Below are 57,671 nucleotides of genomic sequence, written 5' to 3' on the forward strand. Positions count from 1 at the left end.
CTTTTTGCTTTTAATTATAGCATCTTAAAGGGAAGAAATTAAATCTATTTTAGAGTTCTTTCTTGCGATTGCCCTGCAATTCCTGTTAACCTCTCCTGATTTTTATGATATAATTATCTCAACAAATACTCCTGCTTAATCTACTGAAGAAAGGGGTCTAAACATGAAAAAAATAAAATTTTATTATAGAGACTGGTTTATATTTTTAACTCTAATCCTAGTTCCTCCTTTAAGTATATTTTTAATGTGGAAGGGTAAGAAATTTGGCCAAACCGATAGAATAGCAATTACTCTAACATTCGTTATTATTACTTTAATAGGTATTTTTTTAATAATTCCCAGCGGGAATAATGGTCAAAACTTCAGTCAAGAAAGGACCTCTCAAGAAGCATCAACTGCAAGCGAAGAAAAAAGCACTCCCGAAAAAGCTGAAACTGATGAAAGTGAAACAACACCCCAGGAATTTCAGGAAGATAATGAGTCTAGCTCTGCTCAAGGAGCTGCTCAAACAGCAGTAAAAGTCAATAATATTGAGCTAACTCCGGCTGGAGTTGAATCCCGAACTGATGGTGAAATTAAAGAACTAATAATTAATGGCTTTAGCACTACTAAAAATGAGCTACAAATGCTAAACTGGACTCAGTCTATTCTCAAGGAGGTTTATTACGCCAGTGAATTACCCAACTGGATAACAGTTCGCTGGTACGGTAATCCTAGCCAAGATCCAGAACAAGGACTTTTAAGCCTCTATATGTCCTTTAGTATCTCCAAGCAAAACTTAATGATGGTTAATTGGAATAACCTCGATACGCAAAGCTTAAAGAGTATTGCCGATAGATACCATAGCAGATCCGATATAAATTAATAGAATATATTATTTTACAACCTCGTCCATTTTCACAGACGAGGTTATAATTTATTAATTTTTATAGCTACTATCTACAAAATCAATAGCTACTAGGGCCCGATACACTAACATAGCAATTACTCCCCCCGCTAAAGCTGTAATCAACTGAGGTAAACTCATCATCCTAGCTATCTGCTCTGGAACCTCTACTATAAAGGTTACAGCTGCAGCCAAAATTAAGTACTTACTCAGCGAAGCAACTATTATTCCGACTATCTTATTTTGCTTACTTATCAAGCCAAAGACAACTGCCAATACTCCGTTACTAAGCGCAATAAAAGGAATCATCGGCGCTAAAGGCGGCGGCAAAATACCCTGAATAAAAGCAACTATCGGAGTAAAAAGCCCAATAGCCACTCCACTCCAAATGTTTACTAGCAACGTAGCTAGATAAAGTATGGTATTAATCAAGGGCCCGGTTACTGGCTGAGGAAAGCTACCTAGTTGAATAACTAAAGCCAAAGCTAATAAAATAGCCGTGCGAGTTAAAAAAGTCACTTTATTATCCTGCATCCTTTCACCTCCTATTGTTTCATTAATATACTCTTAAATGAGAAAAAAAGAACTTAATTTAATAAAGGAAATCATTAGTTCATGGATAAATATATTATTATATGTATCTCAAATCAAAAGCATTAAAATTATCCAGGAGGCAGATTAAAATGTTAAAGAAACTAGCTGAACTCACCGACCAAAACCCTGTTGCTGTCCTATTTATGATATTTTCTCTTTTTTATTTATTGGCTAATCTAAGTAAAATTCTGAATTAAAATTTAAGAATTATGTTCCACTTATTTATCTTTAAGTTTTCTGGCCTTTACTTTTTTTCTTATAGAGTATAAATACACCTAATATCAACAGCAACCCTATTACTATTTGCACATTTTTATAATTATCTAACAACGCCGGTAGTCGTGACCAATTAGCAGTAATATAGAGCCCAATAAAGCTCCAAAAAATACCCCAAACTAAATTGCCGACTAAACACAACAGCAAATACTTAGCTAAATTCATCTTTTGGGCTCCTGCTCCATAAATCATAGGAATTCTCAATACTCGCGAAAATATTTGTGTGATTAATAGGGCCCAAGAACCGTAATCAGCAAAGAGTTCTTCCGCTTTCTGAACAGCTTTTTGACGCCGCTTCTTTAAAAACTTAATCCTTTTAACCCAATCCTTCCCCCAATAACCCACTGTATAAGCTATCAAATTACCGGTTAAATTACCTAATAAAAAGAAAATTATTAACCCCGGAAGCGACATGGCCCCTTGATTAACAAAGTAACCACTAACAATTAATATCAGTCCATCAGGAACCGGCAAGCCAACCCCTTCTCCTATAGAAGCAAAAAATATCAATAAATATCCATACTGATTCCCTAAATTTATAATCAACTCTCTAAAAGTATCAAGCTCCAATAATAACACCTCTTATTCTTTACAACCTTTAGTATATTTCTTTTTAATAAATACTATTTCCTTCACTATTAGTATATTATTTTGTTATAATTAAAGAAAAATAACCTAAAATTAATGATTAAGGAGTTGATAAAAAAATGACTGAGCCTAGCTACATAGAACTTTTCCGTTCTCAAGAACTAAATCAACGAGTAAACAAAGCCTGGGAAATGATGAAAAACTGTCAACTATGCCCTCACCACTGCCAAGTCGATCGCACTCAAGGTGAAACAGGTTACTGTAATATCGGCAGTGAAATCAAAGTAGCCAGTTATGCTCCTCATTATGGCGAAGAAGATCCCCTAGTTGGCCGAAATGGCTCCGGAACTATTTTTTTTAGCGGCTGTAATTTACACTGTATTTACTGCCAAAACTACGATATCAGTCAAGGAGAATCTGGAAGAGAAGTCAGCATTCAAGACTTAGCAGAAATGATGATCTCTTTACAGAAGCGAGGCTGTCACAATATCAACTTTGTAACCCCCAGCCACATGATCTATGCAGTTCTAGCTGCCACCGAAAAAGCTTGCCAACTAGGTTTAAAAATCCCTTTAGTCTATAATACTGGAGGTTACGACGATGCCCAAGTGCTGCAAGAATTATTAGCTGGTGTAATAGATATCTATATGCCCGATCTCAAATATGCCGATGAAGAAATAGCTCGCCAATACTCTCAGATTAAAAACTATCCCCAAGTAGTTAAAGCAGCAATTAAAGAAATGCATTGTCAAGTTGGCGATTTACAGCTTGAAAAAGGAGTAGCTACTCAAGGGCTAATAGTTCGTCACCTGCTCTTACCTAATCAACTAGCCGGAAGCGCAGATTTACTGGATTTTATCAAAGAAGAAATATCAGCTAACACTTATCTCAATATTATGGGCCAGTACTATCCTGCTTATCAAGCTCATACAGACAAAAAGCTTAAACGTCGTCTTCATAATCAGGAACTAAAGGAAGCCCTCAACTTAGCTAAAGAAAAGGGGTTAACTAGAGGGCCTTAATTTTGAAATTAAAATCCCTCTCTATAGGCCATATGGCCTATAGAGAGGGATTTTACTCTTGGGGATTTAACAATTAATTAATTCAATCATTTCAAAATTAATCTTTCACTCAGCTCCACAAAATCGCTATTATGGGTTAAGCGCTCTTCATTATCAGCTACTATTTTCATCCTAAAGCCTTCCTTATCCCAGGTATCTCTGCCTAAATTTCTAAGTTCAAACTCAAAATTTCCTCTATCGTTAAGCACTTCTCCCGTAGCAAGCAACTTAGTCAGCTTAGCTCTACCTTTAATTAAGATAATATTTAACCCAGTGCTATACTCTACCTCCAGACTGTGATTAAGAGTTTCTAACTCTAAACAAGATTCTTTACTTTTCACTCCGTAGATAAAACCGCTTTTAAAGTCGCTTCCTTCACTTAAAGCAACTACATCAATTCCTCCCAAAAAATAAAAACTTGTCTTTTCTTCTTCAGCTAGCTGTGATAATTGAAGCGACCCTTTCTGCTGGGGTTTTGACTGAAGTTTATCTCTAAACTCCAAAATATCATCCAGCTTAAGCTGGAATAACATCTGTAGCTGTTTACTATTTTTCATCATTAAGCCTAAGGAATGTTGAAACTTAATTATATCCTCTAAAGTAAAGTTCTGATCTGCAATTACTTTTTCTATTTTTTCTACCTGAGCCTCTAAAATATTAGCTAAAGCCTTTTCTCCTGAAGAAACAGACTTTAATAGTTCCAGTAACACTTCAGTTTCAGACTTAAAATCCTTCCTTAACATCAGTCTTCATCGGTTTCTTCCGTACTAGACGAAGTAACTTTTGAAGTAACTTTCTTAGAAGTACATTCACCTTTAAGCTTAGAGCAAGGCTTTTTAAGCTCCTTTTTTTCTTTAAACTCCAGTACATCCTCCAATTTAAACTGAAGCAGCATTTCCTTTTTAATAGCACTACGCATCACTTTGGAAACACTCTTTTGAAATTCAATCATTTCTTTAGGAGTAATCTTGCACTTCTTAGCTACTGACTGAATTTTTTCAGCTTCAGCATTTAAAAAGTGGGCCAAGGCAGTCTCTTCTAAGGCAATAGACTCCAACAGATCAGTTAAAGCTTCTTCCTGGGTTCTTTCCGGAATTTCAGGTTTGGACACTTTTAAACTCCTCCTTTAAAATTATCTAATTAACTTTATATTTTATACAGCTTGTTACTAATTAATATATATGGCCTTCAATAAATAAATATGCTCAAAAAATAATCACCTCCTAATTTTAGAAGGTGATTTAAAGAAACAACTCATTTTTAATTTAATTTGATTAGTAAACCTGAAAGTTCAGCGAGACTTAAAAACATCCTGCCGCCCTCTACTTTAACCAGCTCATCTCTAACTAAGTCCTGATACTCTCCAGCAGCTGCCTCAATCTTAAAATCCAGCTCTATAGCTTCTAAACCAGCATTCAACACTATTAGCAGTCTTTGCTCTTGATAACTACGCTCAAAAGCATAAACCTGATGGTGACCTAAATCTAGCTGCTTAAAGCTACCTCTGCGCAAAGCAACTTCCTCTTTTCTAAGCTTAATTAACTTTTGATAGTAAGCAAAAAGTTCTTGATCCGGTTTAGTATAACCTCGATCTTCCCAAAGCATAGTCCGTCTACAGTCAGGATCCTTAGCACCTTGCATCCCCACTTCACTACCATAATAGATCATTGGCGCTCCTACATAGGTCATTTTCAACAACACAGCTAACTTTAAACGTCGCTTATCGCCTCCAGCTACAGTCAAAAAACGGGCCGTATCGTGACTATCCAATAGATTCTGTAATACATAATGAGCCTGCTCTGGATAGTCAAAATAAGTTCTAGCTAAACGATTAGCAAACTGATAAGAATTCTCTTTATCGTGAGCAATAAAGTCCACCACCGCATCTCTAAAGCAGTAGTTCATCACCGCATCAAACTTATCCCCTTGCAAATAACTGGCAGCATCATCCCAAATTTCCCCGGTAATATAAGCCTCTGGATTGATATCTTTAACGTGCTGACGCCAATCAAGCCAAAATTCTGGATCAATAGGTTCCAGCTCATTAGGTACATCTAAACGCCACCCATCAACTCCATCGCTAGGATCTCCATCACCATCCGGATCCATCCACTTAGCAGTAATCTCAAAAAGATACTCTTTCACCTCGGGATTTTTAACATTTAGCTTCGGCAAAGAGCCAAAGCCCCACCAGGATTCATAATTAGGAGGATTATCCTTACTCTGTTCATGAATAGGAATTACCGGAAAACTATGAATCAAGTACCAGTCTGTATATTCAGAATCTTCACCCTTTTCTACAATATCCTGAAAAGCCCAGTGCTCATAACCAGTATGATTGAATACTGCATCAATAATAATCCTAATTCCATTTTCATGTAGCTTCTTAATTAGAGATCTAAAATACTGCTCCGAAGCCTCAAAGTCCCCTTTAATAGCCAGAGTATCGTCGATTAATTCATAAGCAGCAGTATTATACTTATGATTAGAGGTTGCTTTGAAGATCGGATTAAGATAAACAGTGTTAATACCTAGCTTCTTCAAATAAGGAATCTTTTTTTCAATTCCTTGTAAGTCTCCCCCATAAAAAACATAGTGTCCCGCTCCTGCTTCAATAAAGTTATCATCATCGATTAGTTGAGTTTCACATTCTATAATCTTTGACTGACAGTCAGGCACACCCTTTTTCCAGTCCGGACTTAAAGCCTCACATCTAACCCCTCTATCTTCATAAAGTTCAACCTTCTCTGGATCATTATCGGGATTGCCATTATAGAAACGATCCGGAAAGATCTGATAAAAAATGGCATCTTGCACCCAGTCAGGAGTCTCAAAGATATCCTCAGTAGAAAAGCTATATTCAAAAACCTCTAAAGGATGTGAGTCAGCCGCCTCTTCCAGTACAAAAATACCTTCTTCCTGCTCTCTAAAGCCCTCCCACTCAACCTCAAAAGAACCGTTCACTCCATACCAAATCGGAATATAGTCTTCTTTTCTAACCTCAAAAAGATACTTAAAGTCCAGCGCTTCCACCTCAATAATTGCGTTATATATGTCGTAGCCATCGAAGGTGATAGTCTTTGTTAACTGCACCTGCTTAGCTTCGTTATCATAGTAATGTAAGATTACTTCTTGCACAGCATCCTGCTCGGTTTGAAAATTAATAGAAACTCTATCCGCAGCTAAAGGATTAATAAACTTTCTCTGTTGATGATCGTGATATAAAGCTTTTTCGTGCCATAAGGCCTTAATCCTAACACTACCATCACGGTTCAAAATCCTCTTTTTCAACTCCATTATCATCTCTCCGTTTCTCTAAATTTAATTTTTCTCTAAACCTAGTTTTCCCCTAAGTTTAATTCTTAAACTTTCTCCCTCAAGATTTAAAGTTAATACTTACTTAAAACTGCTCCTTACCTATTTTACATCATTTATATAAAAAATTCTACATCACTGAGAATACTTTCGAAGTAAATAATGGTAATATTCATTATATACAAAACTGCACCCAAACGTGAATAATTTTAGCAAAAAAATAATCTATCCAGACCATTCACCAACTTGCGAATAATCGGATAGATAAAGTAGCTAAAATATTTACTTTTTTCTTCAGCTAAAAGGGCCCGTAAATCACTCTAAACAACCTTTTGATAACTAAAAGTTAACCATAAGCATTGGGCCAGTATATTCTCCTACTATCCAAGCAGCATTGACCCTGCTTCTTTCAGCTCTTTCTATTCTCTCGTAAGCTTCCTCTACATAGCTCTTAGAGTTAAACTGATAAAAAGCCGTTCCTCCAAAAATCAAACCACTATAAATATTAGCAGAATTATCCTCATAAGGCTGAGTAAAGAGATAATAAATAGCCAAGCCAGCATTGGAAATACCACTAAGAACTCTTTCCCGCTCAGCTCTATCGGCTAAATAAGCCATTGACTCTTTGGCTGCTAATTCTCTCTGTTCAGGTTGATAGTCCGCTAAAGATCTATACTCTCGTTCTTCAGTGCTAGGTACAACTAACTGTAAAAGCCCTAAGCTAGCAAAGACTCCTCCGGTCACTCTCAAAGTCCTTTTATCACCTGAATCATCAAGAGTAGCAGCATAGATATAGCTTCCTGCTCCAGCCCCTATTAACAGTCCAGCAGAAAGTCTACGCTGAGTACGTTCGCGATCAGCAACTCTTTTTAAGGTTACTTGAGCAATACCATCCTGCTCTGTAGTAAGCATAGTAAAAGAATCATTATTAATACTTAACTGATTAGCTTCTACCCTAGGAATTAAGAGAGTTAAAAATAATAATAAGATTATTATGCAGGTGATTCTTTTCATTGATAACTTCCTTTCCCTCTTTAGAAATTTTGCCATCTTAACTATATTATTCAACCTGCAATCTCTTATTCCTGCTTAAATCACTAAAACTTTATTGAGATTCCGCCTTTTGCTCTTCTCTTGGAGCCCTCCTTGGATTTTTATCTTTTAGTATTAATAAAATACCGGCAGCTACTATAGGAGTAATCAGCAAAGAAATAAAAGCCCAAAAAATAACACTTCTTCCTCTAGTGCCAGCAAAACCTCCTATCCCTACAGATAACATAAGATATAACATTAATTCAATTGTAATCCCCTCCTCAACTTATAAATTAAGACTTAAAATTGCTTTTATTTAGCAAGCTATGTACTATATTTAGAGGGAGTTTATCAAAATTCCTGCAAAGTAGTCAATTAAAAAAAGCTTGGTTAAAATAACCAAGCTTTTTAGGGGAGTTTAAGGGGTGACTAACAGTACTAAAAATTTAAATCTTCTTTAAACCTATTTATTCCTAATCTATTAAGCACCAAAGCTAACTTCTCTTTATCTTGACGCTGTTTAGCATAATATTTAAGCAGCTTAGAAAGCTTTGCTAATAATACCTCGCTATCTATTAAATCCACCACTTCAGTAGCAAACTGCGGGTGGCGGCCCATTTTCCCACCTATTCCCAAAGACCAACCCTTATCCTTTACTTTTATAGCTTCTGTGGGACAGCTTTTAACACACTCTCCACAATCAAGACATTTACTATTATCAATTACAGCATACTGACAATCATTAGTATTATTAGATTTAAGCTCGATAGCTTCTTCTTTACAGACTTCCACGCATTCACCACAACTTACACAATCATCAACTATCATCTCTACTCTCATCCTACCCAAAATCGAAAGGTCTCTAATTTGAGGTCTAGAACAGCCATTAGGACAGCCGGCAATACCTATTTTAAACTTGAGATGCGGTAGAATAGGCTTGGTACCTTGATAATCCAAAAGACTAGCTAAATCTTCTTCGGCTAACTGCTTCTCTAATTTCGAGGCTAACTCTTGACTATCTAAGATTAAGTTTGGACAAGCATATTTAGCGCCAGCACAAGCTTTAAATTCAAATAATGAGTTTGAGCCTCCAGCTAAGTTTTCTATCATAATTTAACCTGCCTTCCAATTAAGCTTGATAGTGCTTTAAGTATTTAACTTATTTTTAATTATATCCTATATTCAGTAGATATCTATGACTTTTATCATATATAGTAAAAAAATATATATGACTGGATAGGCAGTATAAGAATCAATAATTGTTCCCTCAATACCAAGGCATTCAGATAAAGCAAAGAGAATTGGTCTAAATACACAGGTAATGCATTAATTAATCTCCTTTATAGTTAGGCAAGGTAGAGTTTCCGTAGGGTATAACCAATATCTTTGCTTGCGCTCCCTTAACTTCCAAAGCTCTATCCAAAGCTTTATCTAATTCATCGAAAGTCTTAATAAATAAACTTTCTTTAATTTTCTCAGCCAATTCAGAAACTAAATATATCTCACTATGTAAGTGGATATTGGCCATCCGGGCTGCCTTATGCCTTCCTAATACAAAATTACACTTGATATCGTTCACCAGTTCAGCAGGAGAGAGATCACCCAATAAAGCTTCACCAAACTCATCTTCGCCTAATCCATCCTCACACTCTCCAGCTACAACAATAATACCTCCCTCTTTTACAGCCAGACTAGCATTCTCCATAGCCTTATGTGTTTGGTAGAGATCTATATCCTTGGGAGCACCTCCAGGGGAAACCACAACTATATCAGCCAATTCATCTATCTGTAAGCGGAAAATATCATTTATATAGTCTACACCTTGCCGATGAGCCTTAGTAATTTCGCCAGCCACTACCTTAACTGCCTCTTTACGACTATTTAAGATAGCATTAACCATAAAATCAATCCCCACCATGTCACCAATCTCTTCTAGATCCTCCCTGATAGGATTACCTGAAGTTAAGCCAGCTTTGGCTTGGGGATTAAGAGAGTGTTGATGGTTTCTTTTAATAGTCTTTCTGCTGGCTACTCCGGGAGCTAAGGCCTTAGCTCCCCCGCTAAAGCCAGCATAATAATGAAATTCAAGATTTCCAGTAGCAATTAAAAAATCCGCCTCTAAAACCTTGCTAAAGATAGCAATCTCTGTTCCCCTCTCTGTAACCCCAACATCTACACAATCATCTATATCGTGATCTATACACTCTATTCGCTCATATATATCTGCTCCCACCAACTTCTTCTGCTCCTCTTCAGTCTGCTTTCTATGGACTCCCAGACCAAAGATAACTTTAATCTGTTCATCATTAACCCCTGCCTCATTTAACTCTTCAATAATTGGTGGTAGCAAGATATGTGAAGGTGCTGGTCTAGTAATATCACTAGCCAGTATCACCACTTGATCTTCAGCATTTACTAGTTTCCTTAATCTTTCACTTCCAATAGGTTCATCCAAAGCTCTTTGTACTTCTGCTAGAGGATTAGCTACTCCTTCTACTTCCACAGGGTTCAACGTTCCTAAATAGTTCTGATCAGCTATTTCTAAATGCAGCTTTTTCTTTCCATACTTCAGTAAGGTCTCCATCCTTTAATCCCCCTTTTATCCGCCATCTGCTAAAGGTACTAAGCTGACTACATCGCCTTCCTTTAATTGCTCCTGTTTCTGAACATTAACGCCATTAACTAACACTAAATTAAATTCTAATTCCGCTGTTGGTATTTCCAAAAGTTCAAGTAAGTCCAAGAGATCACTCTGCTGATCTATCTCTACTTCTATCTCTTCCGAATCCGAAGATAGATACTTCTTTAATCGTCCAAATACCTTTACTTGGACCTTCATTAAAATCCCCTCCTGCTCACTTCTATCAATCAACCCCGAAGCTTATTTAGCTAAAATTAATCCCCTCTAGCCATTAATCTTTTAGCATTTTCTAATTCAGTCTCATAATCAATCTCAATTTTAGCTACTCCGCTTTCAATTGCTGCTTGGGCTACCGCTGCTGCTACATAGGGCCCTACCCGCTCATCAAAAGGCTTAGGAATTACATAGTCCGTAGCCAACTCTTCCTCTTCAACTAAATCAGCCAAGGCATAAGCTGCCGCTACCTTCATCTCTTCATTAATATCACTTGCTCTTACATCTAGGGCTCCCCGGAAAATACCTGGAAAGGCCATTACATTATTAACCTGATTAGGATAATCGGAACGACCTGTACCTACTATCTTAGCTCCTGCTGCCAAGGCATCCTCAGGCCAGATTTCAGGATCGGGATTAGCCATTGGGAACAGAATGGGCTCCTCAGCCATATCCTCAACCATTTCTTTGCTCAAAACTCCAGCTACCGAAACTCCTATAAAGACATCAGCTCCTTTGATTATATCTCCCAGTTCACCCTGTTCTCCTTCTTGATTGGTTAACTTAGCTAGCTCTTCCTTTTGAGGATTGAGTCGCTCGCGTCCTTCATAGATAGCCCCTTTACTGTCCAATACAATAATATCCTTAACTCCTTCCGCCACTAAGAGTTTAGTAATACTCACTCCCGCTGCACCCGCACCATTAACAACTACTTTGATATCTGCCAGCTTTTTATCTACTATCTGCAAGGAGTTAACTAATCCAGCCAGAGTAATTATAGCTGTTCCGTGTTGATCATCATGAAAGACGGGAATATCCAACTCTTCTTTTAATCTCTGCTCAATATAGAAACACTCCGGGCCCTTAATATCCTCCAAATTAACCCCGCCAAAACCAGAAGCCATCATCTTAACTGTGGCAATTAATAAATCTGAATCATCTTCATCTAAACAGATCGGAAAAGCATCTACTCCCCCAAACTCCTTAAAAAGAACAGCCTTGCCCTCCATTACCGGCATAGAAGCCTTAGCTCCGATATTACCTAAGCCCAAAACAGCACTGCCATTACTAATCACAGCTACAGAGTTAGACTTATTAGTATAATCATAAACCTTATCTTCATCATCAGCAATCTCCAAACAGGGCTCTGCCACTCCCGGTGAATAAGCTAGGGATAGATCATCTTCATCATTAACCCGTACCTTAGTCTGCATCATTAACTTACCTCGATTATCTTTGTGTAGTTTCAACGCTTTATCTTTTAGCTCCATTACTACTCCTCCTTATTGATTATCTTTTTAGCATTCTCTAATTCTTCTTCATAATCTATTTCAATTCTAGCTACTCCGCTTTCAATTGCTGCTTGAGCTACTGCTGCGGCTACATAGGGCCCTACCCGCTTATCAAAAGGCTCAGGAATCACATAATCAGCAGCCAACTCTTCCTCCTTAACTAAATCAGCCAAGGCATAAGCTGCCGCCACCTTCATCTCTTTATTGATATTGCTAGCCCTCACATCTAAGGCTCCCCGAAAAATCCCCGGAAAAGCCATCACATTATTAATCTGATTAGGATAATCTGAACGACCTGTACCTACTATTTTAGCCCCGGCTGCCAAAGCATCCTCAGGCCAGATTTCAGGATCGGGATTAGACATTGCAAAAATAATAGGATCATTATTCATACTTCTTACCATCTCTTTAGAAACAATTTTTGGAGCAGAAACACCAATAAAAACATCAGCATCCTTCATAGCTATAGCTAAATCTCCCTTTAACTTTCTCGGATTAGTTATTTGGGCCATCTCAGTTTGAGCCTGGTTCATCCCTTCTACTTCTGGATGAAGAATTCCAAATATATCACCCATAATCACCTCGCCAAAGCCAACATTCAAGAGTAATTTAGCAATAGCGATTCCGGCCGAACCAGCCCCATTTACTACAATCCTTGTCTCTTGTGGATCCTTTTCTAAATACTTCAAAGCATTAATCAGGCCTGCTAAAACTACAATAGCCGTTCCGTGTTGATCATCATGAAAAACAGGTATCTGCAGCTCTTCCTTCAATCTACTTTCAATCTCCATACACCTAGGTGCAGAGATATCTTCTAAATTAACACCACCAAAAACAGGCTCTATCCTCTTAATAGTTTCTACAATCTCATCAACATCCTGGGTATTAACACAGATTGGAAAAGCATCTACTCCCCCAAACTTCTTAAAAAGAATAGACTTCCCTTCCATGACCGGCAAAGAAGCTTCAGGGCCAATATCACCCAGACCCAGAACAGCACTACCATCGGAAACTACAGCTACTAAATTGCTTTTAGCAGTATAATCATAAGCCTTATGAATATCAGCGGCGATTTCCTGACAAGGTTCAGCCACTCCCGGACTATATACTAAGCTAAGAATATCACCATTATCGATCTGAACCTTACTTCCAATCTCTATCTTACCTTTGTTTTCACTATGTGTTCTTAAAGCCTTCTCTTTTAAAGTCTTCTCTTTTAAAGCCATTTTAAATTCTCCTTCGTCTTTTTTAGTTAATATAAAGTCTCAGCTGCTCGATAAGAGCTTCTAGCAAAGGGACCTGCAACTACTGCTTTAAAGCCTAGTTCTTCTCCTAGAGATTTATATTCTGCAAACTGCTCAGGAGTAATGAATTCTTTAACCTCAAGATGTTCTGGAGAAGGCTGTAAGTACTGGCCTATTGTCAAAATATCCACTTTCACACTACGTAGATCTTTCATTACCTGAATTACCTCGTTTCTCTTTTCGCCTAAACCAAGCATTAAACCCGATTTGGTATAGACTTCTGATTTTAAGGACTTCAGCCTAGGCAAAACTTCTAAAGAGCGTCGATAATCAGCCTCAGGCCGTACCTTATTATATAGCCTAGGTACCGTCTCAATATTATGATTAAACACCTCAAAGTCTGCCTCGGCTAATTGTCTTAAAATCTTCGGCTTTCCTTGAAAGTCAGGAGTAAGTAACTCTATCTTAATTTCTGTTGAAAGCTTCTTAATCTCTGCCGCTACCTTGATAAATTGACTCACTCCCCCATCCTCTAAATCATCTCTAGTTACTGAAGTAATAACTACATACTCCAAATCCAATCTGTCAACTGCTTTGGCAATATGTACTGGCTCTAAAGGATCTACCTGATCTGGAGTGGCTGAAGAGACAGCACAAAATCTACAGTTTCTAGTACAGTTCCTCCCTAAAATCATAAAAGTAGCCGTATTTTCAGCAAAACATTCACCTCGATTTGGACATTCAGCCCCTTGACAAACAGTATTTAATTTTAAATCCTCTAAGGTATCCTCAACCCGGGCCCGCTTCTCTTTAGCTGGTAAGCGTTTTTTAAGCCAACTAGGAAATTTGCTGCTCATTATCCATCAACTCCATCTCAAAAACTTCTATGAACTGCTTAATTACTAATTTTATAATCTCTTCTCTCTTTATTTCCGCTGCCAAAAGTTCTTTTAAGGAAGTAACTCCCTTATCCACTATCCCACAGGGAATAATGTAGTTAAAATGCTCTAAGTTCGGAGCAATATTAAAAGCAAAGCCATGATAAGTAACCCAGTGCTTCACACCTATCCCAATAGCGGTTATCTTCTTCTCGCCGACCCAGACTCCAGTTAACTCTTCTATTCGCTTAGCCTTTATACCTAAATCTTTTAACACCCGGATAAAGACCTCTTCGTAGTTCCGGAGTAACCAGTGTAAGTCCTGTTGATGCTCTTTAAGATTGAGAATAGGATAACCTACCAGCTGTCCTGGCCCATGGTAGGTTATATCCCCTCCTCGGTTAGTCTCATAAACACTAATCCCTACTTCTTTTAAAGCTGCCTGGCTAACAGTAATATTATCTCTAGAACCACTTCTGCCTATAGTAAATACCGGTGGATGTTCTACCAATAGTAATGTATCTGTTATTTCATTATTAGCTCTCTTCTTTACTAATTCCAACTGTAACTGATAGGTCTGCTGATAATCCTTTTTTCCTAAATCAATAACTTCCAATTTAGGCCTCATTTGCTCCACCTTCTCTCTAGAGATAATTAAATCAAACTGCATTACCCTACGCTTAAACTAAACTCCTGCCTCAACAACAAATAATTTAACCGGTGTTTCACTAGTTACCACAAAGGAGTGGGTCGCATTATTTTTGGCTAAGACTGCATCGCCTTCCTTCATCTCTACAACCTCTCCATCTACGGTCATCTCTCCTGTTCCTTCTACCATAAAGTAGATCTCTTCGCTACCCTCATGGGTATGCTCACCAATCTCTGTGCCTGGCTCCAATATTAACTCATGTAAAAAGTGCAGCGACGAATCAAAGTCATCGGGAAAACCATCAACCTGTGGTAAAGCAGCATCCTTACCCATAAACTGAGTAATATGCATCTTGCCCTTACCCCCAATAGTATCAATAAAGACCTTTTCTACATCTTCTCGACCTCTTTTAATATAGGACATTATATATTCCCCCTTTTAAATTTAACTTAAGCATCCACAGCAGCCCAAAAACCAGCGTGAATAGCGTCTTTGAAGTGCCCTGCTCCCTTCATATTACCTAAAACTTGAACCTCAATATCTTGCTCTGCCAAGCCTGCTTTAAGCTCTTCTGTATCTAAGCGCTTAAAACCAACAGCCGTTAACACATCATCACACTCAATCCTTACTTCTTCACCATCTGTAGAGGCTATAACACTATCCTTGGTAATCTCAACTACTCTGTGCTCAGTAAGTATTTCTACACCTTCAGCTAGAACCATCTCTCTTAAGTGCCAGCGCAAATGACCACTCAACTCACGGCCTACTGTATCTCCCATTTCTAAAATCGTAACCTCTTTATCCTTCTCCTTCATAAAAAGAGCTAAGTCTAAGCCGACACCACTACCACCAATAATACATACCTTTTCACCTAGGCCAGCTCCATCATCTAATAATTTATTAATAGCAATCTCGCTATACTCAACTCCAGGAATCGGCAGCTCCATTGCTTTTGAGCCCATAGCTAAAATAACTAACCCCGGTTGAAACTCCTGAATATTTTCAATTTTTCCTTCCACACCGAGATGTAAATCAACTCCATGCTTCTTCAACATAACTTCATAATAATTTAACATATTACTTAACTCTTGATTCTTATAGGCAGTTGTGGAAGCAACTCTAGCCAAGCCTCCTATCTGCTCTTCTTTCTCCAATAAAGTAACCTGATGTCCACAACGAGCAGCAGTAATTGAATACTCTAATCCAGCCGGGCCCGCTCCTACAACTACAATTCTTTTAGAATCTCGAGTAGGCTGTAGCGCATCTTGATACTCATAACCACATTCAGCATTAACACAACAGCTTAAAAAGTGTCCCTGATCTATACTACCAGTACACTCATTACAGCGAATACAGCTTCTGATCTCCTCTAACTTATTATTCTTGATCTTATTAGGCAAATCAGGATCTCCTAGCAGTGCTCGTCCAAAATGTACTATATCGGCCTTTTGATTCTTGATTACATCTAGAGCAACCTCTGGCTCAAAGCTGAGACTTCCTACAGCAATAACGGGAATAGAAACCTCTTTCTTAACTGCTTCAGCCAAATAGACTAATTGATCTTTAGGATCTCCCTGCATTGGGAAATGCTTAATGCTTTCATAAGTTCCGTGAGTTACATCTAAACAATCAACGCCAGCCTCTTCTAACAACTGAGCATACTTAACCCCTTCCTCAAGGCTTAAACTACCAGGAGTAGACTCTTCAACACTCAGCCGATAGAATAAAGGAAAGTTGGGCCCTACTTCCTTGCGAATTCGCTTTACCACTGCTAACCCAAATCTGCTTCTATTCTCAAAACTACCTCCCCACTTATCAGTTCTCTTATTAGTCCTCGGAGAGAGGAATTGAGAAATAAGATAACCGTGAGCTCCGTGAATCTCAACTCCATCAAAGCCACACTCCTTAGTCCTACGAGCTGCATCAGCAAAATCCTGAATAGCTTTTTCAATCTCCTCTTCAGTCATGGCCCGAGGCATATCTCCCCCTACCTCCGACTTAATAGGTGAAGGTGCTAGGGGCTGCTCAATATCCAGATGATGACTAAAGGTCTGTCTACCAACATGCTGGATTTCCGGGATGATCTTAGCTCCATAACGCTGTACAGACTTGGCTAAATCATGAAGTCTAGGCTTAAATCTATCGTGATGAATAGCCACCGGATTACCATCACCACGCCCTGTAGCCCAATCAATACAGGCATTCTCCACTACTATTAAGCCCGCTCCACCTTTAGCTCTTCTTACCAGATACTCAATCAACTTATCAGTTACTTCACCGGATTCACTAGCATACTTAGTAAACATAGGCGCCATAGAGATCCGATTCTTCAACTCCATACTCCCAATCTTAATCGGCTCAAAGAGCTCCTTAAAATCTTTACTCATAATATTTCTCTCCCTCTATAGTTTTGGAAACCTTCTATATATCGTTAGTCTGGTCTGTCCTAAAAAGGTGTTTCTCCGTTCCACAAGCTTTTTTCTGAGCTATTAACATTAATTTTAGCTAAAATTAAGATTGTTTGTACTCTTATTAAGATTTTAGTTTATTTTAGATAATTACGAAAAAATCTTGAAGTCACTCCAAAACATCCTTTTCAGGACGTGATAGATCCAGAACATTATCGTAAGTGGAGGCTTTAAAACGCACCACACCTAAACACATTAATTTAATTTCAACTAGCACAACAGGTTATATTAAGCTAACGTAATAAGACTTAAATTACTTAACTACTATCCAATCAATGCCCAACTTCACCAACTTAGACCTCTTCGGTACACCAGTTTCCGGATCCCAGCCCATCATTTCATAGCGCAACTTAACTGCCTCATAGAAGTCATCACGATCTATTGCGCCTTCTCCCTGTAGAGGGCCATCGTTAAAGTCTTCAAAGAACCTCTCCGGCAGTACATCATCTTCACTAGTAAAACCTTCTTTATTGTTAAAGACTCGAGCCATATCTATACTCCGCTCTGCTGCCTCCATCAACTCTCTTAAACTGATATCCAAGCCAGTTACCGCCTGTACTAACTCTACTAACATCTGCAAAGGTACTGGCCCCCGGGGGACATAACCAAAGCAACAGGCACCTAACATGTCAATTAAAGTCCAGTAAATATCAAGATTCATAAATAGTCTGGCCTTATCTGCTCCCATAGATAAGGGGTCTACTGGCTCATAGATTCCCAAAGCCTTAGTAGTCTTAGTACCATAAGTATCTTCAGCAGTATAAAAGGTATCGTGAGCAGCCTTCATATGGTCGGCCCCGTAATCAGCTAGAGCATACTGTAAACCTACTCCAGTCTTTACTCGGGGATCGTGCATAGCTACTTCTTGCCCCTTAACCTGATGAACATATTTTTCAGCTCCTTGACCGATCTCCTCTGCTGCTCTCAAACTTCCCTCGGCCAAAAGATCACCTATTCCTTCTCGCTGAGCTATCTTCTCTATCAAAGTTAAGACAGCATCTTGATTACCAAAGTTTAACTCCAGACCATCACAATCTTCTTGGCTCAGCAGACCATTTTCATAACACTCCATAGCTAGGGCAATAGTCATTCCGGTGGATATAGTATCCAAGGTATACTTATTACATAGTTCATTAGCCTTAGCAATTACTTCTCTACTCTTTATTTCCAACGTGGAACCTAAAGCACCTACTGTCTCATACTCGGGCCCGCCATACTTAGGATCAACCTTGATTGAATCCTGATCTACCTCTACTACTCGCTTACATCTAATCGGACAGGCAAAGCAGCCTTTCCCTTTCTTACCAATAGTATCGCGCCAGGTCTCACCAGCTATCTCATCTACCCCGTCAAACTTACCTTTATTCCAATTTCTAGTAGGTAAAGCACCAGCTTCATCATTAGCTCTAACGGAACCCAAAGTTCCTACATCGTGAAGTGCTTCAGCTAAAGGATTCTTCATGCCTTCTTTAGCAGTCCACTTATTAATCTCTATTACCTTCTCTTTATCGGCCAGCTCTACTGATTCACTACCTTTAACAGCAATAGCCTTTAAATTCTTAGAACCCATTACCGCTCCTAAGCCATTACGACCATTAAAGTGTCCTAGATCATTAGTTATATTACCATACTTAACTAAATTCTCACTCCCGGGCCCAATCTGAGCCACCCTGACTCTCTTATCATCTAATTCATCTCTAATTAAGTCCTGCACCTCTCCGGTCTCTTTACCCCACAGTTGCTCAGCATCTCTAAATTCAACCTGGCCATCCTTAATCCAGAGATAGACCGGCTGCTCTGCTTTACCAGTTACAACTATAGCATCATAACCGGCTTTCTTTAACTCTGGAGCCCAGAATCCTCCAGCCTCGCTTTCACCAAAGCCTCCCGTTAAGGGTGATTTACCGCAGACTATCAGTCTGGAAATGGCGGGCCCTGGTGCGCCAACAACAATGCTAGTAGCAAAGACCAACATATTCTCTGCAGCAAGAGGATCAATTCCCGGCTCCAACTCCCGGTGCATATAATAGAGAGCAAAACCACGGCCCCCTACATACTTTCTATAAAAGTTCTCTCCGTGTTCATCAACGCTATACTCCTGATTACTGAGATCAACCTTTAATATCTTTCCATTAACACCTTGCATTATTTTACCTCCTAATACTTCCCTTTTAACTTAAATATGGATAGCTCCTCCGCTTAAGTCGTGGGCTGCTTCCATTATCGTTTCAGCCAAAGTAGGATGTGCATGTATAGTTTCAGCCAGAATTTCAGTAGTTACCTCCATCTTCACAGCTAAAGTCGCTTCCGCAATTAATTCTGTAGCATGAGGGCCAATAATCTGTACTCCCAATACCTGATCCCACTCCTTATCTGCTACAATCTTGACTAATCCTTCCTGATATCCTGCCGCTAAAGCCTTACCGCTGGCCATAAAAGGAAACTTGCCAACCTCTACTTGATAGCCCTGCTTTACTGCTTCTGCTTCGCTCAAACCTACCGAAGCCAGTTCCGGAATTGTATAAATACAGCCTGGAACCGCTGTATAATCCATCTGCTTCTCTTTACCTACTGCATTTTCGGCGGCCACAATTCCTTCTGCTGAAGCCACATGGGCCAGCAGCGGTTCACCGATCACATCACCAATAGCATAAATATCCGGCTGACTAGTCCTTAAATAAGAGTCTACCACCAAATGTCCATTATCCATCTCTAAATCAAGCTCATCTAAACCACGCAGGTTAGGCTTTCTACCTACAGCAACCAATACCTTAGCTACCTCTACTGGCTTAACACCTTCGGCAGTCTTAATCTGAACTTTCAGCTTAGCATTATTAGAATTAATCTCCTCAACCTCAGAATCAGTCAAGATATTAATCCCCTGCTTAGCTAAGTTCTTTCTTAAGATCTGCACTACTTCTTTATCAATTCCGGGTAGGATTTCTTCCATCAACTCCACAATAGTTACCTCTACATCTAGACTGGCAAAGACCGTTGCCATCTCTACCCCGATCACTCCACCACCGATAATTAGTATAGATTCCGGTAGCTCCTCGAGGTCTAAAGCTTCCTTACTGGTTATCACTCCCGGCAAATCAACACCTGGAATCCCGGGAACAAAAGGCTTAGAGCCAGTAGCAATTATAACCTTACGGGCCCTGAGCTCTTCATTATCTGCTCCGGTTATCTTAACTCTATTATCAGCTAATAACTCACCATAGCCTTTAAATAGATCTACACCCTTCTTCTTAAGCAGGCCCCCGACTCCCTGAGTCAACTTCTGGACTACACTATTCTTACGCTCTCTCATCTGCGGCCAATTAATAGAGTAACCGTCGATCTCTATTCCGAACTCTGCACTGCGCTCCAGCTCATGGAGTAATTCCGAGTGCTTAAGATAGGCCTTAGTAGGAATACAGCCTCTATTAAGACAGGTTCCACCTAACTCATCACCTTCCACCAAGGCCACCTTTGCTCCCAACTGAGCTGCCTTAATGGCGGCTACATAACCGCCAGGGCCGCCGCCAATTACACAGATATCATAATCTATATCGCCAGCTATACTTTCTTTAGTAGCTTCTCCCTCGCTAACACTTTCATTGCTTTCCTCAGCTTTAGCTTGATAATCTATCTCTTCACCCTCTTTGGCTATCACAGCCACTACCTCATTTATAGGAGCACTCTCTTCCTCTGCAACCAGTATTTTAGCCAGAACTCCGCTGGCCGGTGCTTCCACTTCCAGACTGGCCTTATCGGTATTCACCTCAAAGATTGCTTCTCCCTCTACTACTTCCTCGCCTTCCTGCTTAAACCACTTACTGATAGTACCCTCGGTCATTGTCTCGCCGAACTTAGGCATCTCCACTTCATAGGCCAAAGTTATCACCTCTTACCCTCTATATTATAGTAGTAACTCTACCGGATTCTCGAATAGTTCTTTTAAACGCTGTAAAAACTCACCTGCTGGGGCTCCATCTACTGCTCGATGATCAAAGGATAGACTCAACCATAAGGTAGGTCTAGCTACTACTTCTCCCTCTACCACAACAGCTTCTTCACTAATCTTTCCTATTCCCAATATAGCTACCTCCGGAGAATTTATAATTGGAGTAAAGATCTCAACTCCAAAACCACCTAGATTAGTAACAGTAAATGTGCTACCCTGCATCTCCTCACTGCTGAGCTTTCCAGCCAGCGCCTGTTCCACTAACTCTTCTCTTTGACTAGCTAATTCTTTTAAGCCCAATTGATCAGCATTATCGATTACCGGGACAACTAATCCTTCCTCTATATCCACAGCCAATCCTAAATTCACACTATCCTTAATAATAATACTCTCGCCTCTAATATGAGCATTGAGATTTGGATACTCTGCTAAAGCCTGGGCCGTAACTAGATTAATAATATCGGTATAAGTAATCCGCTGTTCAACCTTCTCCTTTAATCTCTCTCTTAAGCTCACTACTTCTGTCATATCTACTCTACTAGTTAAAGTAACATGAGGAGCCTCACTGGCACTCTGGGACATTCTCTGAGCCACAATCTTTCTAATCCCAGTCATAGGTATCTCCTGCTCACCGCTCTCTGCCACTGGCTGCTCTGCTTTTAGACTACTAGCTTCTTCCTTGCTAGACAGATAAGCTTCCACATCCTCTCTAGCTATCCAACCTCCAGGGCCGCTTCCCTCTAACTCGGCTAAATCTATTCCTTTTTCTTGGGCCATCTTTTTAGCTACCGGAGTAGCCTGTACTTTTTCCTGGCGGGCCCTTAGATCAGCAGCTATAATTACCTCTCTACCATCCTGAGGAGTTATAGTCGCTAGCTCTACTCTCTGCTCCCGGGCCAGCCTTCTAGCTGCCGGAGATGCTTTCACCTTTTCACTCAGCTTTAAAGTTTTCTTTTCTTTCTTTTGCTGAGCAGTTGCCGGAGTCTTCTCCACTTCTGCTTCAGACTCTTCTTGCTTAGCACTGCCCTTAATACTCTCGTAATCTATCTCCTCACCTTCCTCAGCAATCACAGCCACTACCTCATTAATGGGAGCACTCTCTTCCTCTGCAACCAGTATTTTAGCCAGAACTCCGCTGGCCGGTGCTTCCACCTCCAGACTGGCCTTATCGGTATTCACCTCAAAAATCGCTTCGCCTTCTACTACTTCCTCGCCTTCCTGCTTAAACCACTTACTGATAGTACCTTCTGTCATCGTCTCGCCGAACTTAGGCATCTCTACTTGATAGGCCAAAGTTATCACCTCCTATTTAACATAACAACTTCTTTTAATTGCTGCTTTTATCTTATCTGTATTAGGCATTCCATGCATCTCTAATTTCTCATTATAAGGAACTGGCGCTTCCATTCCTGCTACTCGCTCTAAAGGAGCATCTAGATAATAAAAGGCTTCGCTCTCCATAATCTTAGCGGCAATCTCAGCCCCAAAGCCACATCTCTTCACTGCTTCGTGAACTACTACTAATCTACCAGTCTTAGCTACTGATTTAACTATAGTCTCTTCATCAAAAGGCTCTAAAGTTAAAGGATCAATCACTTCTACACTCAGCCCTTCTTCCTTAACCATATCCTCTGCTGCCTCTAAAGCACGGGGAAGCATATATGAGTTAGCAATTACTGTAACATCACTTCCTTCTCTTTTAATATCAGCCTCACCAAAAGGAATTAAGTACTCTTCTTCCGGAACCTCACCAGTAAAGTTATAGGCCATCTTATGCTCAACAAAGAGCACTGGATTATCATCTCTAATAGCCGTCTTCAATAATCCCTTAGCATCATAAGGGGTAGAAGGCATTACTACCTTAAGTCCCGGCACGTGCATAAACCAAGCTTCTAAACTCTGCGAATGCTGGGCTGCACTTCCTCTGCCGCCCCCGCCCTGAGTACGAATAACTAAGGGGACTTCTACCTTACCTCCACTCATGAATCTCATTTTAGCCGCCTGATTAACAATCTGATCCATAGCCACCGTAGTAAAGTCTATATACATTAATTCAGCAATAGGTCTCATCCCTGTCATTGCTGCCCCTAAGGCACTACCAATAATAACTGCTTCAGAAATAGGGGTAATTCTGATCCTCTCTCCCCCGAACTCATCATAAAGTCCCTGCGTAACTCCATAAATCCCTCCGTGCTCAGTAATATCTTCACCCATCACAAACACATTTTCATCTCTATACATCTCTTCTCGCATTGCTTCTCTTAATGCTTCGCGAACACTTAGCTCTCTCATTTTGTCATCTCCTTTCTAAGCTAACTAATCTACAAAAATATCTGCAAATATACTCTCAACCTCTGGTTCTGGACTGCTTTGAGCAAAGTCAACCGCTTCATCTAAGTCCTGCTCAATCTGCTCTCTGATACTTTTTAGCTCTTCTTCAGTAGCTCCTTCTTCAACTAAAAGTTCACCCAGTCTATCTATCGGACATCTCTCTTTCCACTCCTCAACCTCACAGTCATCACGATAAACACAGGGGTCACCTACAAAGTGTCCTTCCCAGCGATAAGTCTTGGCTTCAATCAAGGTCGGGCCTCCACTATCTTTAGCCCTCTCTACTGCTCTTTTTACAGCCTCATAAACAGCTACCACATCATTGCCATCTACAATCTCACTAGGTATATCATAACTAGCTGCTCTATCGGCCACATCTTCCACAGCCAATACTTCATCTGCCTTACTGGTCAAACCGTACTTGTTATTCTCACAAAGATATACAATAGGTAACTCCCAGACTGCTGCTAAGTTTAAAGATTCATGAAAGATTCCTTCATTAGTAGCACCATCGCCAAAGAAACAGACTGCTACCTGATCAGTTCCTCTCATCTTAGCTGAAAGTGCAGCTCCGGGAGCAATTCCTATCCCGCCTCCTACAATACCATTAGCACCTAAAATTCCAATCTCAGGATCGGCAATATGCATTGAGCCACCTTTCCCTTTAGAGTAACCAGTGGCCTTGCCTAACAGCTCTGCCGTCATCTTTTTGAGTTCTCCACCTTTAGCAATACAGTGCCCATGTCCCCGGTGAGTACTGGTTATGTAGTCTTCTTCTCTTAAGTTAGCACAGGCTCCTACAGCCACAGCCTCTTGACCGATATAAACATGCATGGGCCCTCTAATTAAACCTTTATTGAATAGCTTAATAGCTCTCTCTTCAAAGAGACGTATCTTCAACATATCTTCATACATTTTAAGTAATCTCTCTTTTGACAGTTCCAATCGAATAACCTCCTTCTTTAATTAAAAAGCAATTTTATAAATGAATTTCAATCATATTAAAGAAATTAATATTTAGTTTTAGTTTGAGTTAGTGAAAGCAAATCTCCATTTGCTTTCACTAACATTTGTATGGTAGATGGAAATTTATATCAATTAACTACTGTTAACAGTTAACTTTTAACAAGAGTAAAAATCCTTGCTTAGTAATCCCAACAAGAAATCAATCTATCGCTAGGGAACTTAGTTATTACTCTACAGCCATCTTCGGTAACTATCACCTGCTCTTCAATTCTAGCTCCTCCAATTCCCTCTTCGCCATAATAAGTCTCTACTGCAAAGTGCATATTCTTTTCAATCTTTTCTGGATTCTCCAGCGAATGACCACGAGTAATTACCGGCTTAGCCCAGTGAGTTATTCCAATTCCATGACCCAGTTCTAGAGCCAAAGCTTCATACTCACTTTCATAACCTAACTCCTTATAGTCCGGCCAACATCTAGCAATCTCATCAGTCATAGCTCCCGGCTTAATCTTTTCAATACAGTCATATAACCAGTCATACGCTTTTTGATAGATTCGCTTTTGATCCTCAGTTGGTTTTCCACAACAGAAGGTTCTATAGTAACAGGTCTTATAACCATTAAAGTCATTAACTACATCTAAGAAAACTAAGTCTCCCGGCCTAATGATTCTATCCGAGAAATCGTGCGGATGGGGATTAGAACGGCTGCCACTAATTACATTTACATTATGCACATTTTCAGCCCCTAGCTCCAATAAACGACTTCTCATCAAGGCTGCCAGTTCATTCTCCTTTACTCCAGGTTTAGTATACTCCAATATATCAGCATAAGCTCCGTCAACCATAGCCGCTGAAGTCTCGATTAACTGCAGCTCCTCTTTAGTCTTAATCTTTTGGGCATCCAGCATAGTCTGCTGACCATCTACTATATTAACATTAAACTTATCAAAGGCTTCTTTCATAGGTACTGTTAGTAGGTCAACCCCAACCGGCTCACCTTCTAAACCAAAGTCATGTAGTATTGAAGCTATCTCCTTAACCGCAGTCTCTACTCCCCCTGGTAAGCTACCGCGCATGCTATTTTTAGCCGGTCTAATATCCTTAATCCAAGGTGAGAGCTTCTTCTTAGTCTTAATAGCACTACCAATCTCAAAGAGTATTGGGTCTTGACCTTTAGCTAATAAACAGTAACGATTTAACTTAGCCTTAGTCCATTCACCTAGCTTAGTGCTAGTAATATATCTAACATTATCAGTATCGTAGACTAAGAGCGCTCCTAAACCATCCTTCTCCATCTGCTCTCTAGTCTTGCGCAATCTATCTTTTCTCAACTTATCGTAATCAATTCTTAACTCATGATCTACAGCCATAGTTCCTAAAGTCATTTTAACGTCCTCCTTATATTTAAGTTCTCAATTATATCTAATATATCTAGCTGTCAGCTATCAGTTTAGAGTCATCAGCTAATTCAAAAGCTTAAAACATTAAATCAAAACCACAGTTAGCAAATACAAAATTTATGGAGATTTAAAAGTTGCTAAGCCTTAGCTGCTTTTAACTGATAACTGATAGCTGATGACTGACAGCTGATAACTATAGTTTAAGAAAAGTCCAGCCCACCATTAACATTGATCAACTGACCAGTAATATACTCTCCTGCTTTAGAAGCTAAGAACATAACTGCTCCAGCCATATCCTTACCATAACCATATCTACCTAAAGGAATCTCATCTAACTCTTTTTGCTTCATCTCTTCAAAAGTAATACCTAACTTGTCAGCATCCTGTTCTACAAAGTCCCAGTGCATCTCTGTTGCTGCCAATCCAGGACATAAAGCATTTACATTTACATTGTAAGGAGCAAGTTCTAGAGATATAGCCTGAGTCATTGTATGCACAGCAGCTTTAGTAGCACCGTACACAGAAGAATCAGCATGCCCTACCTTGCCAAAGAAAGAACCTATATTAACAATAGTTCCGCTTTCTTGTTCTTTCATGTATCGGGAAGCATACTTGCAGCCATAAAGCTGACCTTTAAAGTTTACTGCCATTAACTTATCTACATCTTCCACTTCAACTTCCCAGATCTTTGCTGCTCCGGCGTGAATTCCAGCATTATTAACTAAAATGTCTATCTGTCCCAACTCATCAACTGTTTTATCGATCAATTCCTTTACCTGTTCCTCATTTGATACATCTACTTCCATAGCAAAGCCATCAATATCAGGGTTTTCCTCTTGAATCTCCTTAAATGTCTCGTGCACCTCAGGAAGAATATCGCTTACAACTACGTTAATCCCTTCCTCTGCCATCTTCTTTGCAGCACCTGCTCCAATACCTCGCGCCGCTCCTGTAACTACTGCTACCTTACCTTTAACTTCTCTGAATTCACTCATTGATATCTCTCCTTTTTATTAGTTTTATAGTTAGTTTAAGTTAAAAACCTTCTTTAAAGTTTCAATATCCTGCCTGATCAGTTCAACGGGATCATCACTTTCTAGGCTTAGTGGTCGCTGATTATAGTAGTTTTCTGAGATTAACCAACCAGAATAATTATTCTCCTTTAGGACTTCCATTGACTTATAAAAGTCAGTATCTCCTTCACCCAATAGGGCCCCGCTTAAGTCACCATCCTTACCATCTTTGACATGAATCTCAGGATAGAGATTGGGAAGCAGTTCTCTTAACATCTGGGGAATACTATAACCTTCCCGCAAGTAATGGTTCTGGGTATCAAAGTAGAGCTCTAAATTAGGTCTATCTACTTCTGCAAGTAACTTTAATAGTCTTTCAACGGACAGCAAGCTTTCAGTACCAATCTTAACCCCTCGTTCCTGAGCATAATCACAACTATACTTTAAAACTTCCACAGCTCGAGCAAAGGCCTCTTCAGATCTAATATCACTTCTAGCAAAACTAGGGATCATCACCATTGGAATCTCCATAGCTGCTGCTGCATCTATAGCTTTAGTAATACTCATCATTGCTATTTGGTACTCTTTAGAGTCTTCAGCAGCTACCATGCTGTAATTATCAAGCTCAGTAGTTACAATAGAAGGAAACTCAATTCCAAACTCTGCTCCTAGTTCCAAGTAAGCCTCCTTCACAACCTGCTTCGATAAAAGAAAGCCTTTTTGATGAGTACCAATATTCAGTTGTATACCATCAAAGCCAAGTTCAGCAGCCAACTTAACACCATAGGGCCCTTCCACCGGCAAACACCATTGACAAATTCCTAGCTTTATCTTCGCTGACAACTATACTCACCTCCTTGTTGTGCTATTTTGATTTAACCTATTTCTTCAATCTTAACAGGTCTATTCTCCTCATATGACTTTTGAGCAGCCATCGACAGCACTACTGCGATTCTACCATCTTCTCCAGTAACTGGAGGCTCTTCATCATTCTTTACCGCTTTCACAAAGGCTTCTGCCTCACCTAAAAATGCTTCTGGATATCTCTCTATATTAAAGTAAAGCGGTACATCCTTATGAGTTCCTTCCGGATTTGTAAGTTCAACTCTATTTGGAGTTTCATTATTAGCAACTGCACAACCTTTAGAACCAAAGACCTCTACGCGCTGATCATAGCTATAGCCAGTCTCGCGGGAGTTATTTATAGAGCCGACTGCCCCACTCTTAAACTTAAGGGTAAGCATTGTAGTATCTAAATCGCCCAACTCTCCAATCTTTTCATCAACTAATACACTTCCTGTAGCGTAAACCTCAACTATCTCATCTCCGCTTAGATAACGAGCCATATCAAAGTCATGCACTGTTGTATCGAAGAAGATACCCCCACAGACTTTCAGGTATTCATAATGAGGAGGCTCCGGATCTCTACTGGTGATGTTGACAATATGCGGCTGGCCAACATTGCCATTCTCCACATGCTCTCTGACTCGACTAAAGGTAGGGTCAAACCTTCTATTAAAGGCTACCATAAACTTAACTCCTGACTCTTCAACTATCTCCAAAACTTCATCGATCTCTTCAAGAGTTGGAGCTATAGGCTTCTCACACAGAATATCCTTTTGAGCCTTACAGGCATCCTTAACTACTTGAGCATGTGTATCCGTTGAAGAGGCTACAATTACTGCATCAACATCCTCGCGCTCCAAAACCTGACGATAGTCTTTATACATGTCAATATCAGCGGCTAATCCCTCAGCTTCGGCCCACTCTTTTGCCTCGTCTAAATAAATCTCTGCTACACAGACTAACTCAGCATCCGAAATCTTATAAGCCAGATTCTTAGAATGAATCTTACCCTGTCTTCCCATGCCAATTACTCCTACTCTAACCTTGTCCATTTTCAACACCCCTTCTCTTAGTTGATATTTTTAACCTACCTTACATGCTCCTGCTTCTATACCAGTAATCCCCTTAATTAGCTTTTCTTCAGTTGCTTCCTCTGCATAAAATTCGCCAGTAATCTCGCCGTGATACATAGTTAGAATTCTATCACTAACTCCCATAACCTCAGGCATCTCAGAAGAGATCACTAGCACAGCAATTCCTGCGGCTGCTAACTTCCTAATTAGCTTATGAATCTCTGCCTTAGTTCCCACATCAATTCCAACCGTCGGCTCATCTAAAATAAGTAGTTTAGGATTAATACATAACCATTTAGCCATAATTACCTTCTGTTGATTTCCCCCACTTAAATTTTTAACCTGCTGCTTTGAACTAGGTGTTTTGATATCCAACTTATCTTGATAATCCTGATAAATAAGCTTCTCTTCTCTACCCTTAATAAATCCATAACGATTCAGATTACGAATCTTAGCTAAGCTGAGATTATCTAGCACACTTCTACCTAAGATTAAGCCTTGCTCTTTACGATTTTCAGGCACAAAGCCTATTCCTAAGTCTACTGACTTATTAGCATCTCCTACTTTAATCTCATCCCCTTCAAGAAAGATCTTACCACTATCTGCCTTCCTTACTCCAAAAATAGTCTCTGCTAATTCAGACCTTCCTGCCCCAACAAGTCCTGATAGACCTAATACCTCTCCTTCATGAATACTAAAGCTGATATCATTAAAAAGTCCATCCTTGCTAAGACCCTCAACTTTTAATACTTCTTTGCCTATTTCATCTCTACCTCGCTTCTCAAAGTCTAAATGATCTTCAAGATCGCGACCAATCATTAAACTGGTTAGCTCACATTCATTAGTCTCTGCTGTATTCAAAAGACCAGTCATCTCTCCATCACGTAATACTGTAATTCGATCAGAAATTTGGAATATTTCATTTAACCTATGTGAAATATAAACTATAGCCGTCCCTTGTTCTCGCAAACGATTAATATTCTCAAATAGTACCTTCTCTTCCTCTTGAGTCAAGGAAGCTGTGGGCTCATCAAATACAACTATATTAACATCTTGAGTTAAGCCTCTAGCAATCTCAACCATCTGCTGACGGGCAATGGATAACCTACCTACTAACTCAGTAGGCTCAAACTCACACTCCAATCTTTCTAAAAGCTCCTTACTTCGTTTATTTAAGCCCTTCCAGTCTATAAATCCAAACTTATTACGAGGTAAGTCACCTAAAAATATATTCTCTGCTACTGTCATCTCGTCAACTAAAGACAGCTCCTGATGAATTAAAACTACTCCCTTAGCTTTGGCATCAAGAGGACCAGCAAACTCTACTTTTTTTCCCTGATAAATTATTTCACCCTCACTTGGTGAATGAATCCCCGATAATACCTTCATCAGTGTGGACTTGCCTGCTCCATTTTCTCCTACTAAAGCATGAACCTCTCCTTTCTTAACCTCAAAGTTAACCTTATCAAGAGCCTTTACTCCAGGAAAGGTCTTAGTTATATTTCTCATCTCCAGAATACATTCATTTTCTTTCACCTTTAAACACCTCCCAAATACTATAAGTAACTATTCTTCTAATGGATCAAACTTTTGATCCATGTAAACTACTGAAATCAAAATCAAACCCATAATTAACATATTTACATAAGAGTGTACATTTAAAAGGTTCATCCCGTTACGAATCATTCCAATTACCAAAACTCCTCCTAGAGTTCGAATCAGATTTCCAAATCCACCATCTAACTTAGTTCCTCCCAAAACTACTGCCGTAATTACTATCATATGATCCTCCATTCCTAAAGTAGGAGTGGCAGCGTTCATCCGAGAAGCCATTAATATTCCTGCTAGAGCAGCAGTAAAACCAGCTAAAATAAAGTTGATAATTATATGCTTATCCACCTTTATTCCAGCATTAACAGCCGCTTCATAGTTACCTCCAATAGCATAGCAGCCTCTACCGTGACTAGTATATCGCAAAACTAGTTCACCTAAGATCAGCATGATCAAAAAGATAAGGACTGGCAAAGGAATCGGGCCCACACTAGCAGCAGAAATTTCACTAAATGCTAACTCTGAACTTACTAATGCTCTCTCTCCAGTATAGATATAGACTAAGCCCCTTACTCCTAGCATAGAACCAAGAGTAACAATAAAGGCATTGATTCCTGCTTTAGTTACAAATAAGCCATTTAAAGCACCGATAGCACTACCAGCTAACAGACTAAGTAAAACTGCTACTGGAATACCATAGTCCATAAAGCCAATAACTAACACAGCCGACAAGGCCATTATGGAGCCCATTGAAAGATCAAAGTTGCCATCTATCATCAAGTAAGTCATGCCGATAGACATGATACCGATAAATGAGGACTGTAAAAAAATATTAGTTATATTTCTAACTCTAAGAAAGTTAGGAGTCATTATGCTAAAAAAGACTATGCAGATTACAAAGATTAGCCAAATCGAATTCTTCTGCACAAAATCCCAAATATCAAAATTATCTTTAACTTTCATAATCCCTGTTTTACTCTTCATGCCAGTATTTTCCCCCTTTTAGAAGCTACATCCATCCAGACAGCACCTATAAGTATGGCCCACTGCACAACCCATTGGACGTAATAAGGAAAGCCCATCATAATAAAACCATTACTTAGAAATCCTAAGATTAAAACTCCAATTAATGTTTTGGGAATACTGCCCGAACCTCCAAATAGACTAGTTCCTCCTAAAACAACAGCAGTAATAATATCAAACTCATAACCCTGGCCTAAGTAGTTTTGGGCCGACATCAATCTAGAGCCTAATATTATCCCCCCGATAGCAGCTGTTAAGCCGGTAATAATAAAGGTACTAAAAGTAATATAGGTTTTGGGGATACCAGAAAACTTACTAGCTATAGGGTTCCCCCCTACTGAATATAGATATCTACCATAAACTGTCTTAGAAAGAACTACTCCGAAAATAATCAAAATGATTCCAAATATTATTACTGGAATTGGAATCCCAAAAATAAATCCTCTCCCGATAATTGAAAACCAAGTTGCTCCTTGATTAGATACTGATACATACTGTCCTCCAGTATACAGAAGCGTTAAAGCTTGGATAACAAATAACATACCAAAAGTAACAATTAATGAGTTTAGTTTTAGAAAACCTACTAAAAAGCCATTAAAAGCACCTACACTAATTCCAGCTAAAATTGCTATAATTATAGCTGCAAAGGGCCCTAAAATATCGTGGAAGTCAATCACTAAAACCGCAGTTAACGAAACTAGTGATCCCACAGATAAATCAAACTCCCCTCCAATTAGCATATAGGTCATCCCACAGGCTATAATTCCTTTAACAGAAACCTGTCTTAGTACCAATAGCATGTTATTCTGCGTTAAGAATGAGTCTGTACGCAACGAAATACCTATTATCATTAATAGAAAAACAAAGAGTATTCCGTGGCGTTTAATAATCTCTGCAAAGTTAATCTTTTTTGAACTACTATCTTTTAAATTACTCTCCGTTTTTACTGATGATCCCATTTTCTCTCCCCCCAGAAATAAATATAATAATCATCTCTACTGCTAATTCCTAAATATAGTTTGAACCTGTTAACTGTTAACTGTTAACTGTCCGAGTGAAAAAAAGTGATTAGAGAGCTAATCGAAGGAAGCTTAAAAGTCCTTCGATTAGCAATAATTTAAACTTTAGCTCCTAATATCTTACCAAATTGGCCTTTCGTATTCATCAATATTATCCAGGGTAACCTTCGGCGTATCAAAGTAATTAAAGAACTCAACCTCTTCACCAGTAGCTATTCTAACAGCAGTCTGAACTGTTTTTCGAGCATCTTCTACAGGAGATTGATAAATAGTTCCATAAATCTTTCCTTCCTTCATTGCATCATAGCCATCTCCAAACATAGTAGCACTGGTAATCTTCACTTCATCTAAGCGCCCCGCTTCTTCTAAGGCGTTAATAGCTCCCATAGCTATATTATCATCAGCAGCGTAAACACCATCTATTTGACCGCTAGGGAACTTTGTTAAAAAGTCCTCCATAACCTCCTGAGCTCTAGAACGATCCCAGTCAGCAGGCTGTGTTTCAATAACTTCTATACCTGAATAGTTTTCAACTTCTTCATTAAAACCATCAGAGCGCTGATGGGCCGTTACATAACCAGGCAGTCCCATTAATTCTACTACTTTTCCTTCTCCATCTAAAGCTTCCTTCATCATTTGAGCTGCATATTTACCCTGAGTTAAGTTATCCGGGCCCGCAAAACCCTCTACTAATTCAAATCCTGACTCATCAATAGGAGAATTAGCAATCAAAACAGGAATTCCTTGCTGATTAGCATTTCTAACAGCAGGTACAATAGCATCTCCAGAAACTGGCCAAACTACTATTACATCAACTTGCTGCTGGATAAGATCTTCTATCTGATTAACCTGTAGTGCTGGATCGCCAGTAGCATCAAGGCGAACTGTTTCTACTCCTAACTCCTCAGCCTCTTCCCTAAAAGTTTCGTAATGGGTAGTCTGATAACTGTCAATTCCTACATTATTGTTAGTAATGCCTATTACAACCTCATCTATATCCGGAGCAGCTTCATCTCCTGATGATCCACAGCCAACTAGTACAAACACTAGAGTTAAACACAATATCACAGTAATAAATCTCTTTTTCATAGTTTTCCCCTCCATAATACTAATTTTTGAACTTCCACTTACTTATAGCCAGCCCCCAATCTCCACTAAGCATAAACCCACAGCAGATAACTTACCACCTACCCTTCTCTTAAACTCTAGATACATCAACCCCTAAAGTATATTGCTAACTATTAACTGTTAACAGTTAACGCTAAAAAAATGAAGTCACGAGCTATGTACCTGCTAAAAAAATTATAGCTAATTTCCAAAAGTATAATCAGCAAAGTTTTGAAGAATAATATCTCGGGCCCTCTCCACGTGCTCTCCCATTAACCTAACTGCCTCTTCTACATCACGCTTCTGCACTGCTTTAAAAATTTCATAATGCTCCTCATAGGCCTCTTTTGCTCTCTCTACAGTCGATAAATCAATAATTCTATAAAATATATAGTGAGTATTATACTTATTGATCATTTTCTTTAAACGATCATTGCCACAGTTATCTATTAATATCTCATGTAACTTACTATCAGCTTCAATAAACTTCTCTACTCTACCCTCTTCCAAATCTTGCTTAGCCTTTTCAAAGATTTCATCAGCTTCAGCAATATCCTCTTCAGAAAGCTTATCCACCGCCAGCTCTGTAGCATAGGTCTCCAATAACTTACGAATATTATAGATTTCGGCTACATCTTGCTTAGTTATCTCTCTTACATAAAAGCCACTCCGGGGAATAGAAGTTATCAGTTCTTCTTTTTCTAAAATAGTAAAGGCTTGTCTGACTAAACTCCTACTCACATCCAATTCTTCCGCTAAATGCTTATCAATAATTCTCTCGCCCGGCTTAAGTTCTCTATATATTATCTTATTTTTAATTATCTCATACACCTGTTCACTCAAACTCTTATAACTACTGGCAACTGGCTTACTTAGATTATTCTCATAAATCATTCTAGCAAGCTTCTTATTCCCCATCTCTGCCATTATTTACTCACCTCCTTTAGTCACCTCCAATTTATATTTGGGTGTTATCGTTAACTGTTAACATTTCTGTCTATAATACAGTTTTCGACATTAAAGCCGAAATACCTTCTTCAATTTGAAATTTTCTAAATATTATAAAATAGCTCAATTAGCTAAATAATTTACTGTTGATACTTAGCTGATTATCAAAGCTCCTATCAACTTCAGAATTATCAGTTAATTAAGCTAAAAAATAAAAGGCAGTTCTGTTTGTTAACTGTTAACAGTTGGCTCTGATATAATTATTCGCTATTAAATCCGTAATTCCTCTTTTTTTATTAAATTTTTTTAATTTTTTCAATAAAAAAAGCATTTGTTAAGCAAACTTGCAAAGTAAGTAAAATCATTGCAGAGATAGCTAACAAATGCTGATTATCTTTGTGGAATTTTGATAAAAACCTATTTAATTACCATAAGTATAGTCTTCAAAGTTTTCAATAATGATATCCCGAGCATGTTCAATATGTTCCTCTATCAACTCAACCGTTAATTCTACATCTTTATCTTTCACAGCTTCAAAGATTTCACAATGTCTATGATAAGCCTCCCTAGCCCTTTCTAGCCTCGAAAAGTCAACAAGTCGATAAAATATATAGTGACTTTGATACTTATTAATCATTTTCTTTAAACGTTCATTCTTACAATTATCCGTCAATATATTATGTAATTTAGTATCTGCTTCAATAAAGCTTTCTACCTCACCTTCTTCCAGGTCTTCTTTAGCCTGCTTAAAAAGTTCTTCAACCTCTTTAATATCCTCCGCAGGAACTTCGGGAACTGCTAATTCAGTAGCATAACCTTCCAATAACCTACGAATATTATAGATTTCCTTTATATCCTTTTTAGTTATCTCTCTTACATAAAATCCACTCCGCGGAATAGCTGTGATTAACTCTTCTTTTTCTAAGATATTAAAGGCCTGCCTGACTAAACTTCTACTTACATCTAGCTCTTCTGCTAAATGCTTATCAATAATTCTCTCTCCTGGCTTCAATTCTCGATAGACTATCTTATCTTTGATTATCTTATATACCTGCTGTTCTAAACTTTTGTAATTATTTCCAATCTGTTTTTTGAGCAGTGTATTATCAATTATTCTATTAATTTTTTCTTTAGAAGTTACTTGTTCAGCTTCCCCCATCCTGTGATCCTCCTTAAATGATTTTAATTAGAGACTATATTACTAATTTTGTTTTTCTAGATAAGTTATAATATTCCTTTTTGTTGCTAGGTAAAAATAAAAGAAACCTTAAAAATCATAGTTTTTTAGCTTAAAATGACATATAATTGTTATAAAGTTCAAATGATAGAGGACAGAGGATAGAGGATAGATAAAGTTCAAAAGATTAAAACCTATTTGACGCTGACTAAGTTCTGACAAAAATCTGACAAAACCTTAAAACCTTTAAAATCTATTAGAACCACACGCCCTGAAGCGACGCTTGCGACGTTTGTACTTTAACTAGTCATTTACTCTGGAACTTTAGCTAGTCATTACTCTGGGGATAATAATCCCTAAAGAAGTGCCATTGGGGTGAAACACAAATTAACATAAATAAAAACCTTTAAACATTTTTTTGAAATTATGCTTTAATGTCTAGTCAGAACTTAGTCAGATTTTAGTCAGCGTCTAATTGCCTTTGAACTTTATTTCTTGATCTTAATCTATCCTTTATCATCTATCATCTATCCTCTGAAACATTAGAACGATATTGTTTTGTTCTTTAGCTGCTCATTATTCATTGAAATTAAGGAGGCAAATAAAATGTTAATCAAAAACTCAATCGAAAACTTCAGCCAAAAAATCGCCAGCAGTGAATATCCTGTCCCAGCCGGAGGTTCTGCTGCTGCTAATACGGCCCTATTAGGTGCTTGCTTACTTAAGTTAGTCTTTAAGGTTAGTAAAAAATCTGCAAAGCAAAACCAAAAAAAGAAGTTAACAGCTTCAATAGCAGAGCTTAGCCAACTCAAAAAGAAGTTTCTAGCAGCCATCGATGAAGATGTAAAAAACTTCAAAATCAATTCAGAAAGTAACTTCAGTCAGCCAGAGAAGTTAAAAAAACTTATTGACCCTTTAGTTGAATTAGCAACAGCATCTTTGACAGCGCTAGAAATTGCTCAAAAACACAGAGCTATAATTAAAAATAGCGTGCTAGCCGATTACCAGGTAGCCCTTTTTAATCTAGAAGCCAGTATTAAAGGAAGCTTAGCTATTGTGGAAGCTAATTATAATTTTTTTAAGCCGGAAAAGAAGTATATTAAAGAAATCAAGCTGAAAGTGGAAAAATCAAAAGATAAAGTTCAAGTTCTATTTGACATGCCCCGCAGGAAATGCCCTTGGGGTGCAGACTAAGTTCGGAGAAAATCTGACTAAATCATAAACTTGGATTCGGCAAGTAACTTGTTTAGATTAAATTCAGCTAAGATACTAGCAATATTAGAACGTTATTAATCAAATATTGATTAAAATTGTCTCTAAAACTAACTAAGCCAGAGTTTTTAATTTACTTGCCGAATTGAGGATAAAAGATTAAAAAATTAATTATTTTATCCTCTTTCCAATAAAGCCTAAAGCTTTAATTCAAGCTTAATTTTAATATGGTTCTAGGTTTTTGCTTTTATGTTTTAAGGTCTAGTCAGAACTTAGTCAGATTTTAGTCAGTGTCAAATAGGTTTTAATGTCTTGAACTTATGTTTTATTCGTGCTCATTCGAGTTGATTCACCCCAAGGGCACTTCCTTCAGGGCGCGTGGTTTCAAAAAAGTTTTTGGATGCAACATTACATTAATAAAGCTTAAGCTTACGCATATGATTAAGTATTAAAAAAGCTTATTAAATCAACGCAGATACCTCTTAAATAACAGAATAATAAGCAGCAGCACCGGAATCACTATTTGAAAAGGAAGAGCATAATAAGGATAGATCTCACTAGACCAGCGCAACAGTCCTATTAGATCATCAAAGCTCCAAAGGGATAGTCCAACTGCTAAAACTACTGTAGGTAAAGCTAATAATTTATAACTATTCAACTTAAATAGTTCTGCCAATCCCTTAACTGTTGCATAAATGCAGACGGTAATCTTAGCTCCCGAACCGAGTAACCAGTTAATTGCAATTAATTGATCTATCTCTGCGGGTAATAAGGTAGTACTCAGATGGGCCGGAAAGATGGCCCGTCTAAAGATATTCGATCCTAAAACCATTATATCTCTGAGGGTGATAGTAATCAGCAACACTCCAGCAACGAATAAACCCAAAGAGCTTGCTTTAATAAGCTTATCCTTTTCATTTAACGCCGGAAAGAGCATTAAAAAGATAACTGTTTCCCCAAAAGGAAAGCTTAGGTTATTAAAGGCTCCCTCTAAAACCGGAGTAAGTCCTTCTTCTAAAAAAGGTTGTAGACTATTAAAGTCATAATTAGGTATTAATAAAACTACGGTAATCAGCACACTAATTGGAATCACAAATATGGTTATTTCGGCAGTTCTACCTATTGCTTCTATACCGCTTTTAACTAGATAGGCTATTGGTAAGGAGAAAGAGATGATTAGAAAGACTAGGGGAGTTTCAGTATAAGTAACCGTCATCATATACTCCCCGAGATCTCTAAAGACCAAGGATGCTAAGTGAATAAAGTACCAGATATAGAATAAGCCGATTAAGCTACCTAGATATTTACCAAAGCCTTCCCGAAGAGTCTCTATTAAGTTCTGTTCTGGGCTTAATAAATAAATAGCCACATAAAGTCCTAGCAAGACAAAACCGCCCAACCAAGCCAGCAGTTGAGCAAACCAAGCGTCCTGATAAGCCACCGCAGCTGGGTTAAGAATTACTGAACTCCCAAATACAAAGCCTACAATCAACATTCCTAATTGATAACCTGAAATCTTAGCCTCTTCAATCATCCCATCCCCCCTATTATGCTGCGAACTAAACTTTCTATCACCCTACTAGGCACTAAAAGCTTCCATTCCATAAGCTGAGCTAAAGCAACCATAAAAGCTGCAACTAACAAAGCAGAATAAATAAAGATATCTTTCTTAGTCGCTGCTAATAAGTGACGAAGATCAATGGCGATTATAAGTGCTAAACTAATAACTAAAAGAATAATCATTGAACTACTCCTCTATTTAGGTCTAGTAGGCATGCGAATCATTCTCGGCTTGCGAATTGTTGTCTGCACTTCAATCTCTACTGGCGCCTGGCTAAACTCCTGCTCCCAGTCTCCGCGTACTTGCTGCCAATAATCAGGATGCTCTCTTCGCATTAGCTCTCCAAAACCAAAAATATCAGCTTCATAGTCCTGCTGAGCCAAGTCAACCACCTCTCTAATCTCCTCCTCAATCAGAGCCGATAGCTCCTTAGCCAATTCTGCAAAGTCTGACTGAGTAGTTAAGTTGCCAGCTCCCTGCTGCTCACCAAGATTTCCAGTAGCCCAGACCTCTATCGACAGTCTAGGTTCTCCATCTTTTAGCTCTACCTCTGGCTCTGCCCCAGCACTTCTCACCTCAATAGATACTCTTTGCTCTCTATCGTGAGGATTATCAATATTAATAATCCCATCTATTACCTCTCCTTGAGCAAAGAGATAACCACGAGTCTCTGGAGGAGATAACCAGCCTACTAACTGCGTCTCCTTAAAGGCAGCCGCTCCTTCTACTATCATATCTTTAAGTAATAAAGCTTCTTCTCCATTATCGGCTTCCTCAGCCGGCTCATCCTTTCCATCTTGACCTACAATCTGCACTGTACCTATGACCGAACTTTGACCTTGTTGATTAATCTCCCGCAAAAGAGTAATTAAGTCTTTTTGCTTTAACTTAGCTAGCTGATTAGCATTTTCCATAATATCAGTAAGATGAATACTCGGTATGTCTTCTAAGTTACTTTGCGCCTGTAATACCTTCTGAGCAGTACTTCCCCTTGCTACTAGCATCTCAGCATTCTTTTTCATTTCGTGATCTCTTTCCAAAAAATCCAGCACATCAATAATTCCTTCCCGAGCCAAGTCCTCACCTATGACTATAATATGGATATGGTTTCGAAAAAGACGCCGATTAACTGTAGACAGCATGCCTTTGACTGCCCCAAAGACTGTCTCCTCTTCAAAAGAGATAGTCCAAAAAGCCTCTTCATCACTTCCTTGTTCGCGCTGTTGTAAGAAGGTAGGAACTACTAATTGAACTGTTACCTCTATCATTCCCTCTTCGCTTTTATCAAAGCCTATTCCAGTAACAAAGGCTATATCGTCTACATTCTCATTATCCCAGCAAGCTGTAGTACTAAACAGTATTGAAAGTATTATTATCCCTAAAATGATCTTTTTTTTCAGCATCACTTACTCCTCTTTTTTGATCAGATTAGCATCCAGTCTATACTTCTCTCCTTCCTCTTCTCGCCAGGCTAAGATGCGGGGCCGAGTGAGCATGGCCCACAGCGGAAATCTGACTAAGGTATCTTCTAAGTCCATGCCTGAGAGAGGAGAAAAAGGGGCTAAATAAGGTACTCCAAAGGACTTTAAATTAACTAAATGGACAAATATAGTAATAATTACTAAGCCCATGCCCATAAAACCTAAAGTATTAGCAGCAACTAACAAGAATAAACGAATAAATATCAAAGGCTCCAATAAAGGAGATAGAATAAAGCTAGTAATGGCTGTAACCGCAGTTACAATTACTATCGGGTGGCTAGCAATTCCGGCCTCAACTGCTGCTTCGCCCAGGATTAGGGCCCCTACTATACTCACCGCTTGGCCGATCGGTTTAGGCATTCTCACTCCTGCTTCTCTTAATAATTCAAAGGCTGTTCCTAAAACCAATGTCTCAAAAAAGGGAGAGAAAGGAATACCTTCTACAGCAGCCGTTATATTCAGTAATAGTTCAAAGGGTAAAATATTTTGATGAAAGGTCAGCACTGCTACATAGAAGGCCGGTAAGGCAGCAGTTATAATTAAGGCTAAAAACCTCAAGGATCTGCCAATGGTAGCTACATAAGGTCGATTATAGTAGTCTTCACTAGATTGAAATGCCTCTATAAATAAGTAAGGAACGGTCAAGACAAAGGGAGTACCCTCACAAAGAATAGCTACTCTACCTTCTAATAACTTCCCAGCCACCTTATCCGGCCTTTCACTACTTCCTACCGTAGGAAAGATAGAGAAAGGAGAGTCCTCAATAAACTCTTCAATATAACCCGATTCTAAAACAGCATCTATCTTAATCCTCTGCACCCGCTCTTCAACCATCTTTAAAACATCTTCGTTAACTATGCCTGCTAGATAACCTATTGCTACATCGGTATTAGTCTGGACACCTAGATTAAGCACCTTGAACTTTAAGTTAGCATTCTTAATCCTTCTTCTTAATAAAGAAATATTAGTGCTTAAAGACTCCACAAAGCCTTCTCTGGGCCCGCGGACAATAGACTCCGTCTGCGGCTCCTCAACTCCCCGCTCCTCCCAGGCAGTAGTATCAAACTTCAAAGCTGTACCCTGACCGTCTATGTAAAGCACAGTCCCTCCTGCTAAGAGCTCTTCTACTGTTCTAGTAAAAGTATCAGCTTCTCCTACCTCACCTACATTAATTATCTCTTCTTTTATTTTTTGGATCAGTTCTCCTTCATGTCTTCGGTCTATACCTATTTTTTTAGACTCAATCATCAAAGGGTCTAAGATACCATTATTAATAATCTCGTGATCGGTCAAACCTTCAAAATAAGCAAGAATCACCTTGAACTGAGAATCATCACCTATTTTTAGCTCCCGCAGTACAAAGTCACTACAATCAGCAAAGGTTTCCGCTAATTTTTGCTTAACCTTTTGGATATCTCGCGGTACCTTTTCTTGCTCAGATTCTTCTTCTTGCGGCTGTTCCGACTGAAAATAGTCCTGCGATTTATGTTTAAGATAGTTATAAATTCCGGCTAACTTTCTAAACATGCCTATCAACCCTTGAATTAACTTCTGCCACTGAAGTTTCCTCCCTTAGAATCACGCTTGGTATATTATTTGAGAAAGGGGGATTGCTTATGCAAAAATTTCATTAAAATTAAAAGTGGATAGACACAGATAAGTTCAAAAGATTAAAACCTATTTGACACAGACTAAGTAATGACTAAAATCTGACTAAAACATAAAAACTTTAAACTCCTAAATTGCAATAAAACCTAAAGCTTTAGTTCAAGCTTAATTTTAACTTGGATTAGGCAAGTAACTTGTTTAGATTAAATTCAGCTAAGATACTAGCAGTATTAGAACGTTATTAGTCAAATATTGATTAAAATTGCCTCTAAAGCTGACCAAGCCAAAATTTTAAATTTACTTGCCGGATTGAGGTTTAATATGCTTCTAAGTTTTTGAACTTAATGTTTTAAGGTCTAGTCAGAACTTAGTCAGATTTTAGTCTGTGTCAAATAGAACTTGAACTTTATCTCTTGATCTTAATTTATCACCATTGGCACTAGCTCTGCGTCGCCTCTATCCTCTATCCTCTATCATTTATCCTCTGTCCTCTGAACTAAAAAAGAGCCAGACACCTAAATGCCTGACTCCCAAAATTCAATATTAAAATTTAAAGTCCCGCTTCTTCCTTTAAAACTTCAGCCTTATCAGTTCTCTCCCAGGGCAAGTCCAAATCATCTCGTCCAAAGTGCCCATAAGCCGATACCTGACTATAAATAGGATTTCTTAACTCCAACACCTCAATTATCTTGCCCGGTCTTAGATCAAAATGCTTCTCCACTAGCTCCTCTATAGTATCCTCAGCTACCTTAGCCGTATTAAAGGTATCTACCATCACCGAAACCGGCGAAGCAACTCCAATTGCATAAGCCACCTGTACCTCACACTTATCGGCTAAGCCAGCCGCTACTATATTTTTAGCTACATAACGAGCTGCATAGGAGGCCGATCTATCTACCTTAGTAGGATCTTTACCTGAAAAGGCTCCTCCGCCATGGTGAGCATGTCCACCGTAAGTGTCTACAATCACCTTTCGACCGGTTAAGCCTACATCTCCCTGCGGGCCACCAATTACAAAACGACCAGTAGGATTTACTAAGTACTCTGTCTGCTGATCTAACAGCTCTTTATCCACTATCGGTTTAATTACATTAGCAATTACATCTCTTTTAATCTGCTCTAAAGAAACCTCTGCCTCGTGTTGAGTAGAAACTACCACTGTATCTATCCGCAGTGGCTTTCCATTTTCATACTCTACAGTTACCTGAGTCTTACCGTCAGGTCGTAGATAAGGTAAGATCTTCTCCTTTCTTACCTGAGCTAGCCGTTGAGCTAGCTTATGAGCTAGAGTTATCGGTAAAGGCATCAGCTCCTTAGTTTCATTAGTAGCATAACCAAACATCAGTCCTTGATCTCCTGCTCCTAGCTCCTCTTCTTCACTACTCAAGCCCTCTTTTAACTCCAAAGCCTCATCTACTCCCATAGCAATATCTGGCGACTGTTCATCAATAGAGGTTAAAACAGCACAAGTATCAGCATCGAAACCAAACTTAGCTCGCGTATAACCGATCTCCTCTATTTTTTGACGAGCAATCTTAGGAATATCAACATAGCAGTCCGTAGAAATTTCCCCAGTAATTAGGGTCATGCCAGTAGTTACTAAGGTTTCACAAGCGACCCTAGCGTGAGGGTCTTGACTATAAATAGCATCTAGTACAGCATCGGATATCTGATCGGCAACCTTATCGGGATGACCTTCAGTAACCGATTCCGAAGTAAATAAGTATTTTTTTTTGGACACATCTATCACCTCTTTTAAATTAAAAAATTCTCTCCCATAGGAAAGATAGTATAATAATTGCTACATTCCTCAACAGCTTAGTTTTCTAAATCATCAGCTTTCAAAAAATCAATAGCTTCCTTAGCCTGGCTAGCCCTTACTAAAACTTTAATCTGATCAGTGGGATCTATATTTAGTCCATAGCCGGCCCGGCCATCGAGATGGATTCTTGCTTCAAAATCAGCCGACTCTAAGCGTGACCTTACTATCTGAGCCTCATACTCATCTTGAGTTCGATAAATAACTATAAACTTTGAAGTATCTACTTGGTCAGTCATTATTTAATCCACCTTTCTAGAAGCTCTAGTATAAGTAAATTAGCTTTGCAAGTATATTAATCCTTCTTAAATCTCTCTAAAATCTCTTGGGCATACTCCTGAGCAGCAAATAACGAATGATCTCGATAGTTTCCACACTCTTTAGCCGTAGTAGCTGGAACTTCTTCAGTTGCCACTACTTCTGCTAAAGAGTCTACTAAAGCCGTTTGTACTTCTGCTACCGTCGGCTCTCCTACTACAATTAAATAAAAGCCGGTTCGACAGCCCATCGGCGAAACATCGACCACATTGGCGATTCTTTCCCGCAGATAGCCAGCTAATAAATGCTCCAAGGTATGTATTGCCGCCGTGGATAACACTCCCTCATTAGGTTGCCTTAGTCTTAAATCATATTTTTGAATTAAATCTCCACTAGGGGTTTCAATACGACCTGCTTTACGTACATAAGGAGCCTCTACCTGACGATGATCAAGCTGAAAGCTCTCTATTTCAATATCCACTCCAATCACTCCTCCCTTAGTTCAACTATCTTATCCAGCAGCCTAGCAGCTACCTCCATTTTAGATAGCTTCGGTAGCTCTTGCTGATCCTGAGCACTAATTAAGACTACTTGATTAGTATCAACTTTAAAGCCTGAATCTACAGCACTAATATCATTAGCCACAATTAAATCCAAATTCTTGTTTTTTAACTTCGCCTGAGCATTAGTTAACAGCTGCTCCGATTCAGCAGCAAAGCCTACTAAAAACTGTCTTTCTTTACGTCTACCTAACTCTGCTAAGATATCCGGATTCCGCTCCAAGTTAATTAATGGTTCAGATTCGTCTTTTTTAATTTTATCTTCAGCTTTATTCTGCGGTCTATAGTCAGCCACTGCTGCTGCTTTAATAATTACCTCCTGCTCAGCTGCCACTGCCAATACCGCTTCATACATCTCCCGGGCCGTCTGTACCTGCTCAACCTCAACTCCTAAAGGAGACTCCAAAGCAGTAGGAGCCGTAACTAATAACACTTCAGCTCCCCGCCGAGCAGCTACCTTAGCCACAGCATAGCCCATTTTACCTGAAGAATGATTGCCTAAGTATCGAACCGGATCCCAAGGCTCTTGCGTTCCCCCGGCAGTTACTAAAACCTTTACTCCCTGCCAGTCTGCGCTTAAAGTTAACTCTCTAATAGCTAGTTCCACTATCTTCTCCGGAGCTGCTAAACGACCTTTACCTTCTACTCCACAGGCTAAATAACCACTGGCCGGCTCAACAACTCCATAGCCTAATTTACTTAACTTGTCAATATTACTTTGAAGTATTGGATTATTATACATATTTACATTCATTGCCGGAGCCAATAACACCGAAGCCTGAGTAGCCATCGCCGTAGTAGATAGCATATCATCAGCGATACCATTAGCTATTTTTCCAATTATATTAGCCGTAGCCGGTACAATTAAAAAGAGATCTGCTTTTTGAGCTAAACTAATATGTTCTACCTCCCAGCTTTTAGGCTCGGCAAACATATCAGTTATTACCGGATTATGAGTAACCGCTCTAAAGGTCAACGGCTGTACAAACTCCTGAGCTGCCTCGGTCATAACTACCTGCACTTCAGCTCCTAGCTTTTTGAGGCTACTAGCTACCTCTACTGCCTTATAAGCAGCAATACCTCCGGTCACTCCCAAGACAATACACTGCCCAGTTAAAAACTTTTTTTGCATAAGCTTACTCCTCAATATCTTCAACAGGAATATAGTTCAACTTACCGGCTACAATCTCTTCTAAAGCATTGGAAACATCCTTGGCGCTTTTGCAGTCCACTAAGGGCTCTTCACCCTCTTCATTCAACATTCTAGCTCTTTTAGCCGCCTGAATAACTATAGTATACTCCACATCTGACTTTTCTAACAGTTTATCTAATGGTGGATAAGCTAACATCTTTTAACCCCCTCTTAGTCTACTTTACATCTTTCAGCAATAATAATAGCTTTAATCTTTTCTACCGCCTGCTCCACCTGATCATTAACTACTATATAATCATATTCTTCAGCCATTTTCATTTCCTGAGTAGCATTATCCATTCTTAATTCCATCTCGGCTTCGCTATCAGCATCTCTCTCACGAATCCTATTTTCTAATTCTGCTAAAGAAGGAGGAGCTAAAAAAATAAAAATTCCTTCAACACAAACATTTTGTTCACACTTTTCTTTCACTTGAACTGCACCTTGAATATCTATCTCTAAAATTACATCCTGTCCTGCATTTAAAGTTTCTTCTACATAGCTTTTAGGAGTTCCATAGTAATTACCGTGGACTTGGGCCCATTCTATAAACTCATCCTCTTCTACCAACTGTTGAAACTCCGCTTCCGATAAGAAAAAATAATCAACTCCATCTTTCTCACTAGAACGCGGTTTTCTAGTAGTAGCAGAAATGGAATAAGCTATATCCTGATAGTCTTCCATTAAAGCTTCAATTACCGTTCCTTTTCCTACTCCAGAGGGCCCTGATAGAACTATTAACTTGCCTCTATTTTCCATTCTCCTCCCCCTCTTTAGTATAGACTTATTCCTCATCATCTAAACGTTGGGAAACAGTTTCTGGCTGTACAGCAGATAAAATAACATGATCACTATCGGTAATAACTACCGCTCTAGTTCGACGTCCATAAGTAGCATCAACTAACATTCCTCTATCCCTAGCCTCTTGAATAATCCTCTTAATCGGTGCCGATTCAGGGCTCACGATAGCAATAATTCTATTAGCGGCTACAATATTTCCAAAACCTATATTAATCAGTTCAACTCCCATGTAATGAATTCCTCCTTAATCTTTCTACTTTAAACTTAAAAAATCAGCTACTCTACATTCTGCAACTGCTCCCTAATTCTATCTACTTCACTCTTTAATTCAACTACATAATTAGCTACTTGAGAATCACTGATCTTAGAACCAATAGTATTAACCTCTCTATGCATCTCCTGCGCAATAAAGTCCAACTTCCGACCTACTGGTTCATCTATTTCTAAGCGCAAAGTTTCCTCAAACTGCTGCACATGGCTTTTAAGTCTAATTAGCTCTTCATTAACATCGCTTTTATCAGCAATCAAGGCCGTTTCCATAGCTAATCTATCCTCATCTACCTCATAGTCAGCTGCTAACTCTTCAATTCTTTCTTTCAACTTCAGCTGATACTCAGTTACTATCTCCGGCACCCTAGCTTCTATTTTAGTAACTAAGTCTTCAATCTGCTCCAACCTATGTAAAAAATCCGCTAATAACTCTTCACCTTCCCGCTTCCTCATTGCCAACAGCTCTGCTAAAGCCTCTTCCGTGGCTTGCTCAACTTGAGGCCATAGTTCTTCAATATCTCTAGCTATCTCCTTCACTGTTAAGACATCAGGCAGTTCAGCTAAAAATTCAACACTTAATTCCTCGGCAGCTAAGCCAAGCTCGGCTTGCAGCTTCTCCAAGTGCTCTACATACTCAGCAGCTAAGTCTCTATTTACCTGCACCTGCAAACTCTTTTTATTTTGGCTCTGTAGTTCTAGATTATAGTTGATCCGCCCTCTGCTCAAAGCGGTTTTTAATAGTTTATCAACCCTAGCCTCTAAAGCCGATAATTGTTCAGGAATATGCAGATTAATCTTCTGATATTTATGATTTACAGACTTCAGTTCAACCGTTATATTGTCACCAGCAGCTTCCAACTGCGCTCGTCCATAACCAGTCATACTTCTGAGCATCTTTTCACCTCTTTTATTACTCGCAATAAAGCAAAAATAAATAACCCTAACTATAAATATAACATTCTTGCTCAGCAAATGCAAGCAAGAAAGATAAGTACTTTATGACTCCTACTTACCAAATCTATCTGCCAATTCAGCATAAACCTCATTTAAGTTAATCTGATAATAGTTAAGCAGAACCAATAGATGATAAAGTAGATCAGAGACTTCCATAATAATCTCCTCTTTATCCTCATTCTTAGCTCCAATAATAACCTCGGCTGCCTCTTCGCCAATCTTCTTTAAAATTTTATCTAAGCCTTCATCAAATAAATACGAAGTATAGGAATCCTCAACTGGATTGTGTTTGCGATCCAAAACTACTTGATAGATCTCCTGTAGGATCTGAGGCAACCCGCCGCTAGGTACAGGAGGATTTTCAAGCTTAATTTCATCCTCTTCAGTCTGCTCGTCATAAACCTCCTCCGGAGAAAAGACCTGCTCTCCTTCGCTTTTAAAACGATTGGCCTTATCAAGATCAAGCCGCCGATAAAAACATGAATAATGTCCAGTATGACAGGCAGCCACCTTCTGCTTAACCTTAATTAAGAGCGTATCTAGATCACAGTCAGCTTTGATCTCTTCTACCTGCTGCACATGGCCCGAACTTCCCCCCTTTTTCCATAGCTCTTGGCGACTACGACTCCAAAACCAGGTATAACCAGTTTCAACTGTCTTTTGAACAGCCTCCCGATTCATATAGGCCATCATTAAGACCTGTTCATTCTCTATATCCTGAATAATAGCCGGAATTAAACCATTTTCATCAAACTTTAACTCTGTTAAGTAACTCATTGTCTAATCACTACTCCTTCCTCTGCTAAGTATTCTTTAACTTCACGAATAGAGTATTCACCAAAATGAAAGATTGAAGCAGCTAAAGCAGCATCCGCTGCTCCTTCCTTAAAAGCCGCTAAGATATCTGCGGGCCCTCCAGCACCTCCAGAAGCAATTACAGGAATATCTATTTTACTAGCAATAGCTCGATTTAATTGATTATCATAGCCATCCTTGGTTCCATCACCGTCCATACTAGTTAATAAGATTTCACCTGCTCCTAACTCTTCCGCTCGTTGGGCCCACTCCACAGCATCCAAACCAGTAGCCTTACGGCCACCGTGAATATAAACCTCCCAACTTAACTGCTCAGCCTCTGTTTTTCTTTTAGCATCGATAGCCACCACTATACACTGACTACCGAATCTCTTAGCTCCTCTAGCAATTAACTGCGGGTCTTTAACCGCTGCTGAATTAATAGAAGTCTTATCAGCACCGGCCTTTAGCAGTCTACGCATATCTTCGACAGTTCTAATTCCACCGCCGATGGTGAAAGGAATAAAGACCTGTTCGGAGGTCTTTTTAACTACCTCCACCATAGTCTCTCTTTTATCCGAAGAAGCCGTGATATCTAAAAAGACTAATTCATCAGCCCCAGCTCGATCATAAAAAGCAGCTAACTCCACCGGGTCACCGGCATCTCTTAAGCCTACGAAGTTAACCCCTTTAACTACTCGCCCGTCATCAACGTCTAGACAAGGGATTATTCTTTTGGCTAACATAATTATTCACCTCCAACAACTTCCAAAGCCTCTTCTAAATCAAGGTTATCACTATATAAAGCTTTACCTACAATAACTCCCTCTATTCCCACAGCTTCAATCTCCACTAGAGCCTCAATATCAGCTAGCTTAGAAACGCCACCAGAAGCTATTACCTTCAGTTTAGTCTCGCGAGCCACTTCGGCAGTACTTTCCAAATTAGGGCCGCTTAAAGTACCATCCTTAGCAATATCGGTAAAGACTACTCTCTTTACCCCTCGTTTCTGCATTGCCTTACCTAGGTCTACTGCTGTGGTATCGGCTGTCTCCACCCAGCCTTCGGTAGCTACATAACCGTTCTTAGCATCAATACCCACTACTATAGCTGCTGAACCAAATTTCTCTATAGCTTCCATCACTAAATCAGGATTTTTCACAGCTGCCGTACCGATAATTACTCTTTCAATCCCGATATCTAAGTAATGTTCAATAGTCTCTAAGTCTCTAATTCCCCCGCCTACCTGCACAGGTAATCCGGTCTCCTCTACAATTTCAGCAATCAACTCTAAGTTCTTAGGCTGTCCATCCAAAGCTCCATCTAAGTCCACTACATGAAGTCGGCGAGCTCCTTTGCTGGCCCATAACTTAGCCATCTCTAAAGGATCACCATAGACCGTTTCTTGCTCGAAATCACCTTTATATAAACGCACACATCTACCATCTCTAATATCTATTGCTGGAATAATTTCCATTATATCAACTCCCCAAAATTGCGTAAAATCTCTAAACCCTGTTCACTGCTTTTCTCTGGATGGTACTGTACTGCATAAATATTATCTTTTTGGATACTGGATACAAAATCTATTCCGTAATCAGTAGTAGTAGCAATCACTGCCTCATCATCCGGTACTACATAATAAGAGTGTACAAAGTACTGAAATAAACCAGACTCCAATCCATCAAAAAGAGCCGTATCTTTTTGCAAATGCAGCTGATTCCAACCCATATGTGGAATCTTTAGCTCAAGTTCCGTTGGAAATTTGACTACTTGTCCTTTAATAATATCTAAACCTTCCTGCTGACCCCATTCTTCGCTACTAGAAAAAAGTAAATGCATCCCTAAACAGATACCTAAAAAAGGCTTACCGGAGTCTATTACCTCCTTAATTACTTCAATCAATCCAGCAGCTTTCAAATTCTCCATTGCGTCACCAAAGGCACCTACCCCTGGTAGGATCACCGCCTCAGCTCCTAAAATCTCCTCGGCTTGATCGGTAATCTCTGCTTTAAAGCCTAACTTTTCTAAAGCTTTTTCTACACTACGTAAATTACCCATTCCGTAATCTATAATAGCAATCATAAATTTAGTTAATTGAAAGCTTTAGCTTTAATTACTGCTTCCAATAACCATCGCCACCTCCCTGCTATAGTATTACTCTAATTTACCTTTAGTAGACATAACTCCCTTAATAGCTTGATCTATTCTCACCGCTTCTTTCAAGGCTCTACCCAAGGCTTTAAAAGCTGCTTCGATAATATGGTGAGCATTTCGTCCTTCCAGTTGGCGTAAATGAAGAGTAATTCCTCCATTGAAGGCTAGGGCCCGCATAAACTCCTCTACTAACTCAGTATCAAAAGAACCCACCTGAGCAGTAGGTAGTTCTAACCCATAGGCTAAATAGCTTCTCCCGCTTAAGTCTAAAGAAACTGTCACCAATGCTTCATCCATAGGTACATATTCTGTACCGTAGCGCCTAATTCCTTTTTTATCGCCCACAGCCTCATTGATAGCCTTACCTAAGCAGATACCGATATCCTCCACAGTATGGTGAGCATCGATCTCCAAATCTCCCTTAGCCTTTAACTCTAGATCAAAAAGACCGTGCTTAGTAAAAAGCTCCAACATGTGGTCTAAAAAAGGAACTCCACTATCTATACTGCTTTTACCTGTCCCATCCAAATCTATACTTAACTCAATCTCAGTTTCGGTAGTCTTTCTTTGTAGTTCTGCCTTTCGCATCGCAATCCTTCCTTTCTCTAACTAATCATCAAAACGAACTCGAATCGAATTAGCATGAGCATCCAAGCCCTCCACCTCAGCTAATCTAATAATATCCTCCTTAGCCGCAGCCAAAGCACTTTCTGAATAAAAGATCAAGCTGGACTTCTTAACAAAGTCATCTATATTCAAGGGAGAGTAGAAACGAGCTGAGCCTCCCGTAGGTAGTACGTGATTAGGACCAGCAAAATAATCTCCCACCGGCTCTGGAGTATGGTGGCCTAAAAAGATAGCCCCAGCATTCTTGATCTCAGCTAAAATTTCAAAGGGACTTTCTACTGCTAACTCTAAGTGTTCCGCAGCAAAACGATTAGTAATCTCTAAGGCCTCTGTTAAGTCCTCACTTAAAATAATAGCTCCGTAATTATGCAAAGACTCCCTAGCTGTCTCCTCTCTATCTAAATAACTTAGCTGTTTTTCTACCTCTTCTTGCACTCCTTTAGCCAACTCAACCGAAGTAGTTACTAACACTGAAGCCGCTAAAGGATCGTGTTCTGCCTGAGAAAGTAAATCAGCTGCTACATAACTAGGAGTTGCTGTTTCATCTGCCAATACTAAAATTTCACTGGGCCCAGCTAGCATATCAATATCCACCTCACCATAAACTAACTTCTTAGCCAAAGTAACATAGATATTACCCGGACCTACGATCTTATCCACTTTAGGAATAACCTCAGTCCCCAAAGCCAAAGCAGCTATCGCCTGGGCTCCTCCTACCTTATAGATCTGCTTTATCCCCACTATATCAGCCGCCACTAAAGTAGCTGGATTTAACTGGCCTTGACTGTCGGGAGGAGCTACCATCACTATCTCCTCCACTCCTGCTACTTGGGCCGGAACACCGGTCATCAATACCGAAGAAGGATAAGCAGCTCGACCACCGGGCACATAAAGCCCCACTTTCTCTAAAGGATTAATTAATTGACCTAAAGTTATTCCCTCTTCTTTAACCTGCAACCAGCTCTCTCGCAACTGCCGTTGATGAAAGTCTTTCACGTTCTCCTTAGCCTTTTTCAAAGAGCTTATAACTTCATCTTCAACCTGCTCATAGGCTGCTTCAATCTCTTCAGTAGTAACAGCCTGCTCAGCTGCTTTAAACTGTACCTGGTCAAACTTAGCGGTATAATCCAGCACTGCTTCATCGCCGCGCTCTCTAACTTCCTTTAAAATCTCAGCCACCACTGCTAATCTCTCTTGATCAGTAAAGGTGGAACGATTCATAATAGCCTCTACCTGCTCTTCAAAACCTCTATCTGCTGTTTTAATTATTTTCAACATCTGCATTCAGACTCCTTTTTAAACCATTACTTATTTTTTGAATTCGTTCAAATTTAGTCTTATAGCTAACCTGATTAACTATCAACCGCGCTGAGGACTTAGCAATCTCAGCAATCTCAACTAAGTTATTTTTACGCAAAGTAGTACCCGTAGAAGTAATATCCACAATCATCTCCGCTAAACCAACAGTAGGTGCTAACTCAATAGAACCATTGAGCTCGATTACCTCCACCTGAATTCCTTGCTGATTTAAAAACTCCTCGGCTACGCGAGGATAAGAGGTTGCTACCCGAAGTAAAGTCGGTAATTCCTCTAAACTACTTACTCCCAACTCTTCCGGTACAGCTACTACCAACCTACAGCTCCCTAAACCTAAGTCCAAAAGCTCACAAACATTTTTTTGAGCCTCCAACAATACATCCTTACCTGAAATCCCTATATCGGCAGCTCCATACTCCACATAAGTAGGTACATCCACCGCCTTAGCTAAAATAAAACAGTATTCTTGATCTTCACAGTTCAATACTAATTTTCTAGAATCATCACTCAAATCCCCTTTTACAACCCCTATTTCCCGCAGCATTTCCACTACTGGATCAAAGAGCCGTCCTTTAGGTAAAGCAATCTTTAAAGGCTTCATAGTCACCCCTCCTATTCTATGATAACTACCTCTTGACCAAATAAAGTCTCAAGTTGGTAATCCCAATTATTAATCTCATCTACAGTACCTAAATAAATAATTCGTCCCATCTCTTTTTGCTGAGCATAATCGATGCTAGCTGCTACACTACGTTCCTTAACCTCCAGCACTACCTGTTCTCCTTTTTGACGCAAGCGCCGGGCTAACTCTATAGCCTGTTGGCGATAGTCCTTGGCATAAAAGATAAATGTATCTTCTTCCACAGTCGGCAGTTTAACCCCTTGATTTTCCAAAGATAAAATCAGCCGATCGATCCCCACTGAAAAACCTATAGCCGGGTTTGGCTCTCCAAACTCTCCTAGAAGATTATCATAACGACCTCCGCCGCAGATAGTAAAGCCTAAATCATTAGTATAGCCTTCAAAAACTATTCCTGTATAGTAATCTAGGCCACGCAAAGTACTTAAATCCAAGGTTACCTGCTCAGCTACTCCTAACTCCTCTAACTGCTGATAGATATCCTCCAGACTTTCTAAAGCTGCCTGAGACTTACCGTTAACTATCAGCTCTTTAGCTTGCTTAATAATCTCTTTACCACCTCTTAATTTCGGTAAAGATAGAATAGCCTCCTGTTCTGAATCGCTTAAAGCAGTATTACTAACTAGATTTTCCAAAGCCACAAAGTCTTTCTTAGTTAAACACTTCTTTAACTTACTTTTCACTTCCGGCTCCAGTTCCATCTTTTCCATCAGGCCCATAAAGTAGTCCACCTGGCCTATATCCAGAGAAAAGTTTTTTAAACCTACTCTTTCTAAGGCTTCGATAGCTAAGGCTATAATTTCAGCATCAGCTAAAGACTCCTCACAACCAATCAGTTCAACTCCTGCTTGATAAAACTCTCGCTTCCGGCCCGCCAAAGGAGCCTCGTATCTAAAAACATTAGCTAAATAAGAAAGTCGTAATGGAATTTCTTGTCCAGAAAATCTATTAGTAACTAATCTAGCAATAGGCGCTGTCATCTCCGGTCTTAAAGCCATAATTTCGCCTTGACGATTAAAAAACTTATACATTTTCTCTTGTAACTCACTACCAGTTCCAATAGATAAAGCACTAAAAAACTCAAAAGTAGGAGTTATTACTTCCTGATAACCCCATTCTGAAAATAGAGAAATTATCTGCTCCTCTAAGTATCTTTTTTTCTTAGCCTCTGCTGGCAAATAGTCCTTAGTTCCACTGGGCGTCTGCATCTTATTAAAAGTTAAATCTCTTTCCACTTAAACCACCTCTTTATCATTTTAACACATTAAAGCGTTAACTTAATAAAATATAACATATTGCGTTTAGAATGTCAATTTAAAGTGAAGGTTAGTACTATATTGTTATAAAGTTCAAAAGCAAATCTGACACAGATTGCACAGATAAATAAAGATCAACACAGATAAGTTCAAGACATTAAAAGCAATTTGACGCAGACTAAAATCTGACTAAGTTCTGACTAGACATTAAAACATAAAATCAAAAACTTAGAACCATATCATAAACGTCAACTTAATACATATTTTTCTAATTGATTTGTTATTTTATAGATATATTGTGTCAGTGGGAGTATCAGTGCTAGTTAAGATCAAGATTTTTAAAGGCTTTTGAACTGAAGGATTAGAGCTTATAATGTTTTTATTCACACTCACACCGACACTAACACATTACATTGATAAAGTTAATATTTTACTAAAATTTAGCTTAAGTTAACGCATATGATCTTGAATTAAGGTTTTTAGGTTTTATTCGTATCAATTAGTGTTCATTAGTAGTTTCAATAGGTTTTAAGGTTTTATGTTTTAGTCAGATTTTTGTCAGAACTTAGTTACCCCAAGGGCACTTCCCAGAGTAATGACTAGCCAAAATAATGGCGTCGCTACGGGGCGCTGTGTCAGATAGCTCTTGAACTTTATTTCTTGATCTTAATCTATCCTTTATCATTTATCATCTGTCCTCTGAAACAATAGAACGATAAAACCCTAATATCAACAGTTGATATTAGGGCCCTATTACTATTCTGCAAAAACATGATTTCCAATCTCAACTAGTTTTCTCCGAGTGGTTAACCACCACAAGGTACGGGCAGTCCTAGGATTGTAAAAATAAAGAGCACCTAAGGAAGGATCTTCACCGCTTAAAGCATCTCGAGCTGCTCGGAAGGCTGTCTGATTAGCCGGCAGATTAATCTGCCCATCGTCCACTGGAGCAAACTGTCCTGATTGATAGATCACTTCTCGAATCGAATTAGGAAACTGAGGGCTATTTACTCTATTCAAAACCACTGCTCCTACTGCCACTTGACCCTTATAAGGCTCACCTCGTGCTTCAGCATGTATTAAACGGGCCAATAAGTCCAGTTCAGATTGAGAAACATCTTCAAGGTCATAACTAATACTAGGTTCACTTCTTCTACTTCTAATTCTGCTAGCTAAAAAGTTAATACCTATAAAAATAGCTAAGCCACCAAAAGTCTTCCGATCACTAACCCCTTCTTCAGCAGCATGGAGAACAGATCCAGTCTTGCTTGGCAAAATAACAGTTAATTGAGAAACTAGCAGTACCAACACTAAAGTTATAATAAGCACCTTAATCCCTTGAGCACTCTTTAATCTAAGCATAAGTCCTCTCCTTAAGTATAACAGTTTAACTCTCCACCACAAATAAAATTACAGTATTTCAGATTCAGCAAAGAAAAGTTCAATTTCCCGCTTAGCACTTTCAGCAGAATCTGAACCATGAACTATATTTTCATCAATACTGAGAGCATAATCCCCTCTAATAGTACCTATTGCTGACTCAAAAGGATCAGTAGCTCCCATCATTTTCCGCACAGTCTTAATGGCTTTAGGGCCTTCAACTACCATAGCTACTACCGGGCCCGAAGTAATAAACTCCTTTAAGTCAGGGAAAAAAGGCTTATCCACATGTTCAGCATAATGTTCTTCCGCTAATTCATCATCAATCTGCAGCATTTTCATAGCCTTAATAGCTAATCCCTTCTTTTCAATTCTAGAAATCACATCTCCTACTAAGTTTCTTTTTACTCCATCTGGCTTAATCATAAAGAATGTTTTTTCCACAATTATCCCTCCTACTCTATCATTATAATACAATACTTAACTTTTATTCAAGAAAAAATTAAATTTTTAATAGCTAGCTATTATTAACAACAATAAACCTAAGCCAGCAAATCTCAAATTTTTAACCTCTCTATCCAATTTTTCCTGAATATCTCCTCCATCTTCCAAGCTTTCTTCTAAGGCATCTATACGCTGATAAAGTTGTTCATTTTCAGCTTCCAACTCTGCTAACCTAATCTCAACCTCTTCCTGAAACTCTTCCTGTTCTTGAGTAATTTCCTCAATTATCTGTCTTGCTTCCTCTTGACTCTCCTTTACAGCTAGCATCTCTTCTTTAGTATTCAGTAAGTCTTCCCTTAATATCTTATTTTCTTCCTGTAAACGCTCCATTTCTTGAGCGAAAAAATCGCTTTCCTGATTTAACTCCACCAGTTCTTCTCTAAACTCCGTAGACAACTCACGAAGTAACTTTAAATCTTCTTCGGAAGCACTAATTCCTCTTTGTTCTATATTAACCAAAAGCTTAGCAATTACTTCAGCTAACTCATATCTCTCTATCTTTTCTTCGCCTTCAAAGTAATTATCTTCTTGTAAGGACATAACCCCTTCATCAATTAATCTTCTCACGCTCTCGTAAGCCCAATGATCTGGTGAAATATCTTCTATTTCATCACTGGCCAAGACAGGCAGAGTAGCGGTCAAGAGCAGCCCCCAGACTAAAATCAAAGTAATCAGCTTCTGGACTGTTAAGCATCTCTTAATCATAGTCCTCGCCTCCTCTAATCGTAAATTCTAAATCTTCAACATCACTATCTATTTCAACACCTTCCTCATCTATTAAGTCCAAATGACTAAAGCCAATACTGAGTGGCCCTGCTCTATTAACTCTAAAATAGAAAGTAGCTGCTTTATCATTAAGGATATCTTCTTCAGCCTCCAAGGCACCAGCTAATTCAATTCTTCCTTCATCAGTATCCACCTGCGGCTCTTCCCAACTCAACAACTTATCTCCTTTGGTAAACAGCGTACCTCGCGAGGCAAAAAGTAACTCTAACTTTTCAACATCATACTCTAAAATAGTATTTAATTTATAAAAATCATTCAGATTAGCCATATTTAAAGTTACCTGCAAATAATCTCCTACTCTTAAATCATCAGTATGAGATTCTAAATATACAGCTGCCTCTACCTCAGGAATATCTATAAATTCAAGCTTAGACTTTGAATCAGCATTAACAGAGCTTAATTCAATAGCATAAGGTAGTTGCCCTTTAATTCCAGTAGCCTCTAAATACCAAGAAACATCTACCTCTTCACCAGGACTTAAGTAACCTAAATACTTAATATCCCTTTCACCCCGAGCTAATCTCAGTCCTGGAGGCAAGGATATCTCAAGACTAGGGCTATAAGCTGTAGAAGCACCAGTATTTTTAACGGTAGTAGTTACTTTAAAAGGATTAGGCTCTAATAGTCTATCCTCAACCTCCAATTCAGCCGGAGCAAGAAGATCAAAGCTCAACTCTGGCGGGCCAATAATATCCACTCTTCTACTAACTTCATTATCATCGGTATTTTCAGCCGTAACCTCAACCTTATATTCAACTTCTTGACTAACCCCTTCTTCCGGCACTATATCCCATACAAGCTGTCTAGTACCTCCAGACTCTAAATCACCTAACTCTTTCTTAGCTTCACCCTCAGCCAAAGAAAGTCCACTAGGTAGCTTGATTTCAGCTGCCACATCCTCGGCATCTATCTCGGCCGTATTCTGAATATAAGCTAAAACTGGAAAAGAATCCGTT

At 39.1% G+C, this 57,671-nt stretch carries 58 protein-coding genes (1 of these 58 running past the window's edge); 3 read left to right on the top strand and 55 right to left on the bottom strand.

Annotated features, from left to right (window positions below):
* Window positions 1–163: 163 nt before the first annotated feature.
* On the top strand, window positions 164–865 hold the full coding sequence (locus MWH30_RS03865; protein ID WP_248662737.1) for a hypothetical protein: 702 nt from the start codon (window positions 164–166) through the stop codon (window positions 863–865).
* A 54-nt stretch (window positions 866–919) separates the two neighbouring features.
* Here the strand turns inward: MWH30_RS03865 and MWH30_RS03870 are convergent, their stop codons facing one another.
* Both MWH30_RS03870 and MWH30_RS03875 read right to left on the bottom strand, forming a co-directional pair.
* Entirely contained in the window at window positions 920–1,420 is a 501-nt protein-coding gene (locus MWH30_RS03870; RefSeq protein WP_248662738.1) for an ECF transporter S component, read from the bottom strand.
* A gap of 288 nt (window positions 1,421–1,708) precedes the next feature.
* The gene (locus tag MWH30_RS03875; RefSeq protein WP_248662739.1) at window positions 1,709–2,326 is read right to left on the bottom strand and encodes a DedA family protein; all 618 of its coding nucleotides are present in this window, start codon (window positions 2,324–2,326) and stop codon (window positions 1,709–1,711) included.
* A 137-nt stretch (window positions 2,327–2,463) separates the two neighbouring features.
* Here MWH30_RS03875 and MWH30_RS03880 point away from each other — a divergent pair, with 137 nt between their 5' ends.
* Complete coding sequence (locus MWH30_RS03880) at window positions 2,464–3,366, top strand: radical SAM protein (protein WP_248662740.1); 903 nt, start codon at window positions 2,464–2,466, stop codon at window positions 3,364–3,366.
* An 86-nt stretch (window positions 3,367–3,452) separates the two neighbouring features.
* Here MWH30_RS03880 and MWH30_RS03885 read toward each other — a convergent pair whose 3' ends face one another.
* From MWH30_RS03885 to MWH30_RS04025, 29 genes are all read right to left on the bottom strand, one after another.
* Window positions 3,453–4,148: an alpha-helical endospore appendage domain-containing protein gene (locus tag MWH30_RS03885; protein WP_248662741.1), complete on the bottom strand. Its 696-nt coding sequence runs from the start codon at window positions 4,146–4,148 to the stop codon at window positions 3,453–3,455.
* Window positions 4,148–4,516 carry an alpha-helical endospore appendage domain-containing protein gene (locus MWH30_RS03890; protein ID WP_248662742.1) on the bottom strand — a complete coding sequence of 123 codons (369 nt, stop codon included), beginning with the start codon at window positions 4,514–4,516 and terminating at the stop codon, window positions 4,148–4,150. The genes MWH30_RS03885 and MWH30_RS03890 overlap by 1 nt, the downstream gene beginning before the upstream one ends.
* Window positions 4,517–4,665: 149 nt before the next feature.
* On the bottom strand, window positions 4,666–6,702 hold the full coding sequence (locus MWH30_RS03895; protein WP_248662743.1) for a glycoside hydrolase family 13 protein: 2,037 nt from the start codon (window positions 6,700–6,702) through the stop codon (window positions 4,666–4,668).
* A 357-nt stretch (window positions 6,703–7,059) separates the two neighbouring features.
* The gene (locus MWH30_RS03900; protein WP_248662744.1) at window positions 7,060–7,734 is read right to left on the bottom strand and encodes a hypothetical protein; all 675 of its coding nucleotides are present in this window, start codon (window positions 7,732–7,734) and stop codon (window positions 7,060–7,062) included.
* Window positions 7,735–7,825: 91 nt separating this feature from the next.
* Window positions 7,826–8,011, bottom strand: a complete 186-nt coding sequence (locus tag MWH30_RS03905; RefSeq protein WP_248662745.1) for a hypothetical protein — start codon at window positions 8,009–8,011, stop codon at window positions 7,826–7,828.
* 179 nt (window positions 8,012–8,190) lie between these two features.
* A complete protein-coding gene (locus MWH30_RS03910; protein WP_248662746.1) occupies window positions 8,191–8,862 on the bottom strand; it encodes a 4Fe-4S dicluster domain-containing protein in 672 nt (223 codons plus the stop codon).
* A 220-nt stretch (window positions 8,863–9,082) separates the two neighbouring features.
* Complete coding sequence (gene larAH6, locus MWH30_RS03915; RefSeq protein ID WP_248662747.1) at window positions 9,083–10,336, bottom strand: nickel-dependent malate racemase, LarAH6 family; 1,254 nt, start codon at window positions 10,334–10,336, stop codon at window positions 9,083–9,085.
* Window positions 10,337–10,351: 15 nt separating this feature from the next.
* Window positions 10,352–10,591, bottom strand: coding sequence for a MoaD/ThiS family protein (locus tag MWH30_RS03920; RefSeq protein ID WP_248662748.1), 240 nt, complete (start codon window positions 10,589–10,591; stop codon window positions 10,352–10,354).
* A 56-nt stretch (window positions 10,592–10,647) separates the two neighbouring features.
* Window positions 10,648–11,877, bottom strand: a complete 1,230-nt coding sequence (locus MWH30_RS03925) for an NAD(P)-dependent malic enzyme (RefSeq protein ID WP_248662749.1) — start codon at window positions 11,875–11,877, stop codon at window positions 10,648–10,650.
* Window positions 11,878–11,879: 2 nt separating this feature from the next.
* Window positions 11,880–13,124, bottom strand: a complete 1,245-nt coding sequence (locus MWH30_RS03930) for an NAD(P)-dependent malic enzyme (RefSeq protein WP_248662750.1) — start codon at window positions 13,122–13,124, stop codon at window positions 11,880–11,882.
* A 26-nt stretch (window positions 13,125–13,150) separates the two neighbouring features.
* The gene (lipA, locus tag MWH30_RS03935) at window positions 13,151–13,999 is read right to left on the bottom strand and encodes a lipoyl synthase (protein ID WP_248662751.1); all 849 of its coding nucleotides are present in this window, start codon (window positions 13,997–13,999) and stop codon (window positions 13,151–13,153) included.
* On the bottom strand, window positions 13,980–14,648 hold the full coding sequence (gene lipB / locus MWH30_RS03940; RefSeq protein ID WP_248662752.1) for a lipoyl(octanoyl) transferase LipB: 669 nt from the start codon (window positions 14,646–14,648) through the stop codon (window positions 13,980–13,982). Before lipB ends, lipA begins: the two co-directional genes overlap by 20 nt.
* Window positions 14,649–14,705: 57 nt before the next feature.
* Window positions 14,706–15,092, bottom strand: a complete 387-nt coding sequence (locus MWH30_RS03945; RefSeq protein ID WP_248662753.1) for a cupin domain-containing protein — start codon at window positions 15,090–15,092, stop codon at window positions 14,706–14,708.
* Window positions 15,093–15,118: 26 nt separating this feature from the next.
* Window positions 15,119–17,056 (bottom strand): NAD(P)/FAD-dependent oxidoreductase, encoded by a 1,938-nt coding sequence (locus MWH30_RS03950; protein ID WP_248662754.1) that lies wholly within the window; start codon window positions 17,054–17,056, stop codon window positions 15,119–15,121.
* Window positions 17,057–17,390: 334 nt separating this feature from the next.
* Window positions 17,391–19,283 carry an aldehyde ferredoxin oxidoreductase family protein gene (locus MWH30_RS03955; RefSeq protein WP_248662755.1) on the bottom strand — a complete coding sequence of 631 codons (1,893 nt, stop codon included), beginning with the start codon at window positions 19,281–19,283 and terminating at the stop codon, window positions 17,391–17,393.
* A gap of 30 nt (window positions 19,284–19,313) precedes the next feature.
* On the bottom strand, window positions 19,314–21,014 hold the full coding sequence (gene lpdA / locus MWH30_RS03960; RefSeq protein ID WP_248662756.1) for a dihydrolipoyl dehydrogenase: 1,701 nt from the start codon (window positions 21,012–21,014) through the stop codon (window positions 19,314–19,316).
* A gap of 24 nt (window positions 21,015–21,038) precedes the next feature.
* Window positions 21,039–22,376, bottom strand: a complete 1,338-nt coding sequence (locus MWH30_RS03965; protein WP_248662757.1) for a dihydrolipoamide acetyltransferase family protein — start codon at window positions 22,374–22,376, stop codon at window positions 21,039–21,041.
* 12 nt (window positions 22,377–22,388) lie between these two features.
* Window positions 22,389–23,375, bottom strand: coding sequence for an alpha-ketoacid dehydrogenase subunit beta (locus MWH30_RS03970; RefSeq protein WP_248662758.1), 987 nt, complete (start codon window positions 23,373–23,375; stop codon window positions 22,389–22,391).
* Between the two features lie 24 nt (window positions 23,376–23,399).
* A complete protein-coding gene (locus tag MWH30_RS03975) occupies window positions 23,400–24,359 on the bottom strand; it encodes a thiamine pyrophosphate-dependent dehydrogenase E1 component subunit alpha (protein WP_282706178.1) in 960 nt (319 codons plus the stop codon).
* Window positions 24,360–24,559: 200 nt separating this feature from the next.
* Entirely contained in the window at window positions 24,560–25,765 is a 1,206-nt protein-coding gene (locus MWH30_RS03980) for a M24 family metallopeptidase (protein ID WP_248662759.1), read from the bottom strand.
* Window positions 25,766–25,980: 215 nt separating this feature from the next.
* Window positions 25,981–26,775: an SDR family NAD(P)-dependent oxidoreductase gene (locus tag MWH30_RS03985; RefSeq protein ID WP_248662760.1), complete on the bottom strand. Its 795-nt coding sequence runs from the start codon at window positions 26,773–26,775 to the stop codon at window positions 25,981–25,983.
* Between the two features lie 30 nt (window positions 26,776–26,805).
* Entirely contained in the window at window positions 26,806–27,636 is an 831-nt protein-coding gene (locus tag MWH30_RS03990) for a sugar phosphate isomerase/epimerase family protein (protein WP_248662761.1), read from the bottom strand.
* Between the two features lie 32 nt (window positions 27,637–27,668).
* Window positions 27,669–28,691: an inositol 2-dehydrogenase gene (iolG, locus tag MWH30_RS03995; RefSeq protein WP_248662762.1), complete on the bottom strand. Its 1,023-nt coding sequence runs from the start codon at window positions 28,689–28,691 to the stop codon at window positions 27,669–27,671.
* Window positions 28,692–28,721: 30 nt separating this feature from the next.
* Window positions 28,722–30,221 carry a sugar ABC transporter ATP-binding protein gene (locus MWH30_RS04000; RefSeq protein WP_282706183.1) on the bottom strand — a complete coding sequence of 500 codons (1,500 nt, stop codon included), beginning with the start codon at window positions 30,219–30,221 and terminating at the stop codon, window positions 28,722–28,724.
* Between the two features lie 57 nt (window positions 30,222–30,278).
* Entirely contained in the window at window positions 30,279–31,247 is a 969-nt protein-coding gene (locus MWH30_RS04005; RefSeq protein WP_248662764.1) for an ABC transporter permease, read from the bottom strand.
* Window positions 31,244–32,245: an ABC transporter permease gene (locus MWH30_RS04010; protein ID WP_248662765.1), complete on the bottom strand. Its 1,002-nt coding sequence runs from the start codon at window positions 32,243–32,245 to the stop codon at window positions 31,244–31,246. The genes MWH30_RS04005 and MWH30_RS04010 overlap by 4 nt, the downstream gene beginning before the upstream one ends.
* A gap of 180 nt (window positions 32,246–32,425) precedes the next feature.
* Window positions 32,426–33,394: a sugar ABC transporter substrate-binding protein gene (locus MWH30_RS04015; RefSeq protein ID WP_248662766.1), complete on the bottom strand. Its 969-nt coding sequence runs from the start codon at window positions 33,392–33,394 to the stop codon at window positions 32,426–32,428.
* Window positions 33,395–33,613: 219 nt separating this feature from the next.
* Entirely contained in the window at window positions 33,614–34,339 is a 726-nt protein-coding gene (locus MWH30_RS04020; RefSeq protein ID WP_248662767.1) for a GntR family transcriptional regulator, read from the bottom strand.
* A gap of 442 nt (window positions 34,340–34,781) precedes the next feature.
* The gene (locus tag MWH30_RS04025) at window positions 34,782–35,519 is read right to left on the bottom strand and encodes a GntR family transcriptional regulator (RefSeq protein ID WP_248662768.1); all 738 of its coding nucleotides are present in this window, start codon (window positions 35,517–35,519) and stop codon (window positions 34,782–34,784) included.
* 624 nt (window positions 35,520–36,143) lie between these two features.
* Here MWH30_RS04025 and MWH30_RS04030 point away from each other — a divergent pair.
* Window positions 36,144–36,731, top strand: a complete 588-nt coding sequence (locus MWH30_RS04030) for a cyclodeaminase/cyclohydrolase family protein (protein ID WP_248662769.1) — start codon at window positions 36,144–36,146, stop codon at window positions 36,729–36,731.
* 484 nt (window positions 36,732–37,215) lie between these two features.
* On the opposite strand, the gene MWH30_RS04035 is transcribed toward MWH30_RS04030, so the two are convergent.
* From MWH30_RS04035 to MWH30_RS04150, 24 genes are all read right to left on the bottom strand, one after another.
* Window positions 37,216–38,283 (bottom strand): GerAB/ArcD/ProY family transporter, encoded by a 1,068-nt coding sequence (locus MWH30_RS04035; protein WP_248662770.1) that lies wholly within the window; start codon window positions 38,281–38,283, stop codon window positions 37,216–37,218.
* Window positions 38,280–38,492, bottom strand: a complete 213-nt coding sequence (locus tag MWH30_RS04040; protein WP_248662771.1) for a hypothetical protein — start codon at window positions 38,490–38,492, stop codon at window positions 38,280–38,282. The genes MWH30_RS04035 and MWH30_RS04040 overlap by 4 nt, the downstream gene beginning before the upstream one ends.
* 12 nt (window positions 38,493–38,504) lie before the next feature.
* Complete coding sequence (locus tag MWH30_RS04045) at window positions 38,505–39,713, bottom strand: Ger(x)C family spore germination protein (RefSeq protein WP_248662772.1); 1,209 nt, start codon at window positions 39,711–39,713, stop codon at window positions 38,505–38,507.
* 3 nt (window positions 39,714–39,716) lie between these two features.
* On the bottom strand, window positions 39,717–41,318 hold the full coding sequence (locus tag MWH30_RS04050; RefSeq protein WP_248662773.1) for a spore germination protein: 1,602 nt from the start codon (window positions 41,316–41,318) through the stop codon (window positions 39,717–39,719).
* A 631-nt stretch (window positions 41,319–41,949) separates the two neighbouring features.
* Entirely contained in the window at window positions 41,950–43,140 is a 1,191-nt protein-coding gene (metK, locus tag MWH30_RS04055) for a methionine adenosyltransferase (RefSeq protein ID WP_248662774.1), read from the bottom strand.
* Window positions 43,141–43,217: 77 nt separating this feature from the next.
* On the bottom strand, window positions 43,218–43,457 hold the full coding sequence (locus tag MWH30_RS04060) for a putative signal transducing protein (RefSeq protein WP_248662775.1): 240 nt from the start codon (window positions 43,455–43,457) through the stop codon (window positions 43,218–43,220).
* A 56-nt stretch (window positions 43,458–43,513) separates the two neighbouring features.
* Window positions 43,514–43,957: an S-ribosylhomocysteine lyase gene (locus tag MWH30_RS04065; protein WP_248662776.1), complete on the bottom strand. Its 444-nt coding sequence runs from the start codon at window positions 43,955–43,957 to the stop codon at window positions 43,514–43,516.
* A gap of 5 nt (window positions 43,958–43,962) precedes the next feature.
* On the bottom strand, window positions 43,963–45,168 hold the full coding sequence (gene coaBC, locus MWH30_RS04070; protein WP_248662777.1) for a bifunctional phosphopantothenoylcysteine decarboxylase/phosphopantothenate--cysteine ligase CoaBC: 1,206 nt from the start codon (window positions 45,166–45,168) through the stop codon (window positions 43,963–43,965).
* 4 nt (window positions 45,169–45,172) lie between these two features.
* Window positions 45,173–45,385, bottom strand: a complete 213-nt coding sequence (gene rpoZ / locus MWH30_RS04075) for a DNA-directed RNA polymerase subunit omega (RefSeq protein WP_248662778.1) — start codon at window positions 45,383–45,385, stop codon at window positions 45,173–45,175.
* 14 nt (window positions 45,386–45,399) lie between these two features.
* Complete coding sequence (gene gmk, locus MWH30_RS04080; RefSeq protein ID WP_248662779.1) at window positions 45,400–45,987, bottom strand: guanylate kinase; 588 nt, start codon at window positions 45,985–45,987, stop codon at window positions 45,400–45,402.
* A gap of 25 nt (window positions 45,988–46,012) precedes the next feature.
* On the bottom strand, window positions 46,013–46,258 hold the full coding sequence (gene remA, locus MWH30_RS04085; protein ID WP_248662780.1) for an extracellular matrix/biofilm regulator RemA: 246 nt from the start codon (window positions 46,256–46,258) through the stop codon (window positions 46,013–46,015).
* A gap of 47 nt (window positions 46,259–46,305) precedes the next feature.
* Window positions 46,306–47,193: a YicC/YloC family endoribonuclease gene (locus tag MWH30_RS04090; RefSeq protein WP_248662781.1), complete on the bottom strand. Its 888-nt coding sequence runs from the start codon at window positions 47,191–47,193 to the stop codon at window positions 46,306–46,308.
* Window positions 47,194–47,304: 111 nt separating this feature from the next.
* The gene (hisIE, locus tag MWH30_RS04095) at window positions 47,305–48,030 is read right to left on the bottom strand and encodes a bifunctional phosphoribosyl-AMP cyclohydrolase/phosphoribosyl-ATP diphosphatase HisIE (RefSeq protein ID WP_248662782.1); all 726 of its coding nucleotides are present in this window, start codon (window positions 48,028–48,030) and stop codon (window positions 47,305–47,307) included.
* Window positions 48,027–48,794, bottom strand: a complete 768-nt coding sequence (hisF, locus tag MWH30_RS04100) for an imidazole glycerol phosphate synthase subunit HisF (RefSeq protein WP_248662783.1) — start codon at window positions 48,792–48,794, stop codon at window positions 48,027–48,029. Before hisF ends, hisIE begins: the two co-directional genes overlap by 4 nt.
* Window positions 48,795–48,796: 2 nt before the next feature.
* Window positions 48,797–49,525: a 1-(5-phosphoribosyl)-5-[(5-phosphoribosylamino)methylideneamino]imidazole-4-carboxamide isomerase gene (gene hisA / locus MWH30_RS04105; RefSeq protein ID WP_248662784.1), complete on the bottom strand. Its 729-nt coding sequence runs from the start codon at window positions 49,523–49,525 to the stop codon at window positions 48,797–48,799.
* Window positions 49,525–50,133 (bottom strand): imidazole glycerol phosphate synthase subunit HisH, encoded by a 609-nt coding sequence (hisH, locus tag MWH30_RS04110; protein ID WP_248662785.1) that lies wholly within the window; start codon window positions 50,131–50,133, stop codon window positions 49,525–49,527. Before hisH ends, hisA begins: the two co-directional genes overlap by 1 nt.
* A 72-nt stretch (window positions 50,134–50,205) precedes the next feature.
* Entirely contained in the window at window positions 50,206–50,793 is a 588-nt protein-coding gene (hisB, locus tag MWH30_RS04115; protein ID WP_248662786.1) for an imidazoleglycerol-phosphate dehydratase HisB, read from the bottom strand.
* A 21-nt stretch (window positions 50,794–50,814) separates the two neighbouring features.
* Entirely contained in the window at window positions 50,815–52,110 is a 1,296-nt protein-coding gene (gene hisD, locus MWH30_RS04120) for a histidinol dehydrogenase (protein ID WP_248662787.1), read from the bottom strand.
* On the bottom strand, window positions 52,094–52,750 hold the full coding sequence (gene hisG / locus MWH30_RS04125; protein ID WP_248662788.1) for an ATP phosphoribosyltransferase: 657 nt from the start codon (window positions 52,748–52,750) through the stop codon (window positions 52,094–52,096). Before hisG ends, hisD begins: the two co-directional genes overlap by 17 nt.
* An 11-nt stretch (window positions 52,751–52,761) precedes the next feature.
* Window positions 52,762–54,024, bottom strand: coding sequence for an ATP phosphoribosyltransferase regulatory subunit (gene hisZ / locus MWH30_RS04130; protein WP_248662789.1), 1,263 nt, complete (start codon window positions 54,022–54,024; stop codon window positions 52,762–52,764).
* 777 nt (window positions 54,025–54,801) lie between these two features.
* A complete protein-coding gene (locus MWH30_RS04135; RefSeq protein WP_248662790.1) occupies window positions 54,802–55,407 on the bottom strand; it encodes a cell wall hydrolase in 606 nt (201 codons plus the stop codon).
* A gap of 48 nt (window positions 55,408–55,455) precedes the next feature.
* Complete coding sequence (gene ndk, locus MWH30_RS04140) at window positions 55,456–55,869, bottom strand: nucleoside-diphosphate kinase (RefSeq protein ID WP_248662791.1); 414 nt, start codon at window positions 55,867–55,869, stop codon at window positions 55,456–55,458.
* Between the two features lie 66 nt (window positions 55,870–55,935).
* Window positions 55,936–56,634, bottom strand: coding sequence for an S-layer homology domain-containing protein (locus MWH30_RS04145; protein ID WP_248662792.1), 699 nt, complete (start codon window positions 56,632–56,634; stop codon window positions 55,936–55,938).
* Window positions 56,627–57,671, bottom strand: partial view of a cellulosome anchor protein gene (locus MWH30_RS04150; protein WP_248662793.1) — the 3' end only. It continues 1,067 nt past the right edge of the window; the window shows 1,045 of its 2,112 coding nt (coding positions 1,068–2,112); its start codon lies off the right edge, out of view; it ends in the stop codon at window positions 56,627–56,629. Before MWH30_RS04150 ends, MWH30_RS04145 begins: the two co-directional genes overlap by 8 nt.

Origin of the sequence: Fuchsiella alkaliacetigena (assembly GCF_023227765.1) — a bacterium.
GTDB classification, from domain to species: Bacteria; Bacillota; Halanaerobiia; order Halobacteroidales; family Acetohalobiaceae; genus Fuchsiella; species Fuchsiella alkaliacetigena.

Excerpts from the sequence above, each read along its gene's own strand:
- MWH30_RS03950 (WP_248662754.1), bottom strand. The coding sequence starts at position 17,056 with ATGAGTAAAGATTTTAAGGAGCTCTTTGAGCCGATTAAGATTGGGAGT.
- lipA (WP_248662751.1), bottom strand. The coding sequence starts at position 13,999 with ATGAGCAGCAAATTTCCTAGTTGGCTTAAAAAACGCTTACCAGCTAAA.
- MWH30_RS04010 (WP_248662765.1), bottom strand. The coding sequence starts at position 32,245 with ATGGGATCATCAGTAAAAACGGAGAGTAATTTAAAAGATAGTAGTTCA.
- MWH30_RS03880 (WP_248662740.1), top strand. The coding sequence starts at position 2,464 with ATGACTGAGCCTAGCTACATAGAACTTTTCCGTTCTCAAGAACTAAAT.
- MWH30_RS03980 (WP_248662759.1), bottom strand. The coding sequence starts at position 25,765 with ATGACTTTAGGAACTATGGCTGTAGATCATGAGTTAAGAATTGATTAC.
- MWH30_RS04060 (WP_248662775.1), bottom strand. The coding sequence starts at position 43,457 with ATGACTGACCAAGTAGATACTTCAAAGTTTATAGTTATTTATCGAACT.
- MWH30_RS04015 (WP_248662766.1), bottom strand. The coding sequence starts at position 33,394 with ATGAAAAAGAGATTTATTACTGTGATATTGTGTTTAACTCTAGTGTTT.
- MWH30_RS04050 (WP_248662773.1), bottom strand. The coding sequence starts at position 41,318 with ATGTTTAGAAAGTTAGCCGGAATTTATAACTATCTTAAACATAAATCG.
- MWH30_RS04020 (WP_248662767.1), bottom strand. The coding sequence starts at position 34,339 with ATGGCAGAGATGGGGAATAAGAAGCTTGCTAGAATGATTTATGAGAAT.
- MWH30_RS04000 (WP_282706183.1), bottom strand. The coding sequence starts at position 30,221 with ATGAGAAATATAACTAAGACCTTTCCTGGAGTAAAGGCTCTTGATAAG.
- MWH30_RS03885 (WP_248662741.1), bottom strand. The coding sequence starts at position 4,148 with ATGTTAAGGAAGGATTTTAAGTCTGAAACTGAAGTGTTACTGGAACTA.
- hisIE (WP_248662782.1), bottom strand. The coding sequence starts at position 48,030 with ATGAGTTACTTAACAGAGTTAAAGTTTGATGAAAATGGTTTAATTCCG.
- MWH30_RS03930 (WP_248662750.1), bottom strand. The coding sequence starts at position 13,124 with ATGGCTTTAAAAGAGAAGACTTTAAAAGAGAAGGCTTTAAGAACACAT.
- hisD (WP_248662787.1), bottom strand. The coding sequence starts at position 52,110 with ATGTTGAAAATAATTAAAACAGCAGATAGAGGTTTTGAAGAGCAGGTA.
- MWH30_RS03910 (WP_248662746.1), bottom strand. The coding sequence starts at position 8,862 with ATGATAGAAAACTTAGCTGGAGGCTCAAACTCATTATTTGAATTTAAA.
- MWH30_RS03895 (WP_248662743.1), bottom strand. The coding sequence starts at position 6,702 with ATGGAGTTGAAAAAGAGGATTTTGAACCGTGATGGTAGTGTTAGGATT.
- hisH (WP_248662785.1), bottom strand. The coding sequence starts at position 50,133 with ATGATTGCTATTATAGATTACGGAATGGGTAATTTACGTAGTGTAGAA.
- MWH30_RS03945 (WP_248662753.1), bottom strand. The coding sequence starts at position 15,092 with ATGTCCTATATTAAAAGAGGTCGAGAAGATGTAGAAAAGGTCTTTATT.
- MWH30_RS04005 (WP_248662764.1), bottom strand. The coding sequence starts at position 31,247 with ATGAAGAGTAAAACAGGGATTATGAAAGTTAAAGATAATTTTGATATT.
- MWH30_RS03925 (WP_248662749.1), bottom strand. The coding sequence starts at position 11,877 with ATGGAGCTAAAAGATAAAGCGTTGAAACTACACAAAGATAATCGAGGT.
- MWH30_RS03920 (WP_248662748.1), bottom strand. The coding sequence starts at position 10,591 with ATGAAGGTCCAAGTAAAGGTATTTGGACGATTAAAGAAGTATCTATCT.
- remA (WP_248662780.1), bottom strand. The coding sequence starts at position 46,258 with ATGGGAGTTGAACTGATTAATATAGGTTTTGGAAATATTGTAGCCGCT.
- MWH30_RS04035 (WP_248662770.1), bottom strand. The coding sequence starts at position 38,283 with ATGATTGAAGAGGCTAAGATTTCAGGTTATCAATTAGGAATGTTGATT.
- MWH30_RS04090 (WP_248662781.1), bottom strand. The coding sequence starts at position 47,193 with ATGCTCAGAAGTATGACTGGTTATGGACGAGCGCAGTTGGAAGCTGCT.
- MWH30_RS03955 (WP_248662755.1), bottom strand. The coding sequence starts at position 19,283 with ATGCAAGGTGTTAATGGAAAGATATTAAAGGTTGATCTCAGTAATCAG.
- MWH30_RS03870 (WP_248662738.1), bottom strand. The coding sequence starts at position 1,420 with ATGCAGGATAATAAAGTGACTTTTTTAACTCGCACGGCTATTTTATTA.
- MWH30_RS03970 (WP_248662758.1), bottom strand. The coding sequence starts at position 23,375 with ATGAGAGAGCTAAGTGTTCGCGAAGCATTAAGAGAAGCAATGCGAGAA.
- MWH30_RS04045 (WP_248662772.1), bottom strand. The coding sequence starts at position 39,713 with ATGCTGAAAAAAAAGATCATTTTAGGGATAATAATACTTTCAATACTG.
- larAH6 (WP_248662747.1), bottom strand. The coding sequence starts at position 10,336 with ATGGAGACCTTACTGAAGTATGGAAAGAAAAAGCTGCATTTAGAAATA.
- hisF (WP_248662783.1), bottom strand. The coding sequence starts at position 48,794 with ATGTTAGCCAAAAGAATAATCCCTTGTCTAGACGTTGATGACGGGCGA.
- MWH30_RS03865 (WP_248662737.1), top strand. The coding sequence starts at position 164 with ATGAAAAAAATAAAATTTTATTATAGAGACTGGTTTATATTTTTAACT.
- MWH30_RS04030 (WP_248662769.1), top strand. The coding sequence starts at position 36,144 with ATGTTAATCAAAAACTCAATCGAAAACTTCAGCCAAAAAATCGCCAGC.
- hisG (WP_248662788.1), bottom strand. The coding sequence starts at position 52,750 with ATGAAGCCTTTAAAGATTGCTTTACCTAAAGGACGGCTCTTTGATCCA.
- gmk (WP_248662779.1), bottom strand. The coding sequence starts at position 45,987 with ATGGAAAATAGAGGCAAGTTAATAGTTCTATCAGGGCCCTCTGGAGTA.
- hisB (WP_248662786.1), bottom strand. The coding sequence starts at position 50,793 with ATGCGAAAGGCAGAACTACAAAGAAAGACTACCGAAACTGAGATTGAG.
- MWH30_RS04135 (WP_248662790.1), bottom strand. The coding sequence starts at position 55,407 with ATGCTTAGATTAAAGAGTGCTCAAGGGATTAAGGTGCTTATTATAACT.
- MWH30_RS03985 (WP_248662760.1), bottom strand. The coding sequence starts at position 26,775 with ATGAGTGAATTCAGAGAAGTTAAAGGTAAGGTAGCAGTAGTTACAGGA.
- MWH30_RS03905 (WP_248662745.1), bottom strand. The coding sequence starts at position 8,011 with ATGTTATATCTTATGTTATCTGTAGGGATAGGAGGTTTTGCTGGCACT.
- iolG (WP_248662762.1), bottom strand. The coding sequence starts at position 28,691 with ATGGACAAGGTTAGAGTAGGAGTAATTGGCATGGGAAGACAGGGTAAG.
- MWH30_RS03900 (WP_248662744.1), bottom strand. The coding sequence starts at position 7,734 with ATGAAAAGAATCACCTGCATAATAATCTTATTATTATTTTTAACTCTC.
- hisA (WP_248662784.1), bottom strand. The coding sequence starts at position 49,525 with ATGGAAATTATTCCAGCAATAGATATTAGAGATGGTAGATGTGTGCGT.
- MWH30_RS04040 (WP_248662771.1), bottom strand. The coding sequence starts at position 38,492 with ATGATTATTCTTTTAGTTATTAGTTTAGCACTTATAATCGCCATTGAT.
- MWH30_RS04145 (WP_248662792.1), bottom strand. The coding sequence starts at position 56,634 with ATGATTAAGAGATGCTTAACAGTCCAGAAGCTGATTACTTTGATTTTA.
- MWH30_RS04025 (WP_248662768.1), bottom strand. The coding sequence starts at position 35,519 with ATGGGGGAAGCTGAACAAGTAACTTCTAAAGAAAAAATTAATAGAATA.
- coaBC (WP_248662777.1), bottom strand. The coding sequence starts at position 45,168 with ATGCAAAAAAAGTTTTTAACTGGGCAGTGTATTGTCTTGGGAGTGACC.
- lipB (WP_248662752.1), bottom strand. The coding sequence starts at position 14,648 with ATGAGGCCTAAATTGGAAGTTATTGATTTAGGAAAAAAGGATTATCAG.
- rpoZ (WP_248662778.1), bottom strand. The coding sequence starts at position 45,385 with ATGTTAGCTTATCCACCATTAGATAAACTGTTAGAAAAGTCAGATGTG.